This window comes from Streptomyces sp. NPDC002328, from assembly GCF_042890065.1.
GTDB lineage: Bacteria > Actinomycetota > Actinomycetes > Streptomycetales > Streptomycetaceae > Streptomyces.
Map to the genome: position 1 here is coordinate 1 of NZ_JBIARQ010000030.1, position 55268 is coordinate 55268.

At 70.0% G+C, this 55268-nt stretch carries 58 protein-coding genes and 3 pseudogenes; 28 read left to right on the forward strand and 33 right to left on the reverse strand.

Going from position 1 to position 55268, the window contains the following annotated elements; all coding sequences use genetic code 11:
• Positions 1-216: 216 nt before the first annotated feature.
• The 3 genes from ACFYX4_RS38305 to ACFYX4_RS38315 all read right to left on the reverse strand — a co-directional run bounded on the left by ACFYX4_RS38305 (position 217) and on the right by ACFYX4_RS38315 (position 2355).
• Positions 217-561 (reverse strand): hypothetical protein, encoded by a 345-nt coding sequence (locus ACFYX4_RS38305; RefSeq protein WP_389344075.1) that lies wholly within the window; start codon positions 559-561, stop codon positions 217-219.
• A 50-nt stretch (positions 562-611) separates the two neighbouring features.
• Positions 612-1598: an NAD(P)H-dependent flavin oxidoreductase gene (locus ACFYX4_RS38310; protein WP_389344077.1), complete on the reverse strand. Its 987-nt coding sequence runs from the start codon at positions 1596-1598 to the stop codon at positions 612-614.
• A 295-nt stretch (positions 1599-1893) separates the two neighbouring features.
• Positions 1894-2355, reverse strand: coding sequence for a DUF1348 family protein (locus tag ACFYX4_RS38315; RefSeq protein WP_389344079.1), 462 nt, complete (start codon positions 2353-2355; stop codon positions 1894-1896).
• 86 nt (positions 2356-2441) lie between these two features.
• Here ACFYX4_RS38315 and ACFYX4_RS38320 point away from each other — a divergent pair, with 86 nt between their 5' ends.
• On the forward strand, positions 2442-3008 hold the full coding sequence (locus tag ACFYX4_RS38320; RefSeq protein ID WP_389344081.1) for a TetR/AcrR family transcriptional regulator: 567 nt from the start codon (positions 2442-2444) through the stop codon (positions 3006-3008).
• A 41-nt stretch (positions 3009-3049) separates the two neighbouring features.
• On the opposite strand, the gene ACFYX4_RS38325 is transcribed toward ACFYX4_RS38320, so the two are convergent.
• The 4 genes from ACFYX4_RS38325 to ACFYX4_RS38340 all read right to left on the reverse strand — a co-directional run bounded on the left by ACFYX4_RS38325 (position 3050) and on the right by ACFYX4_RS38340 (position 6237).
• A complete protein-coding gene (locus ACFYX4_RS38325; protein ID WP_389344083.1) occupies positions 3050-3961 on the reverse strand; it encodes a LysR substrate-binding domain-containing protein in 912 nt (303 codons plus the stop codon).
• 63 nt (positions 3962-4024) lie between these two features.
• Entirely contained in the window at positions 4025-4429 is a 405-nt protein-coding gene (locus ACFYX4_RS38330; RefSeq protein ID WP_389344085.1) for a tautomerase family protein, read from the reverse strand.
• A 47-nt stretch (positions 4430-4476) separates the two neighbouring features.
• A complete protein-coding gene (locus ACFYX4_RS38335; RefSeq protein ID WP_389344087.1) occupies positions 4477-5292 on the reverse strand; it encodes an MBL fold metallo-hydrolase in 816 nt (271 codons plus the stop codon).
• A gap of 93 nt (positions 5293-5385) precedes the next feature.
• The gene (locus ACFYX4_RS38340; RefSeq protein WP_389344089.1) at positions 5386-6237 is read right to left on the reverse strand and encodes a LysR family transcriptional regulator; all 852 of its coding nucleotides are present in this window, start codon (positions 6235-6237) and stop codon (positions 5386-5388) included.
• A 133-nt stretch (positions 6238-6370) separates the two neighbouring features.
• Here ACFYX4_RS38340 and ACFYX4_RS38345 point away from each other — a divergent pair, with 133 nt between their 5' ends.
• The 13 genes from ACFYX4_RS38345 (at position 6371) to ACFYX4_RS38405 (ending at position 18717) form a co-directional block, all read left to right on the forward strand.
• The gene (locus ACFYX4_RS38345; protein WP_389344091.1) at positions 6371-7558 is read left to right on the forward strand and encodes a YbfB/YjiJ family MFS transporter; all 1188 of its coding nucleotides are present in this window, start codon (positions 6371-6373) and stop codon (positions 7556-7558) included.
• Positions 7559-7585: 27 nt separating this feature from the next.
• Positions 7586-8614: a nitronate monooxygenase gene (locus ACFYX4_RS38350; protein WP_389344093.1), complete on the forward strand. Its 1029-nt coding sequence runs from the start codon at positions 7586-7588 to the stop codon at positions 8612-8614.
• A gap of 79 nt (positions 8615-8693) precedes the next feature.
• Positions 8694-8927 carry a hexameric tyrosine-coordinated heme protein gene (locus ACFYX4_RS38355; RefSeq protein WP_389344095.1) on the forward strand — a complete coding sequence of 78 codons (234 nt, stop codon included), beginning with the start codon at positions 8694-8696 and terminating at the stop codon, positions 8925-8927.
• 233 nt (positions 8928-9160) lie between these two features.
• Positions 9161-10450 carry an MFS transporter gene (locus ACFYX4_RS38360; protein ID WP_389344097.1) on the forward strand — a complete coding sequence of 430 codons (1290 nt, stop codon included), beginning with the start codon at positions 9161-9163 and terminating at the stop codon, positions 10448-10450.
• A 52-nt stretch (positions 10451-10502) separates the two neighbouring features.
• Positions 10503-11456: an alpha/beta hydrolase gene (locus tag ACFYX4_RS38365; protein WP_389344100.1), complete on the forward strand. Its 954-nt coding sequence runs from the start codon at positions 10503-10505 to the stop codon at positions 11454-11456.
• 119 nt (positions 11457-11575) lie between these two features.
• Entirely contained in the window at positions 11576-13084 is a 1509-nt protein-coding gene (locus tag ACFYX4_RS38370; protein WP_389344102.1) for a CoA-acylating methylmalonate-semialdehyde dehydrogenase, read from the forward strand.
• Between the two features lie 116 nt (positions 13085-13200).
• Positions 13201-14436, forward strand: a complete 1236-nt coding sequence (locus tag ACFYX4_RS38375) for a MalY/PatB family protein (protein ID WP_389344104.1) — start codon at positions 13201-13203, stop codon at positions 14434-14436.
• Positions 14437-14689: 253 nt separating this feature from the next.
• Entirely contained in the window at positions 14690-15625 is a 936-nt protein-coding gene (locus ACFYX4_RS38380) for a molybdopterin-dependent oxidoreductase (RefSeq protein ID WP_389344106.1), read from the forward strand.
• A gap of 175 nt (positions 15626-15800) precedes the next feature.
• On the forward strand, positions 15801-16535 hold the full coding sequence (locus tag ACFYX4_RS38385) for a transposase (protein WP_389344108.1): 735 nt from the start codon (positions 15801-15803) through the stop codon (positions 16533-16535).
• A gap of 216 nt (positions 16536-16751) precedes the next feature.
• Positions 16752-16928, forward strand: a complete 177-nt coding sequence (locus tag ACFYX4_RS38390; protein WP_389344110.1) for a hypothetical protein — start codon at positions 16752-16754, stop codon at positions 16926-16928.
• A gap of 301 nt (positions 16929-17229) precedes the next feature.
• Positions 17230-17643 (forward strand): SH3 domain-containing protein, encoded by a 414-nt coding sequence (locus ACFYX4_RS38395; protein ID WP_389344112.1) that lies wholly within the window; start codon positions 17230-17232, stop codon positions 17641-17643.
• Positions 17644-17950: 307 nt separating this feature from the next.
• Positions 17951-18388: a hypothetical protein gene (locus ACFYX4_RS38400; protein WP_389344114.1), complete on the forward strand. Its 438-nt coding sequence runs from the start codon at positions 17951-17953 to the stop codon at positions 18386-18388.
• A complete protein-coding gene (locus ACFYX4_RS38405) occupies positions 18373-18717 on the forward strand; it encodes a hypothetical protein (RefSeq protein WP_389344116.1) in 345 nt (114 codons plus the stop codon). Before ACFYX4_RS38400 ends, ACFYX4_RS38405 begins: the two co-directional genes overlap by 16 nt.
• A 3-nt stretch (positions 18718-18720) precedes the next feature.
• Here ACFYX4_RS38405 and ACFYX4_RS38410 read toward each other — a convergent pair whose 3' ends face one another.
• The 4 genes from ACFYX4_RS38410 to ACFYX4_RS38425 form a co-directional block, all read right to left on the reverse strand.
• Positions 18721-18870: a hypothetical protein gene (locus tag ACFYX4_RS38410; protein ID WP_389344118.1), complete on the reverse strand. Its 150-nt coding sequence runs from the start codon at positions 18868-18870 to the stop codon at positions 18721-18723.
• A gap of 388 nt (positions 18871-19258) precedes the next feature.
• The gene (locus ACFYX4_RS38415) at positions 19259-19705 is read right to left on the reverse strand and encodes a hypothetical protein (protein ID WP_389344120.1); all 447 of its coding nucleotides are present in this window, start codon (positions 19703-19705) and stop codon (positions 19259-19261) included.
• Between the two features lie 152 nt (positions 19706-19857).
• Positions 19858-20196 carry a thioredoxin family protein gene (locus ACFYX4_RS38420; protein ID WP_389344122.1) on the reverse strand — a complete coding sequence of 113 codons (339 nt, stop codon included), beginning with the start codon at positions 20194-20196 and terminating at the stop codon, positions 19858-19860.
• A 103-nt stretch (positions 20197-20299) separates the two neighbouring features.
• Positions 20300-21439: a PucR family transcriptional regulator gene (locus ACFYX4_RS38425; RefSeq protein WP_389344125.1), complete on the reverse strand. Its 1140-nt coding sequence runs from the start codon at positions 21437-21439 to the stop codon at positions 20300-20302.
• An 86-nt stretch (positions 21440-21525) separates the two neighbouring features.
• Here ACFYX4_RS38425 and ACFYX4_RS38430 point away from each other — a divergent pair, with 86 nt between their 5' ends.
• Positions 21526-22581, forward strand: a complete 1056-nt coding sequence (locus ACFYX4_RS38430) for a ferredoxin reductase (protein ID WP_389344127.1) — start codon at positions 21526-21528, stop codon at positions 22579-22581.
• A gap of 7 nt (positions 22582-22588) precedes the next feature.
• Positions 22589-23707 carry a fatty acid desaturase family protein gene (locus ACFYX4_RS38435; RefSeq protein WP_389344129.1) on the forward strand — a complete coding sequence of 373 codons (1119 nt, stop codon included), beginning with the start codon at positions 22589-22591 and terminating at the stop codon, positions 23705-23707.
• Between the two features lie 68 nt (positions 23708-23775).
• On the opposite strand, the gene ACFYX4_RS38440 is transcribed toward ACFYX4_RS38435, so the two are convergent.
• On the reverse strand, positions 23776-24348 hold the full coding sequence (locus ACFYX4_RS38440; RefSeq protein WP_389344131.1) for a DinB family protein: 573 nt from the start codon (positions 24346-24348) through the stop codon (positions 23776-23778).
• A gap of 307 nt (positions 24349-24655) precedes the next feature.
• On the opposite strand from ACFYX4_RS38440, the gene ACFYX4_RS38445 reads away from it, so the two are divergent.
• Both ACFYX4_RS38445 and ACFYX4_RS38450 read left to right on the forward strand, forming a co-directional pair.
• A complete protein-coding gene (locus ACFYX4_RS38445) occupies positions 24656-25189 on the forward strand; it encodes a 2'-5' RNA ligase family protein (protein WP_389344133.1) in 534 nt (177 codons plus the stop codon).
• A gap of 162 nt (positions 25190-25351) precedes the next feature.
• Positions 25352-25858 carry a hypothetical protein gene (locus ACFYX4_RS38450; RefSeq protein ID WP_389344135.1) on the forward strand — a complete coding sequence of 169 codons (507 nt, stop codon included), beginning with the start codon at positions 25352-25354 and terminating at the stop codon, positions 25856-25858.
• Positions 25859-25944: 86 nt separating this feature from the next.
• Here ACFYX4_RS38450 and ACFYX4_RS38455 read toward each other — a convergent pair whose 3' ends face one another.
• The 3 genes from ACFYX4_RS38455 to ACFYX4_RS38465 are packed head-to-tail and all read right to left on the reverse strand — an operon-like array spanning position 25945 to position 28144.
• Positions 25945-26325: a nuclear transport factor 2 family protein gene (locus ACFYX4_RS38455; RefSeq protein ID WP_389344137.1), complete on the reverse strand. Its 381-nt coding sequence runs from the start codon at positions 26323-26325 to the stop codon at positions 25945-25947.
• Positions 26322-27212 carry an NAD-dependent protein deacetylase of SIR2 family gene (locus tag ACFYX4_RS38460; protein WP_389344139.1) on the reverse strand — a complete coding sequence of 297 codons (891 nt, stop codon included), beginning with the start codon at positions 27210-27212 and terminating at the stop codon, positions 26322-26324. The genes ACFYX4_RS38455 and ACFYX4_RS38460 overlap by 4 nt, the downstream gene beginning before the upstream one ends.
• Entirely contained in the window at positions 27209-28144 is a 936-nt protein-coding gene (locus tag ACFYX4_RS38465; RefSeq protein WP_389344141.1) for a protein-ADP-ribose hydrolase, read from the reverse strand. Before ACFYX4_RS38465 ends, ACFYX4_RS38460 begins: the two co-directional genes overlap by 4 nt.
• 171 nt (positions 28145-28315) lie before the next feature.
• On the opposite strand from ACFYX4_RS38465, the gene ACFYX4_RS38470 reads away from it, so the two are divergent.
• Positions 28316-29212, forward strand: a complete 897-nt coding sequence (locus tag ACFYX4_RS38470) for a helix-turn-helix domain-containing protein (protein ID WP_389344194.1) — start codon at positions 28316-28318, stop codon at positions 29210-29212.
• 47 nt (positions 29213-29259) lie between these two features.
• Here ACFYX4_RS38470 and ACFYX4_RS38475 read toward each other — a convergent pair whose 3' ends face one another.
• From ACFYX4_RS38475 to ACFYX4_RS38490, 4 genes are all read right to left on the reverse strand, one after another.
• Entirely contained in the window at positions 29260-30246 is a 987-nt protein-coding gene (locus tag ACFYX4_RS38475; RefSeq protein WP_389344143.1) for an aldo/keto reductase, read from the reverse strand.
• 178 nt (positions 30247-30424) lie between these two features.
• Positions 30425-32011, reverse strand: coding sequence for a Na+/H+ antiporter (locus ACFYX4_RS38480; RefSeq protein ID WP_389344145.1), 1587 nt, complete (start codon positions 32009-32011; stop codon positions 30425-30427).
• Positions 32008-32343 (reverse strand): nuclear transport factor 2 family protein, encoded by a 336-nt coding sequence (locus tag ACFYX4_RS38485; RefSeq protein WP_389344147.1) that lies wholly within the window; start codon positions 32341-32343, stop codon positions 32008-32010. Before ACFYX4_RS38485 ends, ACFYX4_RS38480 begins: the two co-directional genes overlap by 4 nt.
• 100 nt (positions 32344-32443) lie before the next feature.
• Positions 32444-32776 (reverse strand): carboxymuconolactone decarboxylase family protein, encoded by a 333-nt coding sequence (locus ACFYX4_RS38490; protein WP_389344149.1) that lies wholly within the window; start codon positions 32774-32776, stop codon positions 32444-32446.
• Between the two features lie 281 nt (positions 32777-33057).
• On the opposite strand from ACFYX4_RS38490, the gene ACFYX4_RS38495 reads away from it, so the two are divergent.
• Both ACFYX4_RS38495 and ACFYX4_RS38500 read left to right on the forward strand, forming a co-directional pair.
• A complete protein-coding gene (locus ACFYX4_RS38495) occupies positions 33058-33903 on the forward strand; it encodes a helix-turn-helix domain-containing protein (RefSeq protein ID WP_389344151.1) in 846 nt (281 codons plus the stop codon).
• A 113-nt stretch (positions 33904-34016) separates the two neighbouring features.
• Complete coding sequence (locus ACFYX4_RS38500; protein WP_389344153.1) at positions 34017-34886, forward strand: helix-turn-helix transcriptional regulator; 870 nt, start codon at positions 34017-34019, stop codon at positions 34884-34886.
• A 72-nt stretch (positions 34887-34958) separates the two neighbouring features.
• On the opposite strand, the gene ACFYX4_RS38505 is transcribed toward ACFYX4_RS38500, so the two are convergent.
• The 7 genes from ACFYX4_RS38505 to ACFYX4_RS38535 all read right to left on the reverse strand — a co-directional run bounded on the left by ACFYX4_RS38505 (position 34959) and on the right by ACFYX4_RS38535 (position 41205).
• A complete protein-coding gene (locus ACFYX4_RS38505; RefSeq protein WP_389344155.1) occupies positions 34959-35891 on the reverse strand; it encodes an NADP-dependent oxidoreductase in 933 nt (310 codons plus the stop codon).
• A gap of 147 nt (positions 35892-36038) precedes the next feature.
• A complete protein-coding gene (locus tag ACFYX4_RS38510) occupies positions 36039-36911 on the reverse strand; it encodes a helix-turn-helix domain-containing protein (RefSeq protein WP_389344157.1) in 873 nt (290 codons plus the stop codon).
• Positions 36912-37101: 190 nt separating this feature from the next.
• Positions 37102-37800, reverse strand: a complete 699-nt coding sequence (locus ACFYX4_RS38515; protein WP_389344159.1) for a type 1 glutamine amidotransferase domain-containing protein — start codon at positions 37798-37800, stop codon at positions 37102-37104.
• A gap of 32 nt (positions 37801-37832) precedes the next feature.
• On the reverse strand, positions 37833-38225 hold the full coding sequence (locus tag ACFYX4_RS38520) for a nuclear transport factor 2 family protein (RefSeq protein WP_389344161.1): 393 nt from the start codon (positions 38223-38225) through the stop codon (positions 37833-37835).
• Between the two features lie 53 nt (positions 38226-38278).
• The gene (locus ACFYX4_RS38525; RefSeq protein WP_389344163.1) at positions 38279-38878 is read right to left on the reverse strand and encodes a flavodoxin family protein; all 600 of its coding nucleotides are present in this window, start codon (positions 38876-38878) and stop codon (positions 38279-38281) included.
• A gap of 917 nt (positions 38879-39795) precedes the next feature.
• Complete coding sequence (locus tag ACFYX4_RS38530; protein WP_389344164.1) at positions 39796-40161, reverse strand: sigma-70 family RNA polymerase sigma factor; 366 nt, start codon at positions 40159-40161, stop codon at positions 39796-39798.
• Between the two features lie 288 nt (positions 40162-40449).
• Positions 40450-41205: a TetR/AcrR family transcriptional regulator gene (locus tag ACFYX4_RS38535; protein ID WP_389344165.1), complete on the reverse strand. Its 756-nt coding sequence runs from the start codon at positions 41203-41205 to the stop codon at positions 40450-40452.
• Positions 41206-41474: 269 nt separating this feature from the next.
• Here ACFYX4_RS38535 and ACFYX4_RS38540 point away from each other — a divergent pair, with 269 nt between their 5' ends.
• Positions 41475-43700, forward strand: a complete 2226-nt coding sequence (locus tag ACFYX4_RS38540; RefSeq protein ID WP_389344166.1) for an MMPL family transporter — start codon at positions 41475-41477, stop codon at positions 43698-43700.
• Positions 43701-44029: 329 nt separating this feature from the next.
• Here the strand turns inward: ACFYX4_RS38540 and ACFYX4_RS38545 are convergent, their stop codons facing one another.
• Positions 44030-44569 carry an AAA family ATPase gene (locus ACFYX4_RS38545; RefSeq protein ID WP_389344167.1) on the reverse strand — a complete coding sequence of 180 codons (540 nt, stop codon included), beginning with the start codon at positions 44567-44569 and terminating at the stop codon, positions 44030-44032.
• Between the two features lie 77 nt (positions 44570-44646).
• Positions 44647-44762: pseudogene (locus tag ACFYX4_RS38550) on the reverse strand (IS630 family transposase); the annotation flags it as partial.
• A gap of 238 nt (positions 44763-45000) precedes the next feature.
• Here ACFYX4_RS38550 and ACFYX4_RS38555 point away from each other — a divergent pair.
• Together ACFYX4_RS38555 and ACFYX4_RS38560 are read left to right on the forward strand one after the other, a co-directional pair.
• Entirely contained in the window at positions 45001-45459 is a 459-nt protein-coding gene (locus ACFYX4_RS38555) for a YybH family protein (protein ID WP_389344169.1), read from the forward strand.
• A 169-nt stretch (positions 45460-45628) separates the two neighbouring features.
• A pseudogene (locus tag ACFYX4_RS38560) lies at positions 45629-45990 on the forward strand (short-chain dehydrogenase); the annotation flags it as partial.
• Between the two features lie 20 nt (positions 45991-46010).
• Here ACFYX4_RS38560 and ACFYX4_RS38565 read toward each other — a convergent pair.
• Both ACFYX4_RS38565 and ACFYX4_RS38570 read right to left on the reverse strand, forming a co-directional pair.
• A complete protein-coding gene (locus tag ACFYX4_RS38565; RefSeq protein WP_389344171.1) occupies positions 46011-46598 on the reverse strand; it encodes a hypothetical protein in 588 nt (195 codons plus the stop codon).
• An 84-nt stretch (positions 46599-46682) separates the two neighbouring features.
• Positions 46683-47435 (reverse strand): DeoR/GlpR family DNA-binding transcription regulator, encoded by a 753-nt coding sequence (locus ACFYX4_RS38570; protein WP_389344173.1) that lies wholly within the window; start codon positions 47433-47435, stop codon positions 46683-46685.
• A 382-nt stretch (positions 47436-47817) separates the two neighbouring features.
• Between ACFYX4_RS38570 and ACFYX4_RS38575 the strand changes: the two genes are divergently transcribed.
• The 4 genes from ACFYX4_RS38575 to ACFYX4_RS38590 all read left to right on the forward strand — a co-directional run bounded on the left by ACFYX4_RS38575 (position 47818) and on the right by ACFYX4_RS38590 (position 52770).
• Positions 47818-49095, forward strand: coding sequence for an extracellular solute-binding protein (locus ACFYX4_RS38575; protein ID WP_389344175.1), 1278 nt, complete (start codon positions 47818-47820; stop codon positions 49093-49095).
• Between the two features lie 370 nt (positions 49096-49465).
• Complete coding sequence (locus ACFYX4_RS38580) at positions 49466-50413, forward strand: carbohydrate ABC transporter permease (protein ID WP_389344196.1); 948 nt, start codon at positions 49466-49468, stop codon at positions 50411-50413.
• Complete coding sequence (locus ACFYX4_RS38585; RefSeq protein ID WP_389344178.1) at positions 50410-51243, forward strand: carbohydrate ABC transporter permease; 834 nt, start codon at positions 50410-50412, stop codon at positions 51241-51243. Before ACFYX4_RS38580 ends, ACFYX4_RS38585 begins: the two co-directional genes overlap by 4 nt.
• A 93-nt stretch (positions 51244-51336) precedes the next feature.
• Positions 51337-52770 carry a cytochrome P450 gene (locus ACFYX4_RS38590; protein WP_389344180.1) on the forward strand — a complete coding sequence of 478 codons (1434 nt, stop codon included), beginning with the start codon at positions 51337-51339 and terminating at the stop codon, positions 52768-52770.
• A gap of 63 nt (positions 52771-52833) precedes the next feature.
• Here the strand turns inward: ACFYX4_RS38590 and ACFYX4_RS38595 are convergent, their stop codons facing one another.
• The 3 genes and pseudogenes from ACFYX4_RS38595 to ACFYX4_RS38605 form a co-directional block, all read right to left on the reverse strand.
• The gene (locus ACFYX4_RS38595) at positions 52834-53148 is read right to left on the reverse strand and encodes a hypothetical protein (protein WP_389344182.1); all 315 of its coding nucleotides are present in this window, start codon (positions 53146-53148) and stop codon (positions 52834-52836) included.
• Positions 53149-53306: 158 nt separating this feature from the next.
• Positions 53307-54209 carry an amidohydrolase gene (locus ACFYX4_RS38600; protein WP_389344184.1) on the reverse strand — a complete coding sequence of 301 codons (903 nt, stop codon included), beginning with the start codon at positions 54207-54209 and terminating at the stop codon, positions 53307-53309.
• A gap of 183 nt (positions 54210-54392) precedes the next feature.
• A pseudogene (locus ACFYX4_RS38605) lies at positions 54393-54795 on the reverse strand (GtrA family protein); the annotation flags it as partial.
• Between the last annotated feature and the right edge of the window lie 473 nt (positions 54796-55268).

The window sequence follows — 55268 nt, forward strand, 5'->3', positions numbered from 1 at the left end:
GGGGGGGGGGGGGGGGGGGGGGGGGGGGGGGGGGGGGGGGGGGGGGGGGGGGGGGGGGGGGGGGGGGGGGGGGGGGGGGGGGGGGGGGGGGGGGCCGGGGGGGGGGGGGGGGGGGGGGGGGGGGGGGGGGGGGGGCGGCCCCCCCCCCCCGCGGGGGGGCCCCCCCCCCCCCCGCGGCAGCGCCCGCCGTGTCAGGGAGGCGGGCACCGGTCTGGATCACCCGGTGGGGGCGGGTTCGGGCGAGTCCGCCCGATCGGGCGTGCCGAGCAGGTTCCATACGGCCCGCACGAGCTTGTTGTCCCGGCCGCCGCGCAGCAGTACCAGGCTGACCACGGTGGACACGGCGGCCACGGCGATGGGATAGGCCAAGCCGGCGAGCTGGTTGCCGGTCGACGAGGTGAGCGAGAGCGCGATGAGCGGCATGAACCCGCCGAAGACACCCGCTCCCAGGTGGTACGACACCGACAGCCCGGTGTAGCGGATCCGGGGCGGGAACAGCTCGGTCAGGTAAGCGGCCGTCGGCGCGTACACCATGGCGCTGAACACGATTTGCAGCGTCACCGCCACGACGACCTGCGCCCAGGACCGGTGGGCGGTGCCAAGAGCCCGGATCAGCCGCCGACCGCGGCGGTCTGCGGAGCCCGTCTGGCGAGGCGGGCGGCGGCGTCCTGCGCCATCCTGCGCACCACTTCCCCGGCGGGCAGGATCTTCTGGATCAGGCCGACGCCCTCGCCGACGATCATGTTCGCGGTGTCGAAGTCCTGCTGTGCCACGGCGTCCTGGAACTCTGAGGCGGCCTCGGCCAATTGTGCGGCGAGTTCCGTCTCCCGCCCGTGCCAGCGGTCGATGAACCGGTTGCGCAGCACGCGTCCGTTGTACTCGACGGGCCACTCGTACCTGCGCACGATGTCGTAGACGCTGGTGCGGATGGTCTCGTCGCCGCCGGCGGCTACCGCTCGGGCGTGGGCGCGAGCGGAGACGACGGCTTCCCGCGTCGCCCAGAAACGGGTGCCGACGAGGACGCCGTCCGCGCCGAGGGCGAGCGCGCCGGCGAGGCCGCGACCGTCCGCCACTCCTCCCGCGCCCAGCAGAAGCGTGTCCGGGGAGCGGTCGGCGATCAGATCCGCGACATCGGGGACGAGGGTGAACGTCGAACGCGTTCCGACGCCGTGCCCACCGGCCTCGCCGCCCTGCGCGACGATGACGTCCGCTCCGGCGTCGAGAGCCTGGCGGGCCTGGTCGAGCGTGTGGATCTGACACAGCAGTGGTACGGCGGCGGCGCGGATCCGGTCGGCGAACGGGGTGGGGTCGCCGAAGGAGAGCATGACCGCGGCGGGCTGGTGCTCCAGGGCGCTGTCGAGCAGGCCGGGATGGCGGGCCAGGCTCCAGGTGATGAAGCCGCACCCCACCCGGGTGCCGGCCGCGGCGGCGAACTCCCGCTTCAGCCACTCTGCGTCGCCGTAGCCGCCGCCGATCAGGCCCAGTCCGCCCGCGGTGGTCACCGCGGTGGCGAGCCGGGCCCCGGAGACGAGGTCCATGGGGGCGAGCACGACGGGGTGCTCGATTCCGAAGGCGTGGGTAAGGCGCGTTGTCAGCAAGGCGAAGTCCTCTTCGTCCAGGCATCCGCTCATTGGTGCGAGGGCGGTGCGGCGTTAAGGGGACAGTAGGTTCGCCGAGATTTCATATCCAACGATTGCTTGCGATGGGAGCCATCACCGTCAGAGAACTTTCCGATGACCAACGGGCGGCCGTCGGGTGAATCGGTGCCGCGTTGACACCCTCGATGGGGCCGTTGCTGTACGGAAGGGTGAGGGGCAGGCGGGGGCGGCGTCTGCGCGGCCCTGGTGCCCGCGTTCCAGGTTCGTCTGTGCGCGGGGCCCCCGAGGGCGGGCGCTACTGGAGCGGGAAGTCGATCCCGTGTTCGTCCACCGGCCGAGGACCGTGAATGCGCCTGTCGGCTTCGGCGATGGCGACGTCGTTGATGCTCGCCTCGCGGCGCCGCATGAGGCCGCGCTCGTCGAACTCCCACAGTTCATTGCCGTAGCTGCGCCACCACTGGCCCGCCGTGTCATGCCACTCGTACTGGAAGCGGACGGCGATCCGGTTCTCGTGGAACCCCCAGAGGCCCTTGCGCAACGCGTAGCCCAGCTCCCGCTCCCACTTCCGCGTCAGGAAGGCGACGATCTCCTCGCGGCCGCTGACGAACGTGTCCCGGTTCCGCCACCTCGAGTCCGCGGTGTAGGCCAGTGCCACCCGCTGGGGATCGCGGGTGTTCCACGCATCCTCGGCGGCCTGGACCTTGTGCAGGGCGGTCTCCCGGGTGAACGGGGGATAGGGCGGGCGATCTTCCGGCACTGCGGTCTCCTCACATTGAGAACGTACGTTCTCCATTGGTCGGAACTAGGGTAGGGAACGATCGTTCTCAACGTCAAGGAGCACTGGTGCCGGCCCCGATCGCCGAGGAACAGAACCGCATGGACCGTGAAGCACTGCTCGACGCAGCAGAGAAGCTCTTTTATGGGCGAGGCATCCAAGCAGTCGGAATGGATGAGGTGCGCGCAGCATCAGGTCTGCCGCTGAAGCGGATTTACCGGTTCTTCGCGTCGAAGGAGGATCTCGTCGTGGCGATGCTCAAACGCCGCGACCAACGGTGGAGAGGAGACCTGGCCGCCCACGTGGAACAGGTACGGGATCCCCGCGAGCGGGTACTCGCGATCTTCGACTGGCTTGCCGAGTGGTTTGCACAGCCCGGTTTCCGCGGATGCGCCTGGATCAACGCGTACGGCGAACTCGGCTCGTCGTCCGAAGCGGTGGTGGCCGAAGCCCGGTCACACAAGCAGGCATTCCACGACCAGATCGCCATATGGGTCCGCGCCACCGGGGTGCCGGTGGTCGAACCAGTCTTCCTCCTCGCCGAAGGAGCCATCGTGACGGCCGGTATCAGTGGCGACCCGGCTCCAGCCCGTCATGCTCGCGCAGCCATCGCGACGTTGCTCGAGACACCTTGATCTCTCGGCCGCAGCGTCAACAACCCGCTGACCCGCATCACCTAGCCCGTGGCCGCGGAGGAGCCCCCGACCATCCGCAGGGCGGGCGGTGTCTGCTGGATGGCTCGCGCATGGGTGAGGAACCGTGTGAGGCCGGGCGACGGCGGTGTGTCGACGCGCTGGACGAAGACGGTCTGAGCCCGTGCCTCCTCCTCCGGTAGCTCGTGCACCCGCACCTGTTCGCGGGAGGCGTGCCGCTCGACAACAGCGGCGGGCAGCAAGGTGAGGCCCATGTCGGCCCCGACGCAGCCGAGGATGCCGTCCAGTGATCCGAATTCCATGCAGCGAACGCCGATGGCGCCCCGCGCCTCCAGGAGGCTCTCCAAACGCCTGCGGTAGGAGCAGCCGCTGCGGAAGACGAGAATCTTGGGGTCTCGCATGACGGCGTCCAGGTCCGTGACGCGGCGCGCGGTGACGAGGACGAGGCGTTCCTCGAACACCGGAGTCTCCACCAGGTCGGGCTGCCGCATCGGGCCATTGACCAGCGCGCCGTCCAGCCGATACTCCAGGACATCCCGGACCAGTTGCTCGGTCGGCCCGGTGATCAGCGAGAAGTCGACGCGCGGACAGTCCTCGGCGAAGGCCGCCAGCACGGTGGGAAGCCGCAGGCCCGCCGTGGTCTCCATGGACCCGATCCGCAGCGGACCGCACGGATCGGCCTCGTCGCCGATCACCTGCTGCGCCTCGTCGACGAGCCTGCTGATGCGCTCGGCATACGGCAGCAGCTGCTCGCCCGCGTTCGTCAGCGCCACGCCCCGCGCGTGCCGGCGGAACAGCGGGGCGCCCAGATGCTTCTCCAGAGCGTGGACGCGTGCGCTGACGTTCGACTGCACGGTGTGCAGTTCCTGAGCGGCCCTGGTGATGCCGTGCGTGCGCGCGACGGCCAGGAAGATCCGCAGGTCGGAGAGTTCCACGTCGACCTCCACATGGGCCCGTGGGCAGGAGCATACCTGCGGCCGGTCGTAGGGCGAATGGCGTCAGCGGCCGGGCACGGCCAGGTCGCCCTCGGTGTACTGGGCGCGACCGAAGCCGAACGACCAGTCCTGAGGGCCGTTTTCGACGATGCCGATGAAGACGTCCTCACCGCTGACGCCGAGTGGTTCAAGCTGTTCGGCGACGGCCTGGAAGAGGCGTTGCTTGACCTCGGTGGTACGTCCGGTCTGGGTGAAGATCTGGATCATCACCAGACGGTCGCTTCGCTCGAAGCCGAGGCCGGCGTCAAGGGCGATGACGTGGTCCGCGTCGTGCTCGGTGATGACCTGGAACCTGTCTCGCTCGGGGATGTCCAGTATGTTCACGAGCGCTCGGTGTGTCGCATCGGCGATTGCCCTCAGCTCGTCGGGACGGCGTCCACGGATGAGATCGATTCGTACGAATGGCATGTGTCGTTCCTTGCTCGTCTGTTCCCGGCGTGTGGTGGTGACGGTAGTCAGCGGCTCAGCCGCACCCACGTTCCATGGGGTGCGGCCCGCAGTACGGAGGACAGGCCGGCCTCGTGGAAGGCCAGCTCGATCTCCGACAGTCCCTCGGTGAAGTGGGCCCAGGCGTCGTAGTGGGCCGGGATGACCGTGTCGGCGCCGAGGACGGCCGCTGCGGCGGCGGAGGCACGGCTGTCCAGTGAGAGGGGGCGTCCGTCGAACTTCGCCGCGACGCGTGCCGCGCCCACGTGCAGGACGGCCGCGTCGATGTCGGGCACCCGGCGGGAGATCTCCGCGACCGTGCGTATCGAGGCGTTGTCGCCGCTGACATACACAGTGGGCAGTCCCTGCCCGGACAGCACAAACCCGATCACCTCGCAGTTGACGTTCCCGTCGGCGTCGCGCTCGCCGTCCTCGGGGCCGTGGACCGCGGGGACCGCCAGGACGGTCAGGTCGCCGCCGCCGTCCGTGCGGGGCACGGAGTGGCTGGTCCACGGTGCGAGGCCGACGGCCGGGGCGCCGAGCCGTCCGGCGGCCAGAGGGCCGGTGAGTACCAGCGGGGCGGCCTTCGCGAAGGCACGGCCGCGCTCGTCGAGGTTGTCGGGATGCGTGTCGTGGCTGACCAGAACGAGGTCGACCCGGCCCACGCCGTCTTCGTCGACGGCGGTGCTCGCCGTCTTGGTGAGGTACCCGTGCGGGCCCGCGTCGTCGAAGGTCGGATCGCTGACGATGCGCAGTCCACCAAGGTCGATCACGGCCGTGGGGCCGCCCAGGACGGTGATCGCGGATTCTTGTCGGGGCAGACCTGCGATGCGGGTTTCGCTCATGCCCTCGACGCTAGTGACTTCCCACGTCCGGCAGAAATGCCTGTTGTGGCCCGTCTATGTGCTTCAGGCATAGATCCGGCTGGCGGGGCCCGATCACTGTCGGGTGGCGGGAACCGCGGCCTCCAGGAACCGGCGGATCAGCGTTCGCCGGGCGTCGGGGAAGTGGACGAGGCTGACCGGACTCGGCGGTGCGTCGATGAGGGGCACGAAGCGCACGGCGGGGTGCGGGGATCGGCGCAGCGCGACTTCGGGGACGATGCCGATGCCGCGATTGGCGGCCACCGTCTCCAGCCATTCGTCGTAGTTGGTCGTTTCGATGATCCGGTCGGGGCGTTGGTCCACCGGCCACGACCAGGGGCCGGTCGTGCCGCTGACGGTGTTGACGACCAGGGTCCAGTGCTGGACGTCCGTCCAGTCCAGATGGTCGAAACGGGTCAGGTCGGAGTGCTCGGAGCACACGGCTATGCGCGGCTCGTCGAACAGGTGCACTGTTCGCGCCCCTCGTGGCGTGTCGATCTCGCCCCGTACCACCGCGATGTCGAGCGTGCGCTGACGCAGCGCCAAGAGCGGGTCGTCGGTCCGGGTCAGGGCGACGGTCGCTCCCGTGGTCTCTTCGAAGCGGCTGACGGTCTGCTGTGTCCAGGGGTCGGGCAGCAGCCAGCTGAAGCCGAGCCGCAGGGTGATGCGGTGGCTGACGACGGCGAGGGCTTGATCGAGGGTCGCGAGAACCCGCTCCACGTGAAGAAGGAACTCCGCGCCGGTATCGGTCAGTTCGACGTGCCGGGAGGACCGGTCGACCAGACGGACGCTCAGATTGCCCTCCAGTTGCGCGATCGTTCGGCTCAGCGCCGGCTGTGTGATCAGCAGTTCCTCGGCGGCACGGGAGAACGAGAGATGGTGGGCCACCGATGCGAAGGCCCGCAGGTGACGCAGTTCGACGTCCATGCTCGGCGCACCCCTTCCCGGCAACCATGCCTGCCGCGCATAGAGGCACCCTAACCGGCATTTCACAGCGCGACACGCGAGTGCCTAGCGTCAAAGGCGGCCAGAGAACGCCACCAGGAAGGTGCCCAGGACCGTGCAGCCATCAGCCCCGACCCGTCCGCGAACACGGTCTCCTTGGACGATCGTGGCCCAGGGAGCGGCCGCACTCGCCGCGGGACAGGGGATCGGCCGGTTCGTCTACACCCCCGTCCTTCCCCTCATGCACACCCAGGCCGGCCTCTCCTCCGGGCTCGGGGCCGACCTGGCGACCGCGAACTTCATCGGCTATCTCGCAGGTGCCCTGGCCGGCATCGCCGTACCCGCCCTCGTACGGTCGACCGCAGTTCTGCGCAGTTCCTTCGTCGTGCTCGTGGCGACGCTGGCACTCATGCCGGTCACTCGCGACGGCAGCGTCTGGTTCCTGCTGCGCCTCGTGGCCGGCGCGGCCAGCGCGCTGATCTTCGTGATCGCCGTCAGCGCGATGCTCTCCGGCCTTCGCGAGCACGCCCACCACCTGGTCGGCTGGGCCTTCGGCGGAGTCGGTGCCGGAATCGCCCTGTCCGGCCTGCTGGTCGTCGTCGTGCAGGCCGCGTCCACCTGGCAGGCCGCATGGTGGACCTGCGCCGCCCTGTCCGGCCTGCTCGCCGCGATGGCCTGGCCCCTGGCCTCGCAGCCGGAACCCAAGAGTTCCCAGGCGGCCGGACGGACCGAACGACCCCGCACTCACCGATGGTTCGTGGCCCTGCTCACCAGCTACACCTTCGAGGGCATCGGCTACATCATCGCCGGCACCTTCCTCGTCGCCGCGATCCAGCAGGGCGTCCCGGGCCGGCTCGGCTCCGGGGCCTGGATCGTGGTCGGCCTCGCCGCACTGCCCTCCTGCGCGCTGTGGACCCGGCTGGCCGGCCGCTGGTCCCGGCCGGCCCTGCTGCTCACCTCGCTGACCATCCAGGCCATCGGCATCGCCGCGCCGGCGCTGCTGGGCGGTGCCACGCCGGCACTCGTGTCCGCCGTGCTGTTCGGCGCCACCTTCATGGGCGTCTGCACGATCACCCTGTCCATCGGCGCCCACCTTCAAGTGCCGAAGGCGGTGGCCCTGTTGACGGCCGGATACAGCGTCGGACAGATCCTCGGTCCGCTGCTCGCCGCCCCGTTGCTCAGCCACGGCTACCACCAGGCGCTCCTGCTGGGCAGCGCGCTGGTCGTCGTCTCCGCTGTCGCGGCGGCCGCCGTCTGCATCCGCTTCCCGCACCACCTCGGGCCCGTGGCCCCGGCGGCCTGACACACATACCTTTCAGGAGGAGTTGTCGTGAGCACGCTGCTCTCCGACCTCGGAGCAGACCTTCCCCTCATCGCGGCGCCGATGGCCGGAGGGCCCAGCACCCCCGCGCTGGTCACCGCTGCGGCCCGGGCGGGCGGCCTGGGCTTCCTGGCCGGCGGGTACAAGACCGCTCAGGCACTGGCCGGCCAGATCCACACCACCCGTGCGGAAGGCGTCGCGTTCGGCGTCAACCTGTTCGTGCCCAACCCGGTTCCCGCCCCCCGGGAGGCGTACCGGCGCTACGCGCGGCAGATACAGACGGAGGCCGACCGCTACGGCCTCACGCTCCCCGAGATTCCTGTCGAGGACGACGACCACTGGACGGACAAGATCGACCTGCTCACCTCGTCTCCCGTCCCCTGGGTGTCCTTCACGTTCGGCATCCCGGACCGCGTGGTCGTCACCGCCCTGCGCAGGGCCGGGAGCACCGTTCTGCAGTGCGTCACCTCGGCCGACGAGGCCCGTCGAGCGGCCGACGCCGGTGCCGACGCCGCCATCGTGCAGGCACCGGCCGCCGGCGGACACTCGGCCACGCTCACCCCCGAGCGGCTCCCCGAACAGGTCTCGTTGCCCGACCTGATCGCGGGCGTCCGCCGCGCCGTCGCCCTGCCCGTCATCGCCACCGGCGGAATCACCACGGGCATCGACGTGGCGGGCGCGCTGGGTGCGGGAGCGCAAGCCGCCATGGTGGGCACTGCCCTGCTGCGCACGCAGGAGAGCGGCGCGTCCGCACCGCACAAAGCGGCCCTGGTAGACCCGGCCTTCCCCGCCACCGTCGTCACCCGCGCCTTCACAGGGCGCCCCGCGCGCGCCCTGCGCAACCACTTCACCGACCGGTACGACCCGATCGCCCCGGGCGGGTACCCCGCCCTCCACCACCTCACAGGCCCACTGCGCAAGGCGGCCACCGCCGCCGACGACACCCGGCTGATCCATCTGTGGGCCGGGACCGGGCACCGACAGGCGAAGGCCGAGTCCGCCGCCGACACCTTCGCGCGGCTGGCTGACCAGCTATGAGTCCCAGGACGGGCACACATCGCCGTGTGCCCCGCATCAGGATGATCCAGAAAAACCGTCACCATCACGGAGGTATGACATGGCCACTGAACTGGTCCCCGGCAACACCCTGATCACCGCCTCTCCCCAGGACGGCCGCGAACTCGCCATCAAGATGGCCCGACTGGTCATCAAGGCAACGCAGCCCGACGGCACGGTGCGCGAGCATTTGCGCCCCGAGTACGCGCAGGACGCGGACTCGCTCATCTCCATCGCCCACGTGGTCGCGGTGGAGTTCGCGACGATCGCAGCAGCGAACGACTACTGGCGCTGACCGAGCGCCGCAGGCCCGCGCACGTGCGCGCTGAGGCTGTAGGCCGCCAGGGTGGATCCCACCTCGAAGGTTCTCTGCCAGCGATGGCCGCCATCACAACCAATCGTTGGATCTGAAATCTCGGCGGGCCTACAGTCTCCGCAACGCCCGCGCCCTCGACCGACAGCCACCGGGGCGAACGCGCAATTCCCGGCACTTACGCATCCCGGTGCGAGAACGAAGATTGGCACGACATGACTGCGTCCCCCATCTCGCCGCAGCCGCTGGCCGAGTCCCGCACAGCGCCCTCCGACAATGAGCACCCCCCGGTAGGGAAGTCGTTCATCTTCGCGTTCGCGTTCGCCTACGCGGGATTCTGGATCGCCTGCCTGACTCCGGGCACGGTGTCGCTGGCCCTCAAGGTCCAGGCGCTGGTCGGTGCCAAGGACGCCGCGAGCACCCTGAGCGCCATCGTCGGCGTGGGTGTTCTTCTGCCGCTGGTGCTGATGCCCGTCGTGGGGCGGCTGAGCGACCGGACGACGGCACGCATCGGTATGCGACGTCCGTATCTGCTCGTCGGCGCGGCCGGAGTCGTCGCGCTCGGAGCGGTCATGGGGCTCGCTCCGAACGTGCCCGTGCTGCTGACCGCGTTCGCGCTGTACAGCGTCGCGGCGAACCTGATCGGCACGCCGCTGCTCGCGGTCATCGCTGACCGCGTGCCAGTGCAGCAGCGTGGCCTCGTGTCGGGTCTGGTCGGTCTCACCCTTCCGCTGGCGGTGATCGGCGGTACGTTCATCGTCCAGGCCGTCGCCACCGACACGCTGCTGATGTTCCTGCTGCCGCCGCTCATCGCGGCCGTGAGCGTCCTGGTCTTCATCGCCCTGGTCAAGGACCGCCGGCTGTCCAAGGACGCCCCCAAGCCGAAACTGTCGGTGCGCGAGATCGCGGAGACCTTCTGGGTCAACCCGGTCCGGCACCCTGACTTCGCGTGGGTCTGGCTAGGCCGGCTCCTGTTCGTGGTCGGTTACGGCTTCCTGACCACCTACCAGGCGTTCTTCCTGCTCAACCAGCTCGGTTCCAGCCAGAACGAGGTGCCGCGGCAGATCTTCGTCGCGAGTCTGGTGCTGTCGATCACCACGATCCTCACCAGCGTCACCGGCGGGAAGCTGTCGGACCGCCTCGGCCGCCGAAAGGCTTTCGTGCTGGCCTCCGCGGCGATATACGGCGTCGCGCTGATCATCGCGTCGCTGGTCACGGGGTTCAACGGTTACCTCGTCGCGATGGCCGTCGCGGGCATCGGCTACGGGGCTTTCCTCGCCGTCGACCTCGCACTGGTCACCGACGTCCTTCCGGACCCGGCGAACGCGGGCAAGGACATGGCGGTCTTCAACATGTCCAGCACGCTCGCCAACGCCCTCGCCCCCGCGACGGCCCCGTTCGTCCTCCTCCTGGGAGGCGGGTCCTACGCCATGCTGTTCGCCGTCGCCGGCGGTGTCGCCATCCTCGGCGGCCTCGTGATCCTTCCGGTACGGCGCGTCCGCTGACGCCCGCCCACGGCGCCGCCCCCCTCACGCATCTCCAAGGCGAAGGACACCCATGCCGATCGACCCCGACCTGGAGCCGCTTCTGCCCTTCGGACACCCCCCGAAGGTCATCGAAGACCCGGAGCTCTTCCGGACGCAGATGAACCAGAACAACGACGAAGCCTTCGATGCTTTCGGACGCCCCGGCCCCAGCGTCGCCGAGCGCCGAATCCTGAGCATCGATTCGGCCGGCGGGCGCGTGCAGGCGATCCTGTACCGGCCGGCCACCCCGGGACCTCATCCGGTCCACATCTTCCTGCACGGCGGAGGATGGGTGATCAACAGCGCGTTCTCGAAGGACTCGGAGGCAGTCAGCCGCCGTCGCAGCGTGCACGCGGACTGCATCGTGATCTCCGTCGACTACCGCAAGGCACCCGAGCACCCCTTTCCGGCGCCCGTGCACGACGTCATATCGGTCATCAACTGGGTCAACGACAACAGTGCCGAGATCGGCGCGCTCCCCGGTGCGATCACCGTCGGCGGCCAGTCGTCGGGCGCCGACATCGCCGCCGGAGCGACGCTCTTGCTGCGCGACCAGGGGCGGGACGACATCGTCCATCAGCTCCTGGAGGTGCCCGTCCTGGACCTGACCCACAGCCGCCCCAGGGAAGAGGGTGACGAACTACCGCTTTCGATGACCGACGTACGCACGTTCTGCGCGCTCTACCTCGCGGACAGCGGCAATGCCGATGACCCGATCGCCTCCCCTCTCCTGGCCGCAGACCTCACGGGGCTCCCCCCGGCGTACATCGCGGTAGCCGAGTACGACGTACTGCGCGGTGATGGCGAGTGGTACGCGCAGCGACTGGACGACGCGAAAGTCCCTGTCGAGCTGTATCTGGGGGAGGGGCACGTCCACATGTCCCCGTCCATGACCGGGCTGCTGGCTTCGGCGCGGGCATGGCAGGAGGCGTCGACGGCGGCGCTGCGGACGGCCAACTCGCGGTTGCGCGACGCGAGTCGGTGAACGTACGGCGACCGGGCGGCACCTCGTCTCTGACCTCCCGACCTGGAAGCGTCCACGCCCCGAGCCTCCCGGGAGTCGACAGTCCACGGCTGATTCCCCATCCCTCTGAGGAGCCACACATGACCACCACGGCAACGCACATCGACCACTACATCGACGGCCGCCTGGACGACCGCGCGGCTCAGGACCGCAGTGAGGTGTACAACCCGGCGACCGGCCAGGTGACCGGCCTCGTCGCCCTGGCGACGGCCACGGACGTGGACGCGGCGGTACAGGCCGCCACCGAGGCGTTCGAGACCTGGTCCCTCACTCCGCCGCACATCCGGGCCCGCATCCTGTTCCGGTTCCGGGACCTGGTGGAACGGGAGGCGGACCGGCTGGCCGCGATCATCACGTCCGAGCACGGCAAGGTGCTCGACGACGCCAAGGGCGAGATCATCCGCGGCCTCGAGGTCGTCGAGTTCGCCTGCGGCATCCCCCAGCAGCTGAAGGGCGAGTTCTCCGAGAACGTGGCCCGCGCCGTGGACGCGGTCTCCCTGCGCCAGCCGCTCGGCGTGGTCGCGGGCATCTCACCGTTCAACTTCCCCGCCATGGTGCCGATGTGGATGTTCCCCGTCGCGCTCGCCTGCGGGAACACCTTCGTGATGAAACCGTCGGAGAAGGACCCCACCCTCAGCGTCGAGCTCGCCAAGCTGCTCACCGAGGCCGGACTGCCCAAGGGCGTCTTCAACGTCGTACACGGCGACAAGACCGCGGTGGACGCCCTCCTCGCGCACGACGACATCGAGGCCGTCAGCTTTGTCGGCTCCACGCCCATCGCCGAGTACGTCCACCGGACGGCCACGGCGAACGGCAAGCGCGTCCAGGCACTCGGCGGCGCCAAGAACCACATGGTCGTCATGCCCGACGCCGACCTCGACCAGGCCGTCGCCGCACTGATGGGCGCCGCCTACGGCTCGGCCGGCGAGAGGTGCATGGCGATCTCGGTCGCCGTCCCCGTCGGCGAGGACACCGCCGACGCCCTGCGCGAGCGCATCGTCGCGGCCCTCGCCGACCTCAAGATCGGCCCCGGCACCGAGCAGGGAGTCCAGATGGGCCCCCTGGTCACCAAGGTCCACCGCGACAAGGTGGCCGGCTACCTCGACGTGGGCACCGAGGAAGGCGCCGAACTGGTCGTCGACGGCCGCCGGACCGCGCTCCCCGGACACGAGGGCGGGTTCTTCCTTGGCGGCTCCCTCTTGGACCACGTCACCGCGGACATGCGGATCTACCGGGAGGAGATCTTCGGCCCGGTGCTCGCGATGGTGCGTGCCCAGTCGTTCACCGAGGCGCTGACGCTGGTCAACGACCACGAGTTCGGCAACGGCACGGCGATCTTCACCGCTGACGGCCACACCGCCCGCACCTACGTGGCCAAGGTCAAGGCCGGCATGGTCGGCGTCAACGTGCCCATCCCGGTCCCCATGGCCTTCCACTCCTTCGGAGGCTGGAAGCGATCCCTGTTCGGCGACCATCACATCCACGGCCCTGAAGGGGTGCGCTTCTACACCCGCTACAAGACCGCCACCACCCGTTGGCCCGACGACAGCCAGGTTCGCGCCGACTTCGCGATGCCGACTCACAGCTGAGTCTTCACGTACCACCGATGTCGTCGGCCGAAGGGGCGATATCGGTGGTGGTTCCGCGGGACTGACACCGCGAACGACCAGCCGTCCTGCCCACCGGCTCACCGGAGAGGTCCCGTATGAACCAGCTGGCCGCGGCCAGGCAGTCCGCGAACCCTCTTGAGGAACTGTCACTCGAGCAACTCCGCAGACGGGGGAGCATGAAATGGCGCACGCATCCGGCGGATGTCCTGCCCCTGTGGGTGGCGGAGATGGACGTCCGGCTCGCACCGGTGATCGCCGGCGCGCTGCAAGAGGCCATCGAGACCGGTGACACGGGATACCCCTTCGGGACCGAGTTCGCCGAGTCGCTGGTCGCCTTCGCCTCCCGGCGCTGGGATTGGGACGGGGCATCGGTCGACCGTGCCGCCGTGGTCCCGGACGTGATGATGGGCGCGGTCCAGGTACTGCGTCTCATCACCGACCCCTGGGACCCGGTCGTCGTCAACTCTCCCGTCTACGCACCCTTCTACGCCTTCATCACTCATGGCGACCGCCGGATCATCGAAGCGCCGCTCGGGCAGGACGGCCGGATCAGCCTGGAGACGCTCGAAGAGACGTTCCGGCAAACCAGGGAACGGAACGCAAAGGGCAAGATCGCCTACCTCCTCAGCAACCCACACAACCCCACCGGCGCCGTCCACACCTTGGAAGAGCTCACCGCCGTTGCCGAACTGGCTCGCCGGTACGGGGTCCGTGTCGTCGCCGACGAGATCCACGCCCCGCTCGTGCTCCCTGGCGCCAAGTTCACGCCTTACCTGAGCGTGCCCGGCGCCGAGGACGCCTTCTCGCTCATGTCAGCGACCAAGGGCTGGAACCTCGCCGGAATCAAGGCGGCGCTCGCCCTCGCAGGGCCGGACGCAGTCGCTGACCTGCGCCGGATGCCCGCGGAGGCCCACCTCGGCGCCAGCTATTTGGGCGTCATCGCCCACACGGCGGCCCTCCGCCACGGCGACGCATGGCTCGACGCGCTGCTCGCAGGGCTTGACGCGAACCGGACCCTGCTGGCCGAACTCGTCGCCAAGCATCTGCCGGGGGTCGGATTCATCAGGCCGGAAGGAACCCACCTGGCCTGGCTCGACTGCCGCTCCATCGGCGTTGCCAAGGAAGAGACCGCCACAGGGCTCGTGGCCGTCACCGACCTGGCCGGACCGGCAAAGCTGTTCTTCGACCAGGGCAGGGTGGCTCTGTCCTCCGGTCACATCTTCGGAACCGGAGGAGCCGGACATGTGCGCCTGAACTTCGCCACCTCTCAGTCCGTTCTGACGGAGGCGATCACCCGGATGGGACGCGCCGCCGCGCTCTACGCGCGATAGCGGGCCGAGCCTTGCCTCGACGTGCAGACACGCTCGCATGGCCAGGCTCGATCCAGAGGCAGCGGTTCATCGCGCTCGCGATCGGCCGCTGACTTCACCGAGGGGGAACGATCAAGAAGACCCGGATGCCGACCCAGGAACGAGAGCTTGTGCCATGCTTACTTCCCCCCGCAGCGACGCCCCCGACGGTGGGCGCAGTACACCGATGCTCGTAGAAGGCTTCGGCCTTGACCAGAGGCTACGGCCGCCGGACATGCAGTCCTTCCTCACTCCGGAGGCCGACCTGTTCTCCGTTTGGCACCTGGGCATACCCGATGTCGCCGCTGACAGATGGTCGTTGACGGTCGGCGGGGAGGTCGCGCATCGACTGTCTTTGTCTCTCGACGACCTGCGAGCCCTTCCCCAGACAGAGATCACCTCGGTGCATGAGTGCGCCGGCAGCCCTCTCGCACCGTCCATCCCTCAGCGGCGGGTCGGCAACGTCCAGTGGGGAGGAGTTCTCCTCAGCGATCTCCTCCGTCTCGCCGAGCCGGAGAACGAGGCGGCCTATGTCATCTCTGCCGGCATCGATCACGGTGTGTACGACTCCGCATACCACGATCACTACGAGAAGGACCTCCCCCTGGACAAAGCCGTGGACGGAACCACCCTCGTCGCCCTGACGGTGAACGGGGCCCCGCTGCCCCCACGGCGCGGAGGACCGGTTCGCCTCGTCGTGCCCGGCTACTACGGCACCAACTCGACCAAGTGGCTGACCTCGCTCACGGTCTCGGACCGTCGCAGTACCGGTGCCTTCACTACCAAGTACTACATGGACCCGCCGGCTGACGTCTCATCGCAAGCCACCCCGGTATGGGAACTGGCACCCAACTCCTGCCTCGTCGCCCCCGTTGATGAAGACGTCGCAGTCGGCAAGCCTGTCGAGATCTGGGGCTGGGCCTGGGCGTGCGAGCCCGTCGCGTGTGTCGACGTCAGCGTCGACGGTGGACAGACGTGGACATCGGCCGAGGTCACATCCCGCACGGGACACGCCTGGCAAAGGTTCACCCTAGCCTGGACACCATCCTCGGTCGGAGAACACATCCTCGCCTGCCGCGCGACAACCCTCTCGGGCGCGACACAACCTTCGACCCCGCGCCGCAACCGCATCCACCAGCGCGTCGTCTTCGTCACCCAGGAGCAGCCGTAGTTGCTGTCACCGGCGCCGCGGTACACCTCGAACCGTACTCGTCAACAGCCGGGACACCGTCCACGAAGGGGCAGGTTCATCGAGCCGCGGCAAGCAGTTCCTGGTGCCTCGCCAGGGCCGTAGCGTGAAGGAGGGCGCGGAACTCGTCGGTCACCGTCCCACGGGTCTTCAGGACATGGCAGTTCGAGCACAGAGCGATCATGGCCTTGGGAAGGTCCGCGCCAACCGGCAGTGGGCGTTGATCGAGCCGCTGGTCACCGCGTGGAAGCAGGAGCGGGTGGCGCGGTCGGCGACCGGGGATCCGGGCTCCTGCGACCTGCGCGAGGTCGTGAACGCGCTGCTCTACCAGAACCGGACGGGCTGTCAGTGGCGGCTCCTGCCCCACGACCTCCCGGCCTGGTCGGCGGTGTTCTACTACTTCACCCTGTGGCACCAGGACGGCCTCGACCAGCGGATCCAGGAGATCTTGCGCTGCCAGGTGCGGGAGCGGTCCAGACGATCAGAGGACCCGTCCCTGGTGATCATCGACACCCAGTCCGTCGACAACCAGGCAGGCATCGCCCTGCTGGACCAGGCGGCCGAACGGTGCGGGATGCGCCTGGAGAAGGTCCTGGTCGACCAGGGTTTCAAGGACGCTGTGGTCATCCACGGGGCGGTGAAGGACATCACCGTCGAGGTGGTCCGCCGCAACCCCGACGACGCAGGCAAGGGCTTCGTCCCGCAGCCGAAGCGGTGGGTGGTCGAGCAGGTCAACGGCACCCTCATGCTGCACCGGCGCCTGGCCCGCGACTACGACCACCGACCCGACAACGCGGCCTCCCGCGTCTACTGGGCCTCCACCGCCGGCATGCTCCGCCGCCTCACCACCCCTGCCCCCACCTGGCGGGACGACGTGGAGCAGGCCGCGTGAACGTCTGCGAACTCCTGCGGCTGCTCAGACCGAACACGATGAGACCGCAGCCCGCCCGGCAACCTGCGCGAGCAGATCGAGCGGCTCACCACCGCCCTCGCCGAGACCGAAGCCCGCCTGGCCGAGCTCGCCGTCGCCCGCAAGGTCATTGACGGCCTCACCCCTCCCGACCAGGCAACCGCCCCCGCGGAGACCGCCACCGTCTACCAGCGCATCGTGACCACGTTCAACGAGCACCCCCAGAAGGTGTTCTGCGTCCGCGATCTATACGAACACCTCGGCCTGCCCACCGACGAGCCCTCGATCAACGTCACCCGCTCCCGCCTGGGACGACTCGTCCGCCAAGGACTCCTCGAACAACCCGGACGCGGTCGCTATCAGAAACGGACTTAACGCCCTCTCGGACCGGCGGCGTCTACGCCGGGCGGCGGTGAGACGGGCACTGCGCTTGAACATGGTGGACTCCTCGTCAGACCGGAACCGGGCTCGTCGCTCGCGGCCCGGTGACATCCGTTTCGGCCTCACAGACGGAACTCGGCACCTCGGCTTATGGCCGCTCCGGCGGCAAATGTCTCTTCGCCCCGTCCTCATACGGCGCGGTGTGCGCGCCCGTCCACTCGGTGGTGCGGGCGACGCACCTGACCGACCACGTGCCCGAGACGGGCGCACGTCCGAACGATCCGAAGGAGACGGCATGTTGAGCAAGTCAGCGAGGCGCGGCGCCCGACTGGGCGGCGCGGCGGCGGTGCTGTGCGCACTCGCCATGACGGTGGGCGCCGCGCCCGCACAGGCGACCGCCGAACAGCGGGCGGCGGGACCGGTGTTCACCACCTGGGCGACGGATGTGAATGTCCGCAAGGACTCCGCCCCGGGCTTCCGCTGCCCCGAGTACCCCTCGCCCGCCAACTGCCCGCAGGTGATCGGCAGGGCGCAGCCGGGCGACCAGCTCGAAGTGACGTGCCAGACGCGGGGTGAGACGGTCGGCGGCAACCCGTACTGGGTCTTCGTGGAGAACCGGACCCGTGGGTTCGACGGATGGATGGCGAGCTACTTCATCTCGCACCCGGACAACTGGCTGCCCGGCGTCCCGCAGTGCTACGGGCCTTAGGCGCTGGCCAACTCCGGTGACGTCGAAGCTGCCTGGACACTGCTTGTCGACCGGGCCGGCGCCCGTCCTGACCTGACCGAGGCCGCCGCCGGCCGCCTGCTGCCCCGGCGCTCGGGGGACGCCGGGGACTTCGGCGCCGGTCTGTCGGCCGTGCGGCGTGGGCGCTCAGGCAGCGCGAGTGGCCGGTGCTGCGGAGTGGTGGTGGGGGGCAGCGATACGTCCTGTGCGGGGAAGGGCCGGTCCAGCGCTGGTGGTTCTTGACCTGGCAGACCGCCGCGCGGTCGTAGGGGGCAAGGGTGACACCGGCATGCAGATGATGCCGGAGCTGACGGCGCCGGCCACGGTCGACACCGCCTTGGACGCCGCTGACGTCGCCCCGGCGACCACCAGTGACAGCACATACGCGGCCATCGCCGACACCGGGACGAACACGGTCGCAGTCCCCTGGGCCACCACCGACGCCATCAGCGTCGAGTCCACCGACCGCGGAAGCATGACGATGGCCATGCCCGTCGCCCAGCCGTGCGGCGTCGCCCTCAACGGCAACGTCGTCTACGCCAACCCGGTCGGCCCCGTCGACGCCATCCTGGTCTCCTCCGGCACGGACGAGAGCGCCGTCACCCACGGCCTCATCGACGCCCCGTGGGCCCGGGACGCCAACGGATACGCCGTCCCCGCGTCCTACCGCATCGAGAACAACGCTTCCTTGACCGCCTGTCGCTGGCCTGCGTGGAGACCGTCCTGAGTGAAGCCGCCATGGCCAGCCGGACCGAGCGCCGTACCTGTCAGGCCACGCCCGAGGTGGTCGCCTGCCTGGAGGAGGGGTTCGCCTCGGTCGCCTTGCCTCCGTATCCGACGTGGTTCGAGCCGATGGGGCCGCTCGTTCGGTGGTTCTCTGCCTCTGGTCTGTTGCTCTGTCTGGAGCCTGGCTTGGAGGGGATGGAGTTGATCGTGACTGGCAGGACGACGGCTGATGTCCAACGTGCAGTCGAGGCCATTCCCGGAGCCTGGACGCCTGCGGTGCCGGCGGTCACCGAGCCGGTCGACGATCGCGAGTGGGTTCTGCCGTTCTGACGCTCACGGCGGCTGAGCGAGGATCAGCGTCCGCAGGTGAGGGAACGACGCCCGCCCGCACGACCGGCACTTGATCAGCTTGATGCGGCTGACCTGGCCTTCGGCGGCGCCGGAGCTCCAGGGCAGGGTGAGGCCGTCGGCTGTCGCGGGCATCTGGGGGCATATCTGCGCGCGCCATACCGAAGGTCGGCGCGGGAGCGTCGAGCTGCGCACGTACGGGCGGCTGTCCTGCGGACCGTCACTCTGGAACGGGGGCTCACGGGGCTCGTCATACCCCGACTCACGGGTCTCAGGGGCTCGGAGGGGAGACGCCGGCTGACCCACAGAGTGTGCGTGAGGGCCGAGGGTGGGCCCTCCGTGCCGGGACGCTATGACCCTTCGCCGAACGGAGCCCCGCCTCCCTGGAGTTGGCCTTCCGGCGGCAGGTACCTCGGCCGACCGTTCTGATCGGTCACCTGTGTGAAGCCGGCCTCTCGTAGGAGGGCGCCGTACTTGGCTTTGCCCCTTCGGTTGACGGCGATTCCGACGGGCACGAGTGCCATCAACGCGGCCCAGGCAACAACGGCGATGACAGCGGCGGTGATGCTGTTTCGAGCGCGAAGGCGATGCCCGCTGCCAGCGGAACGCCGGCGAGACATGTGTGCGCGAGCAGCTGCTTGGGGGTGTGCATGGCGGTGATGTCGAACGAGATGCGGGCCGTCAGGAGTTCGATCGCGTCAGGTGCAAGGGGCGGCAGCGCGCCCCCGTCGCCTGCGTTCGGGTACTGCGCCCAGTTCCGCGCGGCCCTCGCACGGGCCTCCGGGCTGTGGTCGGGCACGATCAGCATCACGTACCGGTCGCCCTTCCGTATGTCCGCGTATCGGTACCCGAACTGTTCGGCAATGCAGGCGAGTCGAGCGAGTTTCTTCGTTGTCGACGCTAAGTCGATCACGACGGTCTCCCCGCCGGCCATCTGTCTCAACATCTTCGACACATGCCGCTCGCTCACCGGTTCCCCCGTCTGTCGGACGGTCTCGGCGGTCGCCCACCGGCCGTCGTCGCTTCTCGATCACCACAAGCTTGTCGGACTGTCGGTTGCCGTCGCAACCAGTCCGCTGTCCACGCACGCTTGCGGCTCTCGTCTCCGTCGACGCGGGCCCCTCAGAGGTGGCCGTCCAGGAACGTCCGTACCTCGGCGGTGGTCATAGTTCCCGTGCCGTGCGCCACCGCCTCTCCCTCCTTCAGCAGGACGTAGGACGGGGCTCCCGTGATCCCGTATCGCTGGGTCGCTGCCGGGCAGCGCGTGATGTCGGCGCGGACGGCCGTCAGGCGGCCCGTGTAGGCGTCGGCGATGTCACCCACGACGAGGTCCATCACCCGGCAGGGCTCGATCGCCTTGGGCCATGTCCCGGTGAAGTATGCGAGGACCGGCACTCCGCTCATCCCGAGGATGAAATCGAACTCCGCGTCCTCACGGGGTCGGTGAACCCGCTTCGCCATGGAAACTCCCTGACCTCACGTTCCGTCGTGCCATCCCCATCATCCCTCGCGCGGCGTGCCGGGCCGGCCCGTGGTCGACGTACGCGTCAGCTCAGTCGTCAGCTCAGCCGCCCCGAAGACCGACCGCCAGCGTCAGCTCAAGAACACGCTGTGGCGATGCGAGATCCGGAAACAGCTCCCGCAGCTGCGACATCCGGTACCGGACCGTCTGGGGATGGACGAACAACGCCGCCGCCACCTCGTCCCGTCTGCCCTGGTGCAGCAGCCACGCCCGCAACGTCTCCTCCAGCCGCCGCGCGGTCGCGGCGGGCAAGGCCCGCAACGGTGCGAGGGCTCGGGCACGCAGGTCCGCGAACGCGTCCACGTCGGCGCTCAGCACCAGCTCGGGCAGGTGGTCCTCGGTGTCGCGGATATCGGCGGAGAGGGAGCGCGCGCGCACGGCTCGTGCGTACGAGGCGGACGCACGCGTCCACGGCCGGGCCGGGCCGACCACGGCGGTGCGGTCGGTGAGCTGCCGCAGGAGATGCGATCGGTCGGCGTCGGGGACGAGCAGCACACCGGTGGCGTCCGGCAGATCGTCGAGGACGAGGGTGCTCGGGTCGAGCGCGCGGTAGGCGGGCCGGGCCTGGGCGGCGGGCAGCAGGACCGCGGTCAGTGAGACCGGAGGCTGCCAACCGGCCCGTTGAGCAGAGGCCAGCAGCACGTCCGGGCTCGCGCCGACGAGGAGGTCGCGGGCCAGGTGTTCCAGGTGGCGCTCGTGGGCCCTGCCCCGGGCGGCCAGTTCGTCGGCGTGGCCCGCGGCGCTCGCGGCGGAGAGCTCGTCGATGTAGGCGAAGGTCAGCTCGGCGAACTTGGCGACCTCGGCGGCGGGCAGACCTGCGGGTACGGCGCCCGCTGCCAGGCATCGCCAGGCCACGCGGGCGCCGACGCGGTAGGCGCTGAGCAGGGCGTCCATCGAACGGCCGTCGCGCACCTCGCCGCGGCCCAGCTCGTAGGCCGCGTCGCCGCCGTCGCCGCCCGTGGCGTTCCCGCTCGCGAGGTCCAGGTAGTGCCCCAGGGCGGTGCGCACGGCGCGCCGGATGGTGGCGCCCATGTGGCCCGAAAGGGCGTTGGCGTACGAGGGGACCTCGTCGATGATCGCCTGGACGACCTCGTCGGCGGTGCCCTTCAGCGCGGCCCGAAGTACGGTGACCGTCGTCTCATCCAGGGCCAGTTCGCTGGCCCTCCGTGTTACATGGCTCACTTTTTGTTCCCTGCGAACAATTCAGCCGACCAGATTTACGTCCTTCGGTCAGGACTTTACGTCTTGAGGCACAGCAAGCTGGAGTCATGACGAGTACAGCCCTCCGCAGCAGGGCGTGGAAACTACTGGAGATGGTCACGACGCCGCTGCTGCCGTCGGACTACCTCGACCTGGTCAGCCCGCTGCGTGCGGGCGCCGACCTGCGGGGGCGCATCGAGGCCGTGCACCCCGAGACGGCCGACGCCGCGACCATCGTGATCAGACCGGGACGGGGCTGGCGCGGCCACACGGCCGGTCAGTACGTGCGGATCGGGGTCGACGTCGACGGGGTGCGCCTGTGGCGTGCCTACTCCCTCACCTCGCCGACCGACCGCCAGGACGGGCGCGTCACGATCACCGTGAAGGCGATCCCGGACGGCAAGGTCAGCAACCACCTGGTCCGCAGGGCGAAACCGGGCACGCTGATCCAGCTCGACCAGGCGACCGGTGACTTCGTGCTGCCGCGGGCCAAACCCGCCAAGGTGCTCTACCTGACGGCCGGCAGCGGCATCACTCCCGTGATGGGCATGCTGCGCGACACCGAGTTCGACGACCTCGTCATGGTCCACTGCGCGCCGCGGCCGCACGACGTGATCTTCCGCGACGAACTGCACGCCCTGGTCGCGGACAAGAAGCTGCGGCTCACCGAGGTGCACACCGACACCGACGGCATGCTCGACATCGCCCGTCTCGACGAACTCGTGCCCGACTGGGCCGAGCGCGAGACCTGGGCCTGCGGACCCGCGGGCCTGCTCGACGCCGCCGAAGAGCACTGGACCGAGCACGGCGTCCAAGAGCGCCTGCACACCGAACGCTTCCGCCCCGGCATCGTCGTCACCGGCGACGGCGGCGAGGTCACGTTCAGCGCCACCGGCAAGACCGTCGACGCGGACGGCGCCACGCCGTTGCTGGACGTCGGCGAGGGGGCCGGCGTGCTCATGCCCTCCGGGTGCCGCATGGGCATCTGCTTCGGCTGCATCACGCCGCTCAAGGCGGGTGCCGTCCGCGACCTGCGCACCGGCGAGATCACCGAGGCCGAACCGGGCGTCCTCATCCAGACCTGCGTGTCCGCCGCGGCGGGCCCCTGCGACATCGAACGGTAGGAACAGCTTGACCGCCATCGACCCCACCGCCCACCTGACCGCGGAGCAGATCGAGGAGCTCGGCCGCGAGCTGGACGCGATCCGCGACGAGGTGATCGCCAGCCGTGGCGAGAAGGACGCCGCCTACATCCGCAAGGTCATCTCGGCGCAGCGCAAGCTCGAGCTGGCCAGCAGGGGCGTGCTGCTGTTCTCGTTCTTCCCGCCCGCGTGGCTGATCGGCACCGCCGGTCTGTCCGTGGCGAAGATCATGGACAACATGGAGATCGGCCACAACGTCCTGCACGGCCAGTGGGACTGGATGCGCGACCCGAAGATCCACTCCACCACCTGGGAGTGGGACCACGTCTCGCCGTCCGACCAGTGGAAGCACTCGCACAACGAGCTGCACCACACGTACACCAACGTGATCGGCAAGGACAACGACCTCGGCTACGGCATCATGCGCGTCGACGAGGACCAGAAGTGGCACCCGTTCCACCTCGGCCAGCCGCTGTGGAACTTCATCAACGCCTGCTTCTTCGAGTACGGCATCGCGGCGTACGACCTGGAGCTCGGCAAGAACCTGCACAAGCGCCGCCGCAACAACCCCGAGTTCCGCGCGCGGGCCAGGGCCGTGGGCCGCAAGATCCGCAAGCAGGTGCTCAAGGACTACGTGATCCACCCGCTGCTGTCGGGCCCGTCGTTCCTCACCACGCTCGCCGCCACGTTCACCGCGAACCTGGTCCGCAACATCTGGTCCCACTCGGTGATCATGTGCGGGCACTTCCCCGAGGGCGTGCAGGTCTTCGAGCGCCGGTCGATCAAGGGCGAGACGCGCGGCCAGTGGTACCTGCGCCAGATGATGGGCTCGGCGAACATCAGCGGCAGCAAGGCCATGCACTTCATGACCGGCAACCTGTCGCACCAGATCGAGCACCACCTGTTCCCGGACCTGCCGAGCAACCGGTACGCCGAGGTCGCGGTGAAGGTGCGCGCGCTGTTCGAGAAGTACGAGCTGGAGTACGTCACCGGGCCGCTGCCCAAGCAGGTGTTCTCCGCGTGGCGCAAGGTCGTCAGGCTGTCGCTGCCGAACAAGAAGCCCAAGGTCACGACACCGGACCGTGAGCAGGAGCTCCTCGCGGCCTGATGCCGGCAACTGGGTCAGCTCTTTCGGCCGTACCGGGGACAGGGGCCGGCTGTTCCCGAGCCGAAGGATCAGGGAGCCGACCTGGCGGCCTGCTCGACCTTCGCGCGGTAGGCCGCGCGGGCTTCCTCGTCGATCCGCTGCTCGTGTTCGGCGCGCAACCCGGTCCGGCCGTCGAGGCCCTCGCGCAGGATGTCGGCGTGCCCGGCATGCCGGATGGACTCGCCGAGGACATGGACCATGACGGCGAACAGGTTGGTGTCGGCATGAGGCTCCGGCCACCACGGCACGTGGCCGGGGGAGTCGAGGGGAAGCTCGTTGATCGTCGCGTCCGAGTGTTCCCACGTGCGCCGGTAGAACCCGATGATCTGATCGAGGGTCTCGTCCTCGGTCGCCCACAGATCGCCGCCGTCGGAGTCCTGCCACCGGGGCAGCGGTTCCGGGGAAGGGCGGTCGAAGACCTCGCCGAAGTACCTGGCCTCGACGGTGGCCACGTGTTTGACCAGGCCGAGGAGGTTGGTACCGGTCGCTGTCAGAGGCCGTCGGGCGTCGTACTCGGACAAGCCGTCGAGTTTCCAGAGCAGCGCCTCGCGGTCCCGCCGCAGTCTCCCGTGCAGGTTGTCCTTCGCGAACTCATCGATCATGCGGCATGAGCGTGCCATGGGCTGCTGGTGTCCTCAAAATCCCGCACGTGGTCCGCAACGACGGGAGCGGCGTGAAACCCCTGGCGCGGGGGGTGCGTTGGGTCGCCTCCGGACAGTGCGCCCACCATGCAGTGGGCCCTCACCTGGCGATCCACCGCCGACAGCCCCACTCTCCGCGCACTGGCCCAGACTGCCGCTGACCCCGGTCCCCTCCATGTGACGGCCGGTGACGGGCAGTCGACCAGATGGCTTCGGGCCACTGCCGACGGGCGGCGGTACCGCAGGTGATCGGCTGTAAGCTGCGGCGGTGCGCACGGTCGAGCTCCTGTTGGACGAGGCGGCAGAGCTGGCGGTCCGGGAGGCCTGGCGACGGCTGGCCGACGCGGGGCTGCCCAGTCAGGCGCGCCACCGCTCACCGACGAACAGCCCGCACCTCACCCTGGCCGCCTGCCCGGAGCTGACCGCCCCGATCCGCTGGGAGCTCGCCGAGGTGGCCGCCACCCTGCCGCTGCCGGTGCGGGTGACCGGCGTGGTCCGTTTCGAGCGGCCCACCTCGGTGCTGGCCTGGGCGCTGGACTGCGACTCGGCACTGGCCGGTCTGCACCGCCGGGTGTGGGAAGCGGTGGCCTCGGACAGCCCGCCCGGGACCCTCAACCCCTTTCACGAACCTGGGCGTTGGAGCCCGCACATCACCCTCGGCCGGACCCGGCGGGCCGGTGCCTTCGCCGGCCGGCGGGTTGCCGAACTGCTGCCGGCGCCGCCCCTGTCGGCCCGGCTCACCACCCTGCGCAGCTACGACACCGAGACCGGCGCCCTGGAGGTGCTGGAGCCCCGCCCCTGAGACGCCGTCCCCGCGGTGTCGACATGAGCACTCCTCCGCCTTCGTACTCATACGGAGAGGCGTCCGACACCGTCGTGCCGACAGGACGACGGTTCCCGCAGCCGGCATGACGGCAAAGCGCCGATCCGCGGGAGCAGCCACCTCTTCGACCAGGGAGAAGACATGCACACCATCCGCCGGATCTTCAGCGTGGGAACGGCCGCGTTCGTACTCGGGGCAGGGCTCTTGGCCGGTTCTTCCGGTGCGGCTCAGGCGGCGGCGTCCGACTGCACGGGAGGCCGGAACGGTTTCACCGACATCCCCGACAGCCTCAGCGGCCGGGGTGTGGCGGGGGCGGGAGCGCTGGTGGTCAGCGGTCCCCACGCCGTCGCCTCGTGGGCGATGCAGAGCGGCAACGTCGGCGGCAGACAGATGGGGTGGGGCGTCCTGAGCACCGGAGGAGGCGGCGATTGGGGCCCCGGCGCCAGGGCCAGCGTCTGGATGTACGTCACCAACGACAACAAGGCGACGTCGATCCTGTGCGGCCCGTTCGAGGTGAGGTCGGCCGGCACCAGGATCACGACCCCGGCCTACCCGACCAGCAGCTCGGCGAGCCGGGCCTTCCAGGTCTGCGCGGTCCTGTCCAGCCCCAGCGAGATCGCCGGCGCAAGCTGCACCCCCTGGTGGTAGGCCGTCGCCGGGAAACCCCTCCGCCCCCGGCACCGACCTGGTCCTGCACCGCCGCCGATCGCTGCCCCACCATCCCGACGGCACGGTCAGAACATGGTGTTGCCGTTCTTGGAGGTCGGTGGGACGAGCTGGAGGACGTCCCAGTGCTCGACGATCTTGCCGGCCGCGTCGAAACGGAAGATGTCGATGCCGGCGTACTCCTCGGCGGGCCAGGTCTGGTGGCAGTGCAGGATCACGTGGTCGCCTTCGGCGAAGGCGCGTTTGACCTCCACCCGCTTGCCCGGGTACTCGGCGGCCATCCGCTCGAAGTAGTCGATGAACGCCTGCTTGCCGTCGCCGACGTGTGGATTGTGCTGGATGTAGGTGTCGCCGACGAACTGGTCGATGGCCTCGGCGGGGCGGCACTGGTTGAACATCAGGTCGTAGAACGCCTTGGCCGTGGCCTTGTTCTCCTCCGGGTCGCTCATGGTGCCTCCGTAGGGTCGGGTGTCAGGTGCGGCGAGGTGAGTGCGTCGAGCAGGTGGTCGGCCCCGACGGGCACGGGCAGGGTCCGGCCGGCGAGGTCGGCGGGGGTTCCGGGGTGGGTGGGGTTGACGCGTATCAGGCGCGAGTGGGGGAAGCGACGCGTCAGGTGTTCACCCGGCCATCGAATCACGCCGGGGGTGTTGAATCCGGCGCCGAATTCCAGGATGAGCAGGCGGGTGTCGGCGGGGGCCGTTCCCAGCCAGTGCTGGAGGCGACGGCCCGCCGGGAGGTAGGGGGCGTCGACGAATTCGGGACCGGTACGGACGTTGATCTCGACCTCCCCGCCGCAGTTCGGGCAGCGGGGCAGGGCGGTCGAGTCCGTCACGGCACCGGTGGCCGGGCCGTATGCGGCGAGGAGCCGCGCGATGAGGGGCAGGCTGTCCCAGGTGGCGGGGGTGCACGGGGTGGCGCACTGGTAGCGGCCGTAGTCGCCCTGGGGTGTGAAGACCCGGTCGGGGGCGAAGCCGCTCCGGGCGAAGAGGGCGTCCACGTTGGATGTCATCACCCAGTGGTCCTTGTCGCCGACGAGGGAACGCAGCTGTCGGTAGAGGGGGTTGGGGCCGGGGGAGTAGCGGATGTCATTGATGTGGACGGCCCAGTAGCCCCACAGCAGGGCGGGCGGCAGAGGGACGCCGACCAGGTAGCGGGAGCGCAGGCCGAGGCCGTGCAGGGCGGGGAAGAGTTCCCGGAAGCGGTCTTCGTCGCCGTAGTCGTAACCGGCGGCGGCGCTCAGGCCGGCGCCGGCGGTGATCAGGACACGGTCGGCCTCGCTGAGCCAGGTGCGGATCGTGTCGGCGGCGGCTGCCGACACGGAGGTGAGCTGGTTCATCGGGGCCGGGCTCCTTCGGTCAGGGCGTGACGGTAGGCGGCGAGGTCCTGGTCCGCGTACACGTTGAAGATCACGCGGTCGAACCGTTCCGGGTGGAGGTCGAGCCAGTCGGCCACGGTGTCCAGGGCGACGCGGGCGGCCGGTGCCCTGGGGTAGCCGAAGACGCCGGTGCTGATGCCGCAGAACGCGACGCTGCGTATCTCGTCCACTTCGGCCGCGAGGTCGAGACAGGCACGGTACGCGGACGCCAGTGCCCGCTGGTGGAGCGGGAGCACGGGGCCGTCGACGATCGGGCCGACGGTGTGCAGGACGTAGCGGGCGGGCAGGTGGTAGCCCCGGGTGATCTTGGCCGTGCCGGTGGGCTCCGGGTGACCCTGTAGGGACATGATCGTGTGGCAGTCGGTCCGCAGCCGGGGGCCGGCGGCAGCGTGTATGGCGTTGTCGATGCAGGGGTGCATCGGGGCGAAGCAGCCGAACAGGGCGCTGTTGGCGGCGTTCACGACGGCGTCCGCGCCGAGGGTGGTGATGTCGCCCTGCCACAGCACCGTCCGGTCGGCGGCCCGGTAGGCGGTGTGGGGAAGCGTGTCGCGGACGGTGGGCGACGAGGTGGCGTCGGCGGTGCCGCGCGCCAGGCGTTCGCCGGCCAGCAGCGTCTCCAGCGCACAGGCGGCCCCGGTGGGCAGTGGGCCCGGTTCCCGGACTGTCAGCACGGCGCGCAGGAGCTGCCGGGCGGCGGCATCGTCGAGCCGGTCCGCCGCACCGGGGCGCAGCCCGGCCCGCACAGCCGCCGGGTCGTCGCCCAGCAGGCCGAGTGCCTCGCGGACCAGGTCGGCGGGCCGACCCTGCGGGCCGGGACCGGCGGCGGGCCGGAACGGCTCGTCGAGGGCGATGGCGCTGCGGTAGGCGGCGAGCGGCAGCGGGGTCGCGTACACGGTGGTCCTCCGGGCGGGTGGGCGCAGGCCGGCCTTCAGGCTGGATCGAGGTGGGTGATCGTCAGGCCGGAGGCTTCTCACTGCTTTCCGACGCCGATGGATGCCGGAGGCGCTGACACCTCCAAGCTAGGGCTGTTGAACAGGCCGAATCGGATACGATCGCGACTCGTGATGGTCAAAAACCGACATGATGTCGACGGAGGAATCCCGGTGGTCTCCTTCGCCGCGCCCGTCGGCACCCCCGCCGGTGTCGAGGTGCTGTCCCTCGCCGACCTCCGCCACCGCGTGCCGGGCGAGCGGCTCACGGTCCCCCAGCGCCCGGACTTCCATCACCTGATCACGCTCACCGGCGGAACCCTGCGGCACACGGTCGACTTCACCGCCTACGCCCTCGAACCCGGCTCATGGCTGTGGGTTCGCCCCGGCCAGGTCCAGCAGTGGGGCGACCTCACCCACGCGGAGGGCACCCTGATCCTTTTCCGCCAGGACTTCCTCGACCCGGCCACCAGCGCGGGCGCCCGCATGGAAGACCCGCACGCGCCGATCCTGCGCCGGCCCCTGTCCGACGACGCCCAGGCCCTGCGACTGGCCGCCGACCATCTCACCGCGGAGTTCCACGCACTCGGACAGCTGCCCCTGGAGATCCATACCGCTGCCGTGCGTCACCTGCTGGCCGTCCTCGTCCTGCGACTGGCCCACCTCACCGCACCCCTCGGCAGCCCCGCCCCCGAACCCGACGCCACCTACCTGCGCTTCCGCGACGCGGTGGAACAGGACTTCGCCCGCACCCGCCGGGTCGAGGACTACGCCGACGCGCTCGGCTACTCGTCCCGCACGCTCTCCCGCGCCACCCTTGCCGCCGCCGGACTCGGCGCCAAGGAGTTCATCGACCGCCGGGTCGTCCTCGAAGCCAAGCGCCTCCTGGTCCACAGCGATCGGACGGCCGCCCGGATCGCCGACCGCCTCGGCTTCTCCAGCGCCACCCACTTCAGCAAGTACTTCCGCCAGCGCACCGGACAGACCCCGATCGCCTTCCGCGACGCGGTCCGCGGGCACACTCCTCGGTGAGGGTCGTCCGGCTCGGTGCGCGTGGTCGACGGGGAGCCGGCGGGGTGCTACTTGCCGACCAGTGACATGTGGTGCTCGTTGTAGCGGTCTCCCTGTACCCCGACGCGACCGGCGAGTTCGTCGAGGTCGGCCAATTCGTCGGCGGAGAGCGGCAGTCGGGTGGCGCCGATGTTCTCCTCGACGCGAACGGTGCGCCGGGTGCCGGGAATCGGGACGATCGACGGGTGCTGCGCGAGCAGCCAGGCGAGCGCGACCTGACCCGGTGTGGCGTCCTTGGCCTGCGCGAGCCTCGCGACGTGCTCGACGAGTGCCTGGTTCGCCGCCCGGTTCTCGGCCGTGAACCGCGGGATGTTCGTACGGACGTCGTCGGCGGCGAAAGACGTCGACGCGTCCACCGTGCCGGTCAGGAAGCCCTTGCCGAGCGGGCTGAAGGGCACGAACCCGATACCGAGTTCCGCGCAGGTCGGCAGGACCTCCGGCTCGGGATCCCGGGTCCACAGGGAGTACTCGCTCTGCACCGCCGTCACCGGGTGGACCGCGTGAGCACGGCGGATGGTCTGCGCACTGGCTTCCGAGAGCCCGAAGCCGCGCACCTTGCCTTCCTCGACCAGTTCGCCCACCGTGCCGGCGACGTCCTCGATCGGCACGTCCGGATCCACGCGGTGCTGGTAGAACAGGTCCAGCGTCTCGACCCTGAGCCGTTTGAGGGAGGCCGCGGCGACGGCGCGGATCTGCTCGGGCCGGCTGTCGAGCCCGGCGGGGGCGCCGTTCTCGATGTGGAATCCGAACTTGGTGGCGATCACCACCTGGTCCCGCACCGGAGCGAGGGCCTCGCCGACCAACTCCTCGTTGACGTAGGGGCCGTACACCTCGGCGGTGTCGAAGAACGTGACTCCGCGGTCGACGGCGTCACGGAGCACGGCGATCATGTCGGTGCGATCGCCGGGATTGGGGCCGTAACTCTGGGACATTCCCATGGCGCCGAGACCGATGGCGGAGACACGCAGGTCGCGTCCGAGCTTTCGGGTGTGCATCTTTCTTTCCTCCCTGTCGCTGCTGCTGTGAATTCCGGTAGTCGAGCCCGTACCCCGCACCTGCGGTCGTCAGCGCCCCGATCGTCGGGGCCTCCGAACCGCGGCAACTGGTGGATGCACCTCGGAACGCGACCGGCATGAGCGCCGCCGACCGTCCGCCGGCGCGCTGAGAGCCGGCTCACTCCACCTGTTCGCGCCCGGTGAGGCGCACCTCTTCGTTGTCCAGGGCCGCCTGGAGCCGGCGCAACACGGTGTCGTCGATGTTGCGTTCGTCGCGCAGGCGGACGACAGTGGCGCGCTTGTGGGCGATGAGAGCGAGGCGGAGGTCGGTGTAGTGGCGGTTGTGGAGCAGGGCTGGATCTCCGTCGGAGCCCGCGCCTCTGGCCCGTACGGCGGCCAGGTGGGCCTCGTACTCCTGGCGCAGCCACTCCATGACCTTCGGTGTGGTGCCGAGTTCGCCGGCGAGCCGTGGGAGAGCCTGGAGGGCTTCCTCGGTCGCCGTGGTGTCGGCGAGGATCTCCTCCTCGTCGACGGACGTGTCGTGCGGCAGCCGCGCCCAGCGCACCACGCGCGGCAGCAGCAGTCCCTGCACCACGAGGGTCGCCACGATGACGCCGGAGGTGACGAAGACGATGAAGTCGCGGTCGGGGAAGGGAGCGCCGGAGTCGAGGACCTCGGGCACCGAGAGCGCCACGGCGAGCGACACCGCGCCCCGGAAGCCCGCGAACCCGCTGACCACCCGCGCCCGGTGACTCATTCTCCGCAGCCGTTGCTCGGGGCGCCGGTCGATCGCGCGGATCAGATAGGCGGAGGCGAACAGGAACGCGAACCGGACCGCGACCAGGACCACGCTGACCGCGGCGATCGCCGTCAGGGCGTCCTGGAGGTCGGACCGGTTCAAGTGGCGCAGCGCGTACTGGAGTTCCACGCCGACCAGGACGAACAGGGCGCCGTTGATGATGAAGGTGAGCAGTGGCCAGAACGCCAGGGCCTGGCGTCGGTGCTCGGCGCGGATGAGGCTCGGAGCCACCTGGGCCATGATCAGCCCGCTGACGACGACCGCGAGCACGCCGGAGGCGTGGATGAACTCGGCGAGCAGATAGGCGGTGAACGGTGCCAGGATCATGACGAGGTTGCCCAGCAGAGGATCCTCCAGGCGTCGCCGCAGGTTCATGTTGACCCAGGCGACCGCCACACCGACCGCGGCCCCTCCGCCGTACGCCAGCAGGAACAGCGCGCCGACGTGCGGAAGGGTGAGGTGTTCCTCGCCGACGGTGATGCCGACCGCCAGGCCGAAGATGACCAGGGCGGTGCCGTCGTTGACGAGGCTTTCCGCACGCAGCACGGTGACCTGACGGCGCGGCAGCGAGCGGGCCAGTACGCCCACCGCCGTCGCGTCGGTGGGCGCGACCGCCGCGCCCAGCGCCCATGCGGGCCCCCACGGCAGCCCGAGCGCGTGCCCGGCGGCCGCGACGGCGCCTGCGGTGAGGATCACCAGGACCGTGCTGAGCAGGACGATGCCGCGCAGATTCGTGCGGATCTCCCGCATGGACGTGGTGAGGCTCTCCCAGTACAGCAACACCGGCAGGAAGAGCAGCAGCACCACTTCCGGGGGAAGCTGCGTCTGGCGCACGGCGGGGACCAGCCCCAGCAGAGCGCCCACCACCAGCAGCACCACCGGCGGCGCGACGCCCAGGCGCTGCGCGAGGAACTGGCCGACCAGCACGGCCACGCCCAGAAGCACGACGAGTTCGAGACCGATCACGGGGCTTGCTCCCGCATCGGGCGGACGATCGGCGGGAGTTCAGTGAGCGGTTCGCCGAGGTGGGTTCGGGTGATGCCGAGCGAGTCCTCGAAGACGCGATAGTCGGTGATCAGGCCGTCGGTGACGGTGAAGCGCAGGATCATCTCGCTCGCGGTGAGGGACCGCCGGATCTCCTCCGGTCCGGTGCGGCTCCCGGCCCAGGGGGTCAGCGCCGGATCGCCCGGGACGGTCCACGTCGCGTCGGGAGCGAAGTGGGCGAGGATCCGCTCCAGGTCGCGTGTGCCGAAAGCGTCGAAGTACGCCTCGACGGTGGCGATCGCCTCGCTGGTCATGACTGGCGGTCCGTTCTGGTCAGTGACTGCGGCCGTCGAAAAGCCGTTGCCGCTCGGTGGTCCGGTGAGTGAGATCTGCCTGTTCGAGCCCCCGGCGGCATCAGCCGGAGTGGTCGGACTTCTCCACGATCTCCTTGAGCTGGTTCATCGCCGTCATGGCGTTGGGCCATCCCGCGTAGAACGCCAGATGGGTGATGGCCTCGACCGGCTCGTCTGCGGTCACGCCGTTCTCCAGCGCCTTGCCGAGGTGGAAGCCGAGCTGGTCGGTCCGGTAGAGGGTGGCGAGCGCGGTGACGGTGACCAGGCTGCGGTCGCGCGGGGACAGGCCGGGCCGTTCCCAGATGTCGCCGAACAGGACGGTGTCGGTCACCTCCGCGAGCTTGGGGGCGAACTCCTGGATGGCCGGCGGCGCGAACTTCTTCCGTTCGGACATGAGGTGGTGCTCCTTGCACGTGGGGGGATTTCAGGCGCGGCATCTACGCGTTCTCGGATGCGCTGTCGGCGACGTTCGGAAAGAATTCCGACCAGGCTAGGCCGTCCCGCCTGATGCAAGGCTGATTCTCTCCGTAGGGCGATTTCGGTCGCCGAACACGCCGTCGATCCTGCCATCCTCGCGGGAACCCGCAAAGGGGAGAATTACAGCCGGAGAACCACTTATCCAGGGGAGGAATTCTTACCCCCGTCCCGGAGACCGAGCGGTGTGACACTGGCGTCATGGCCGGCGACCCGCATCCGAACGAGCTGGGATCCTTCCTCAAGGCGCGGCGGGCCGAGTTGAGTCCGCGCACCGTCGGCCTGCCCGACACCGGCGGCCGGCGGGTCCTCGGCCTGCGCCGGGAGGAGGTCGCCCTGCTCGCCGCCATCAGCACCGACTACTACACACGGCTGGAGCAGGGCCGCATCCAGCCGTCCACGTCGGTGCTCCCCGCCCTGGCCCGTGCCCTGCGGCTGTCCGATCACCAGCGTGACCACCTGTTCGAGCTGGCCGGGCGGCAGAGGACACGCCACCGCCGCCCGGCCGCGCAGAAGGCGCACCCGCAGTTGCGCCGCCTGCTCGACGACCTCACCGTGAGCCCCGGCGTGGTGATCGGCCGCCGTATGGACATCCTGGCGTGGAATCCGCTCGCCGCCGCCCTGCTCACCGACTTCGCGAAGGTGCCGGAAGACCAGCGGAACTGCGCCCGCATCCTTTTCACCGACCCGTCCATGCGGACGCTGTACGCAAACTGGCGTGCGGTCGCCCGTGGCTGTGTGTCCCAGCTGCGCATGACGGCCGCCAAGTACCCGGACGATCCGCGGCTGACCACTCTCGTCGGCGAACTCTCCATGCAGGACGAGGACTTCGGGCGATGGTGGGGAAGCCGTCGCGTGCCGTCCCGCGGCTTGGGCATGAAGAGGTTCCACCACCCCGTCGTCGGCGAACTCGTCCTCGACCGGGACATGTTCACCTGCGGCAGCGATACCGATCAGGAACTCGTCGTCTGGACGGCGGCGCCCGGCACGCCGTCGTACGACGGACTGCGCGACCTCGCCTCACGCGCCGCCGGTCAGGTCGACTGACGTAGAAGTCTGAACCGGCCGAACTGAACTCGGTAAAGACCGGGGTGATTGCCGGAGCCTGGGAGGAAACTCTCCCCCTCATTTTCCGGATGAACGCTGCGACACTGGCTGCTATGTACAGCAAAGAACATTCGCCTGAACTAGGAGAGTTCCTCAGGGAGTGCCGAGCCCAACTCAGCCCGCGGACCGTGGGCCTGCCAGAGTCCGGGGCGTCCCGGCGCGTGCCGGGGCTGCGCCGAGAGGAGGTCGCTCGACTGGTGGGGATCAGCGCCCACTCCTACGCACGGCTGGAGCAGGGGCGTACCCCTGTGCCGAGGTCGGTGCTCCTCGATCTCGTCCGTGTCCTGCAACTCGACGACGAGCAGCGTGACCATCTGTTCGCACTGGCCGCGCGTGGCGGGTACGAACCGCGCTGCCGCCCGGCGCGGAAGGTCCACCCGCAACTCAGGCGCATCCTGGACGACTTGGCGACGACCCCCGCAGTCGTCCTGGGGCGGAACTTGGACATCCTCGCCTGGAACCCGCTGGCGGCCGCCCTGCTCACCGACTTCGACCGGATCCCGGAGAAGAGGCGCAACTACGCACGGCTGCTGTTCACCGACCCCGCCTTCCGGGAGCTGTACCTCGACTGGAGGACGAACGCCCGAACCTGCGTCGCCCATCTGCGTCTTGAGGCCGCCAGGCGCCCTGGCGACCCCGGGTTGGCCGCACTCGTCGGCGAACTCTCGGTGGCCGACGCCGACTTCCGGCAGTGGTGGGCAGGCCGCCGGATGACCGGCCTGCGGATGGGGACCAAGAGGCTGCGACACCCGCTCGTCGGCGACCTCACCCTCGACTGGGACAGCCTGACCTGCACAGCCGACCCCGCACAGAAGCTGCTGATCTCGACCGCCGCGCCCGGGAGCCCCTCTCATGACGGGCTGCTCTTCCTGGCGTCGTGGACCGCGGACCCGCGCACACCGGCCCGGGACACGACGACTTGAGCGGGCCGGTGGCCGACGGCGGGCGGTGTGTACGTCACCGGCCGCCGCCTCACCGCACGGACGTGCCCCGGATCAGAACGTCAGGACCAGCCGGCCCCGCACACCGCCCGCGGCGAGGATCCGGTGCGCCTCGGCGGCCTGTTCCGCCGGGAACGTCCTGGCGACGCGGAGGGTGATGAGGCCTTCCTCCACCTGCCGGCGGAGCCGGTCGAGCTTGGCGTGCTCCCGGGCGTAGCTGAACACGACGATCGGCTGGTAGACGATGCCTCGCTCGCCGGGGCCGTCGTAGCCGCGCAGCGTCACCACTCGGCCGCCGTCGCGCACCGCCCGGGCGGTGAGAGCCCCGAGCGACGCGGCGTCGAGGAGTCCGTCGACGCCCTCCGGGACCTCCGCGCGTACCCGGTCCGGGTACTCGGCGCCGCGACGCAGGACGACGTCGGCACCGAGTTCCTTGACCAGGGGCTCGTCCTGCTCGGAGGCGTCGGCCACCACCCGCAGCCCGTCCGCCTTGGCCAGCTGGACGGCGTAGCCGCCCACCGCGCCGGCCGCTCCGGTGATCGCGACGGTCCTGCCGGGCTCCAGGCCGAGCGTGTCCAGGGCCAGGCGCGCGGTCAGGCCGTTCATCGGGAGGGACGCGGCCTGCGCGTCGCTCGCGCCGTGGGGCGCGCGGACCACCGACTGCGCCGGGAGCACGACCTGCTCGGCGTACGCACCGTGGGAGCCGTCGGGGAGCACGATCGCCAGCACACGGTCACCGACGCTCAGGTCCGTGTCCGTTCCCGCGCCTATCTGGTCCACGATTCCCGCGGCTTCCATGCCGGGAACGAACGGAGGCCGCGCGTCCGGCGACCTGGCGGGTCCGCCGCGCTGGAGGGCGTCGACCGCGTTGACGGTCGCCGCATGCACCCGGATGCGCACCTCGCCGGGACCGGCCTCGGGCGCGGGCAGCTCCAGGACCCGCAGCACCTCCGGCCCGCCGAATTCCGTGAAACCTACAGCCTTCATGGGAAGCACCTCGTTGATCAGCCTGCGGTCGTTGAGGTATCCGACCCTTCCGTCTCGCGCCCGCCCGGAGAAGGGGATGGTTCTTGGCTGGGATGCGGCCAGAGAGGGGACGGATCCGTCCCCCCTGTGGCATGAGCACGGACGGGCTCAGGTGGCGGTGTCGAGCGTCGTCGATGATTCCTGGTCCGCGGCCCAAGAGGCGAGGAGGCGCAGCCTGTCATGGGAGGGGGTGCCGGGCTCGGCGTTCCAGACGATGATGTGCTGGTCGGGGTCCGTGCCACAGGTGAGGGTGTTCCAGTCGAGCGTCAGCTCGCCCACCACCGGGTGCCGGAGCTTCTTGACGCCCTTGCCCCGCATCGCGACATCATGCGCGGTCCACCACTGCCGGAACTGCGCGTCACGGACGGAAAGCTCCTCGACCAGGGCGGTCAGGCGCTGGTCACCCGGATAGCGCGCGCTCTCCATGCGCAGCTGCGCGATGGCGAGGCGGGTGACCTCCTCCCAGTCGGCGTACAGCGTGCGCATCCAGGGTTCGGTGAACAGCAACCGGAGAAACACGCGTTCCGGCTCCGGGTAGCGCCCGAAATCGGTCCACAGAGCGGCGGCGAGCCGGTTCCAGCCCAGGATGTCGGTACGCCGGCCGATGACGAAGGCCGGCGAGGCGGTGAGATCGTCCAGCATGCGCTGCAACTGCGTGTCCACCTGCTGACGCTCACCCGACGCGGACGAGCGCGCCGTCTGCTTCGCCGCGAGGTCGAAGAGGTAGGTGCGCTGGTCGTCGTTCAGACGGAGCGCCTGGGCGATCTCGTCGAGCAGGGGAGCGGACGCTTGCAGCCGGCCCTGCTCGATCCGCGTGTAGTACTCGGTGCTGATCGCGGCGAGAAGCGCCACTTCCTCACGGCGAAGGCCGCTCACCCGCCGCCGCTGCCCTCCGCGCAGACCGACCTCGGTGGGGCTGAGCTCGCCGCGACGGGCCTTGAGGAACTCACCCAGCTCGTTCAGATGAGGGTTGCGGTTCATGATGTGCAGCCTCGCACAGAAGCCCGGCGTTGTAAGGGGGAGAGATCGTGCCTACGTTGGGCTTTACCTCTTCATGAAAAGGGTCCCGGCTCCTGCCTGCAAGGCAGCGGGCGTCACGAGGACTCGGCGGCCCGGAGTCGGCGGCCCGGAGTCGCCTGCCGGGCCGCCGGGGAAGAGCACGGGATCGCCGTCAGCTCAGCGCCTTCACCACTTCCTGGGCCAGCGGGACCGCCGAGCCCGGGTTCTGGCCGGTGTACAGCGTGCGGTCGGTCTCGACATGCGGGGCGAACGGCTCGCCCTCGCGGTAGTCCGCGCCGAGTTCGTCGACGAGGCGGTCCTGGAGCAGCCACTTCGCGCGGTCCGCGAGACCGTTCAGCTTCTCCTCGGCGTTGGAGAGACCGGTCAGGCGGTAGCCGGCGAACGGGGACGTTCCGTCCGGGCCGACGGTGGCGAGCAGCGCCGCGGGGCCGTGACACACGAGGGACACCGGCTTGCCCGAGGCGAGCCACGCGGTGAGCAGCTCGCCGGAGGCGGCGTCGTCGGGCAGGTCCTCCATCGGGCCCCAGCCGCCGGGGTAGAACACGGCCGCGTAGTCGTCGATGTCGACGTCCTCGATGCGCATCGGGTGCGCCAGCTCGGTCGCCTCGCGCAGCGCGGTCCGCATGCGCTCGGCGCCCTCCTCACCGCCGTTGAACTCCGGGGTGAGGCTGAGCGCGTCCGCCGTGGGCGGCACGCCGCCGGGCGTCGCCGCCGCGATCTCGAACCCGGCCTCCTTGAAGACCTGGTACGGGCCGATGGCCTCCTCGGCCCAGAAGCCGGCCGGCTGCCGGGTGCCGTCGGCCAGCGTCCAGTGGTCGGACGCCGTGATCACGAAAAGGATCTTCGCCATGGGGAGCTCCTGATACGGGGTGGTGGTGGGCCTCAGCCCTTGAGGGCTTCCTGGAGGATGTGGCTGTCGGCGGCCTGCCGCATGCTCACGGCCTTGCCGTCGCGGACGGTCCACAGGTGGATGAACCGCACGTCGGCCTGGCCGCCGGTCTTCGTCTCGGCGTGGTAGTGCCCGTACACGAAGACATGGCCTTCGTCGTCCGCGAAGAACTCCTCGGGCACCGCGCCGAAGGACACGATGTTCGACATCGGCGTGCCGAAGAAGTCCTTCGCCACGCTGTCCCAGCCGTGGTAGACGCCGCTGTTCGGGAAGCCCGGGGTGATGTCCCACACCAGGTCCGGGGCGATCACCTCCTCGATGACCTCGGGTGCCATCCGGGACTCGTAGACCCGGCGGATGAGGGCGAGGTGCGGGGCGTCGGACATGGTTGCTCCTTGAAGGGGTGGTGAATCGGAATGAGGTGAGGAAGGTCCTGTGATCAGGCGGCGAGGGCGGCCCGCCCGGCCCGGAAGATCGCGGCCTGGCCTGCCACGCGCGCGCCGAGGTGCTCCGCGGTGGCGATGTCCGACCGGTGGACCGCCTCCGGGCCGGCGTCGGTCGGGCTCTGGGCGCCGGCGCCCATGAAGAAGCCGAGCCGGTTGATGTCGTCCTCGCTGCCCTTGGTGGAGTCCCAGCCCGGCATCAGCCCGAGGCTGATCCAGTGCATGCCGTGCTGGGCGGCCATCGTGGCGAAGTAGCCCAGGGTCGACGACTTGTCGCCGTTCTTGGCACCGGAGTTGGTGAAGCCGGCGGCGAGCTTGTCCACCCAGGCGTGGGCGAACCAGCGCCTGCTGCTGGCCTCGGCGAAGTCGTGGAACGCGGCGGAGGCGGTGCCCATGTAGGTGGGGGCGCCGAAGATGATCCCGTCGGCGGCGTCCAGCTGCGCCCACTGCTCGTCGGTGATGCCGTCGACGGCGATCAGGAACACCTCGGCGCCGGCTCCCGCCGCGCCGCGCGCCACGGCTTCGGCGACGACGGCCGTGTGGCCGTAGCCCGAATGAAAGGCGACGGCGATCGTGGTGCGGCGGGAATCGGACATGGTGACAGGGCTCCTCGAAGGTCTCGATCTCGACGCGAACAAGCTTTGCATCGGAAGAGCGTGCTGTGAGGGGTAAGAAGTTCTCCCCTGTCTGCGGTTTTATCCCGATGGCGGCGGCGAACTTCGGCTCCTGGAAGACCCCACGACCCGCGTGGAAGACGCCCGTTGCGTGGTCGATTTCCTCAGCACGCTTCCGTTCGTCGATGCCGACCGAATGGGAGTTTTCGGCATCTGTGCCGGGGGCGGCTACGCCATCAGCGGGGCCCAGACCGAACGCCGCTTCAAGGCGGTGGCCACCGTCAGCGCGGCTCTCATGGGCGAAGGTTCCAGGGGCTTTCTGGGGCAACTTTCCCCGGTCGCCGAGCAGATCGGAACGCTGGAAACGGTCGCCGACCAGCGGACGGCGGAAGCGCGAGGAGGAAAGCCGCTTTACGCACCGTTCGTGCTGGAAACCTTGGACGAGATCGACGAGGACACGCCGGACCTTCTGCGCGAGGACTACTACCGGACTCCTCGCGGTCAGCAACCCAATTCCAAGGGCCGTTTCCTGCTGACCCAACCGATGCTTCTCATCGCGGGAAGCAAGGCGGACACGAAGATATTCAGCGACCAGGCGTACGAGCTTTACCAGGGGCCGAAAGAGCTGTTCGTCGTCGTGGGTGCGAGTCATAGGGCCATGTACGACGTGCCCGTGTACGTCGACCAGGCGATCGACAGGATGGGGATCCTCGGTGTCCGACCCCGGCACGCCGTCCGCCCTGGCCGGCAGGGCCGCCGAACCGTCGAAGTCCTTCAGCCGCAGCGCCGCCGCCGACGCGAAGATCACCGTCCCCTCCGGGAAGGGGCGACCGGCCCCGGCCCATTCCGCTGTGAGCCCCGGGCACACCCGCCCCACTCGCCCCGGGGCCGGGCGGGTGTCATGCCGCGGACGCGTGCCACCAGGCGGGCTTCGCACCAGCCTCCTCGTCGGTGGGCTCCACGATGCCCAGGGCCGTGCGCAGCGCCCGCACCGCGTGGTGCAGACGTGACTTGACGGTGCCCGGCGGGACGCCGAGCACGAGCGCCGCCTCACGCGTCGACCTGCCGGCGTAGTACGTCTCGTACAGCACCTCCCGGTGCTTGGACGACAGCCCCTGGATCGCGTCCTCCAGGACCATCGCGGACAGGATCCGGTCGACGTCGTCGGGCTTCGCCAGTGACTCGTTCAGCCAGACGCTGCCGTCGACCTCCTGGGCGCGGATCATGCGCAGCCGGTACTCGTCGATGGCGATGTTGCGGGCCACCCGGAACAGCCACCCCCGCAGCGGCTCGCCGCCCCCCCCACGTCCTGAGTGCGCCAGCAGCGCAGCAGGGTCTCCTGCACCACGTCCTCGGCTCTGTGCCGCAGAGAGTTGGCACACCTCCGCCGAGGAACTCGTCACCGCCGTCGTCGCGCTGGTCGCCGACCCGAACCGGCGGGCGTGGCCGACCCTGTCCGTCTGAACGCTCTGAACGCTCCGAACGCTGCGGCGGTCGAGCCGGCTTGCTCGGCTGTGAAGCGACCTCCCGGGCCATCGAGCCGACGCCGCCGGTCAGGGCGCTGCCGGTGCCCCCGTGGGCCGAGCGGGGATCCGGCGATGGATGTCCTCGATCAGGTCCCGCATCGCCATGTGGAAGATCTCGGCCTGGTGTTCGCCGACGAAGGAGGTGTGCCCGAAGACTTCCAGGACGACCATGCCGTGCATGTGCCCCCACGCGCTGAGGAGGAGGGCGGTCGCAGGAGGCGGCAGTGTCTCGGGGCCGTGCGGAAGCAGCGTTCCCAGATGAGCCTGGAGGGTCGGTGAGAGCACCCGGGTGTCCGCCGCGGCCAGTTGTGCGGCGGTGAACCCGTCGAACATCTCGCGCTGGAAGACCTCGCTCATCCGGCGCATCGCCTGAGTGGTCGGGCCCTCGGCGGCGGCCTCATAGTGACGCAGCGGTGCTCCGTACAGCAGTTGGAACCGCTCGACGTGCGTGACGGCCCAGCGGCGATAGCTCTCGGCGGCGGCCATGAACCGCAGCGGAGCCGGTTCCTCCGCCGCGGTTTCGACAGCTGCCGCCACGGCGTCGGCCAGGTCCTCGTACGCCTTGGCGACGAGAGCCGTGACGAGGGCGTCCCGGTTCGGAAAGTAGTGGTAGAGGCCCTGCACGGTCATGCCCAAGCTGCGGGCGACCGCTCTCAGGGACAGGGCGTGCGGCCCGTGCTCGGCCATGTGTTGTTCGGCCGCCGCCACGATCTCCTGGGTGGCGACGGCCCGGCGTCGCTGGCGCAGGGATGGCGGGACCGTCGCGTAGGCGTCTGCGGACATGCGGCGATCCTACGGCAACTACCGGACGGCGTATCGGAAAACTGCTGCCTGCTGAAAAACCTGACAGTGTCAGGTAAATCTCCTGCTGCTAAAAATCCCGCTGTCTCACTAGCGTCGTTCCTGACGGCGAAGAGCGCGGCGCCGAGCCCTCGTCGAGGGCCGCTGTAGGCCGGCGGGGGCGAAGAGCTCCGCGACACATCGCGCCGGCGCTCCCGCCTCGCCGCCGACAGTCCTCGTCTTTCGCAGAAGAACGTTGAAGGAGATCATCCATGTTCGAACGTATGGCCGAATTAGCGATTCGCCGGTCCCGGCTGGTCCTGGTCGTCGCCACCCTGGCCGTGGCCCTCATGAGCGTGCTCGGCGCGGGCGCCTTCGACAAGCTGAAGGGGGGCGGCTTCGACGACCCCGCTTCCCCCTCCACCCGGGCGACGGCGGTCATCGGCGACAAGTTCGGCGGCGAGACCAACCTCATCCTGCTGGTCACGTCCCCCGACGGCCGCATCGACACGTCCGCCGCCAAGGAGAGCGGCCAGGCTCTGGTGGCCGAGCTCAAGAAGGACGAACGGCTCGCCAACGTCGTCTCGTACTGGGAGACGAACAGCCCTGACCTGCGCTCCGAGGACGGCCGCGAGGCCCTGGTGCTCGCCCACGTCATGGGCGACACCACGGAGCAGCGGAAGAACTCCATCGAGGTCCTCGACGCCTACAGCGGCACCTACGACAAGAACCTCACCGTGCAGGCCGGCGGAGGCGCCGCCGTGGGCGCCGACCTGTCGAACCAGGTGGTCGAGGATCTGATCCTCGCCGAGGCGATCGCCATTCCGCTGACCCTGGTGCTGCTCCTGATCGTCTTCGGCAGCGCGGTCGCGGCCCTGCTGCCGCTGGTCATCGCCGTCATCGCCGTCATGGGCTCGTTCGCCCAGCTCTTCCTGTTCGGCAGCGTCACCGACGTCGCCGACACCGCGACCAACCTCACCACCGCCCTGGGCCTCGGACTGGGCATCGACTACGCCCTTCTGATGGTGAGCCGCTTCCGTGAGCAGCTCGCGGCCGGGGCGAGCGTGGACGACGCCGTCCGGCGGACGGTGCACACCGCGGGCCGCACCGTCGCCTTCTCCGCCGCCACCGTCGCGGCGGCCCTGGCGGCGCTCATGGCGTTCCCGCACTACTTCCTGCGCTCGATGGGCTTCACCGGAGTCGGTGTCGTCGCCATCGCCGCCCTCAGCACCCTCTTCGTGATGCCGGCCCTGCTGAAGGTCCTGGGGCACCGGGTCAACAGCGGGCGGATGCCGTGGGCCGAGTCGCGGCGCTCCGACGCCGGCACACCGCTGTGGGGACGGCTGGCACGCACCGTCATGCGGCGGCCCGTGCTCACCGCGGTGCCCGTGGTCGCCCTGCTGCTGTTCGCGGCGAGCCCGCTGCTGAACATCACCTTCGGCACGCCGGACGAGCGCGTGCTGCCCAAGGACGCCGAGAGCCGCCAGGTCTCGCAGATCCTGCGAGAGGAGTTCGGCGGCAGCGAGGACTCGGCCGTCTTCATCGCCATCGACGAGTCCGTGGACGAGGCCACGCTGGCGTCGTACGCGGGCCGACTGGCCGCGCTCAAGGGCGTCGAGCGGGTCGAGACCAGCGTGGGCGCTTACACCCCGGGCCAGTCCACGGCGACCGGCCCGGCCGACTCCGCCCTCGGCCGGCCCGACGCACAGCAGATCAACGTGGTCAGCAGCCTGACACCGAAGTCGGAAGCGGCCGAGAGCCTGGTCGAGGAGATACGCTCGGTCACTCCGCCCCCCGGCACCGAGCCCCTGGTCGGCGGGAACGACGCCGTACTCGTCGATGCCAAGCAGTCCATCGGCGACAGGCTACCCCTGGCCGTGAGCCTGGTCGTCCTCACCACGTTCCTGCTGCTCTTCCTGTTCACCGGCAGCATCGTGCAGCCGCTGCGCGCGCTGGTCCTCAACCTGATCAGCCTGGGAGCCACCCTCGGCGTCATGACCTGGATCTTCCAGGACGGCCACCTCTCCTCCCTCCTCGGCTTCACCGCGCAGCCGATGGAGATGACGATGACCGTGCTGATGTTCTGCATCGGCTTCGGACTCTCGATGGACTACGAGGTCTTCGTCACCAGCAGGATCAAGGAACTCCACGACCAGGGAGCCGACAACGAGACCGCGGTGGTCAACGGTCTCGGCCACACCGGACGCATCGTCAGCGCGGCCGCTCTCCTGCTCGCGGTGAGCTTCTTCGCCTTCGGCACCGCCAAGCTCAGCTTCATGCAGATGTTCGGCCTCGGCAGCGGACTGGCCATCCTCATCGACGCCATCGCCGTTCGCGGCGTCCTCGTCCCCGCCGCGATGCGCCTGCTCGGCCGCTCGGCCTGGTACGCGCCCGGCTTCCTGCGCAGGTTCCACGCACGCTACGGCCTCAGCGAAGGCGGCCCCGAGCCGCTGCCCGCACCCGGACCGGTGGCGGAGGAGCCGACGCACGCGCGCTGATGCGCTGTTCGGGCTCGGCGACGCCGTGCTGTGCGCGGGCTGTGCCGTGCGCGAGCCGTGTTGTGCGCGGACCGAGGAATCCGCTGATGGCAGGCATCCGTAGGACGCCGGGATCCTCCACCGGGCCGTGTAGGCAATTTCTGCCGACGCGTGCCGGCCTGACGCGGGTCAGGACAGGGACCGCCAGGCGTCCTGATCGGAGGTGCGCCCGGCCCGGTCCGGTTCCGGGCTGTGTCGCACCCCTGACCTGTTCGTAGGCCCCTCCAACGGGGTGATTCATCTTCGAGCAAAGGCCGATAAGGCGACCCCGGAGTGGCGTTGCTCGGCAGCTACCGAACGGGCCCTGTCAGCCCCTGAACTGCGTCGATCACGCCGTCCACCACCTCGGTCACCGGCTTGGACGCGTCGATGATCGTCGCGCCATGGCTTTCGTAGATCGCTCGCATCCGAGGATTCCACTTCAGGGCCGCTGCGAGCTCTTCGGGATGCTGGCCGAAGGGGTTCGTGGTGCGGGTCGCGAGCCGGTGGCGGAGGGTGTCCTCGTCGATCACCAGGCACACGGTGAGGTCGAAAAGATCGCGGACGTCTGCCTCGTTCTCCGCCGAACCGCACAAGAACGCGATGCGGGAACGAGACTCCTCGACGAGGGCCTCCACACGCTCACGGACGATCGCCCACCCGTATCGGTCGAGCCAGCCCTCAGGAACCGGATACGGAGGATCCACCACAGCCTCGCCCTCAGCGCGGTCGATCCAGCGGCAGAAGCCGTCGTCGTCGGCGTCGAGCGCAACATAGCCACGCGCTCGCAGCGCCCCGCAGACCGTGGACTTACCAGCCCCTGAATTGCCCGTCACCCACACCAATGTCACGCCGCCAGCGTAGAGGGAGTAGAGGGAAGAGGGCGTCCGCCCTCGGCGGAGGCAGGTGTGCGAGACCCAGGTCTGCACGAGGCGTAGGTCGGGGTGAAGCACAGATGCCGGCGCCCTTGTGGGCGGGCAGGTTGTCAAGGATCACGTAGGCCGGAGCGCCGGCGAGACGGGCGGCGCGGAGGCTGTGGCTCGCGGTCGTCCGTAGGTCGGGGCGAGTTGTGTGGGGTGGGCGCGGGTTCGTACGACCCATCGAGCGCCGACATGAACACCTTCACCGACGCCCTGGCGGACGGCACCCGGGCCGCGGCGGTCGACGCGGGCGTCTACTTCGTCGACATGCGCAAGCAGTCACCCCTGCGGAACCCTCGTGCAGGGCTGGGTGGGTGCGATGGACCCTGTCTGAACCGTGCTCGCGGTCCTAGCGTCGAGTCATGAACGATGAACAAGCGATCGCGGATCTGCACAGCCGATGGGTGTTCGGATGGGAGCGCAAGCAGGGGGACGCGCCGTTCGACTTCCGGCGTACCTTCGGAGAGTTCTACGACTTCAGCTCTCCGGAGGTCCGACTCTACGACGACTTCGACCCCGAGCAGCGCGTGGCGACGACAGCCGCCGGTTACGGGGCGATCTGGGAGCCCGCCTTCCGCACGATGGTCTCCGCGCGTCATGCCGTCGACGACGGCCCGCACGTCATCGCCGGCCATGATCTGGCCGCGTCCACCCTGACATTCGTGGCGCGCATCGCCATGCCTGATGTCACCACGGACATTCGTACGACGACCTCGCTGGTCTGGCACCGAACGCCGGACGGGTGGCGGATCGTCCGCGAGCACAACTCCACCAAGCTGCTGCCCACGGGGGAACTCGACGGCATGCTGCTCGGCCCTTGATGGCCTCGGTCGGGGCAACCGGCGGCCGGTCGCCAGGACGTCGCGGAGTCCGTGCGCGGCGACAACGAGGCTGTCCGGGCGGCGACTTCGGCAATCGCCCGACCAGCCGGCGCCGGTCAAGCGGGACGCAGTGCACCAAGGAGTCAGTTGAGTCACGCGAGGCGGTGCTTTCACGTACGAACTCCAGCGCCGGCTCGCACCGCAACGGCACCACGGTCGCGGTGGCCGCCCATCCCGGCGTGTCCGACACCGAACTCATCCGCAACACGCCCGCCGTGCTGCGCGTGTCCGTCACCTGGTTCGCGCCGCTGCTCACCCAGGCGGCCGAGATGGGGCCCTGCCCACCCTGCGCGCCGCCACCGATCCGGCGGTCGGCGGCGGCCGGTACTACGGCCCCGGCGGCCGCGGCGAGATCCCCGGCTGCCCGAAGCCGGTCACCTCCAGCCCAGCCCCTCCCACGACCAGGCCGTCCAGCGCCGCCTGTGGACCGTCTCCGAGGAGCTCACCGGGGTGACGTTCCCGGTGCGGTGACGCCGCGACACGTCCGGCTGTCAGTTGAAGATGTCCAGGGCGTCCAGCCAGGAGCCGTCGTCGTCGGCGGAGCGGGCCAGCATCGGGCGCGGCTCCGGGTAGGTCGCCGCCGCGGCCCTCGCGCGGACGATCTCCGGCCCGCCGCACGCCGCGACCGCGAAGGCGCCGAAAGCCTCGGCGAAGGCGGCCGGGTCCTGAATCTCCACGCCGAACGCCCGGCCGTCCGGCAGCGGCACCCACACCACCCGGTCCCGCCGCAGCCACTCCCGCACCGGCTGCCTGTCCGCGGTCGACCGCCCCTCCAGCCACAGCCGCGCCACGTGCAGCAGGTTCACCTCCTCCAGCGACAGCCGCCTGCGCCGCACGCGCAGTTCACGCGTCGTCAGGGTGATCCGCTGGTCCTTCTTCGGGTACCAGACGACGCCGATCCCGAAGGTCGCCCACAGCAGGATCCCGATCAACGGCCAGGCCAGAGCGTAGCTCCACGATCGGAGCAGCCCGCCGTCCAGCAGGTAAAGGGCCCCGAACACCAGGGCCCACTTCGCCGTCATCCGCCCGAACCCGGTGCCCTGCCGGTACAGGACCCGCCGCTTTCTCGTCATCGTCATGCCCGCACGCTATCCGCCGGCCCGCAGTCGCCGAACTCGTGGTGAGGGCTCGGGCAGTTGGGGGCGAGGGCTCGCGAGCGGCCCTCACACCTCGACCACCTCCACCCCCGCCTCCCGCAGCCGCCCGCAGGTCTTCCCGTCTCCCGGGGCGTTGGTCACCACGATGTCGAGTTCCTCCGGGCCGCACACGCGGGCCATGCCCGTGCCGGGGAACTTGCCCGCGTCCGCCACCAGGACCACCTGCGCGCTGGCGGCGATCATCGCCCGCTTGACGGGCACTTCGACGGCGGTGGTGTCCAGTATCTGACCGTCGGGACGGACCCCGCTGGTGCCGAGGAACAGGCGGTCGGCGTGGACCTGCCGCAGGTTGTCCTCGGTGAGGAAGCCGACCAGCGAGCGGTAGTCGCGCCGCACGACGCCGCCCAACAGGATCAGCTGGACGTCCTTGTCGTCCTGGAGCTCCTCGTAGACGGCCAGGTTGCTGGTGATCACGGTCAGGGAGCGGCCGTGCAGATGGCGGGCGACCCGGTGAGCGGTCGTGCCGATGTCGAGCAGCACCGTCTCGCCGTCCTTGACGAGGTTTGCGCACCAGGCGGCGAGCGTGTCCTTGGCCTCGACGCGGACCGCGGCGACGTCGGCGAAGGGGTCGTCCTCGCCGACGAGCGGGGCGGCCCCGCCGTAGACCCGTTTGAGCAGGCCCTCGTCCTCCAGCTGCACGAGATCCCGCCTGACCGTGGCCTGGCTCGCCCCGACCTTGCCGGCCAGGGAGACCACCGTGGTGGGCCCGTCCGCGCGGAGGACGCGCAGGATCAGCTGATGTCTTCGGTCAGGGAGCATGGCCCAGACCATACTCGCCAAGCCGCCAAACTCAAGCAAAGTCGCGCACGAATGTCTCGATTGCTGCTTGACCCTTGTCAAACTCGCGCACCGGGTGCACTCTCTTGCGTAATTCGGAGCCCCGGTCCGGACCCCACTCCGGTCGGCCGAAGCGGATGAACGGCGCATAGCGCCGTCCTGGACGCGTCGGCACCGTCTGAGAGGACCAGGTCGACAAGCCCCGGGTGGCTGAAGAGCCCACCCACGCCGATGATCTTCAGCCATCCGGCCCCCACGCCTCCCCCTCCCCTCCCCGCCTCGCCCCCCGAGCCCCCCCCGACCCACAGGTCCTGTCGGACGTCAGACATGCGGACGTGCCGACGCGTCGAAAGAGGAGAAGACCGTGGACCTTTCCCGCAGACGCTTCCTTCAGGCCGCCGTGTTCACGGCCGCCGCGGCCGGCGCCACCGCGGCCTGCGGCGGCGGCACCGAGCCGACCAGCAGTAAGGACAGCAAAGACCTGACCCTCTGGTACTGGTCCGGCGGCCTCAGCGACAAGGTCGTCGCGGACGCCAAGAAGCACTTTTCCGATGTCACCCTCAAGACCTCCGTGGTCGGCGGCGACTTCAAGACCAAGCTGCTCACCGGCCTCCGGGCCGCCCAGTCCGCCCCCGACATCACCGGCATCAAGGGCGAGGACATCGCGTCCTTCCTGCCCAACGCCAACCGCTTCGTCGACCTGAACACCCTCGGCGCGGACAAGCTGACCTCGCAGTACCTGTCGTGGAAGCTGAAGCAGGCCACGACCCAGGACGGCAAGCTCATCGGCTTCCCCATCGACATCGGCCCGTGCGCCATGTTCTACCGCGAGGACCTGTTCGCGCAGGCGGGACTGCCCACGGACCCCGCGAAGGTCTCCGCCCAACTCTCCACCTGGGACGACTACTTCAAGGCCGGCGTCGAACTGCACAAGGCCGTGCCCAAGACCTACCTGATCAACAACATCGGCTCGGTCTTCTCCATGGCCGTCGGCCAGGGTGCCCGGCGGTTCATCGACGAGGACAACACCTTCATCGGCGACCAGGACCACATCCGTACCGCCTGGACCACCGCCGTGAAGCCCTACACCCTCGGCATCGACGCGAAGATCAACGACAACACCTGGAACGCCGCGATCAGCGGCGGGACCCTGGGCACCGAGATCGGCGCCGCCTGGCACGCGCTGGACATCACCAACGCCGCCCCCGGCACCAAGGGCAAGTGGCGGGTGGCGAGTCTGCCCAGCGGACCGTCCAACCTCGGCGGCTCCTTCCTGGCCGTGCCCGCGACCTCCGGCAACCCCGAGCTGGCGTTCCAGATCATCACCTGGATCCTCAGCCCGCAGAACCAGGCCCGCGGCTTCACCGACGCGGCGCTGTTCCCGACCGCCCCGGCCGCCTACACGCTGCCCGCGCTCACCGGGGGCGACCCCTTCTTCGGCGGCCAGAAGACCATCGACATCTTCGGGCCGGCCGCCGAGAAGATCCCCTCCGCCTACGAGGCCCCGGCCGACTCGGCGGTCTCGGCCCCCTACTTCAGTGAGCTGACCAGCATCGAGGCCAAGGGCAAGGACCCCGACACGGCCTGGAAGGACGCGGTCGCCCAGGCCAAGCAGATCGCCCAGCGCCAGGGAGTGAAGTGACATGGCGTCCAGCCCGGTAGCCGGCCCGGCCCCCACCGGACCGACCTCCGGATCAGGCGACGGCCCCACCGGCCGACCGGCCTCCGCAGCCACCGACGGCCCCACGAGCCGACCCGCCCCGGACCACCCCCGACCCGCCCCGGACCACCCCCGACCCGCCCCGGGCCACCCCCGCGGCGCCCCGGGCCACCCCCGCGGCGGCCCGGGCCACCCCCGCGGCGGCCCGGGCCACCCCCGCGGCGGCCCGGGCCACCCCCGCGGCGGCCCGGGCCACCCCCGCGGCGGTCCGGGCCACCCCCGCGGCGGTCCGGGCCACCCCCGCGGCGGTCCGGGCCACCCCCGCGGCGGTCCGGGCCGGCACCGCCGCCGGATTCGTCCGGTGTCGTCGACCGCCCGGTACGGGACAGGGCGCGGCCCCCGGGGGAAAGTCGTCCGCTACTGGCCGCAGTACCTCGCCGTCTCCCCGTACTACCTGATCTTCTCCGTCTTCATGCTCTTCCCGGTGATCTACACCGTGTACCTCGCGTTCCAGCGGTGGGACGGCGTCGGGGACATGCAGTTCGTCGGGTTCCAGCAGTTCCGCTTCCTGTGGGACGACCCGGTGTTCTGGCTGTCCGTGCGCAACACCCTCGTCATCTGGGTGCTGTCCACCGTGCCGATGCTGTTCCTCGCACTGGTGCTCGCCGTGCTGGTGAACTCCACCAAACGGTTCACGGCGTTCTACCGGATCGCCCTGTTCATCCCCAGCATCACTTCACTGGTAGCGATCGCGATCTTCTTCGGCGCGGTCTTCAGCAACAACTTCGGCCTGATCAACGCCATTCTGCGGGCGATACACCTGTCGGCCGTGCCCTGGATGAGCAACGAGTGGACGATCAAGCTGGTCATCGCGGCGCTCATGACGTGGCAATGGACCGGCTACAACGCCATCATCTACCTCGCCGGCCTCCAGGCGATCCCCTCGGAGATCTACGAGGCCGCCAGGATGGACGGAGCGGGCCCGGTCCGGATGCTCTTCTCCATCACGATCCCGCTGCTGCGGCCGATCATCCTGTTCACCGTGGTGATCTCCACGGTCACCGGACTCCAGAGCTTCACCGAACCCCAGGTGCTCTTCGGCAGCGAGGCGGCCACCAACCCCAACTCCGGCGGACCGGGCCAGGCCGGCCTGACGACCCTGCTGTACTTCTACCACCAGGCCTTCGACAACAACGACTTCGGCTACGCGGCGGCGATCGTCTGGGCCTTCTTCCTGCTGATCCTGCTCATCGTCCTCATCAACTGGCGGATGGTGCAGCGTAAGGAGCGACGGCCATGAACGGCTTGCGGCGCAAACGCCTCCGCGGACTGAGCGTCCACCTCGTCCTGATGCTCGGCGTGGTCGTCTCGGTGTTCCCCTTCTACTGGATCGTCGTCATGGCGACCAACACCTCGCAGGACATCTACAGTTACCCGCCCAAACTGTGGTTCGGCGACAACCTGGCGACCAACCTGCGGCACCTGTTCGAGCGGATGGACTTCTTCGGGTCGCTGTTCAACACCATGATCGTGGCGGTCTGCACGACCCTGCTGGTGCTGTTCTTCGACTCCCTGGCCGCCTTCGCCTTCGCCAAGTACGACTTCCCCGCAAAGAAGTTCCTCTTCGGACTCCTGCTGTCGATGTACCTCCTGCCGACCCAGCTGGCGATCATCCCGCAGTACGAGATCATGGTGCAGCTGGGCTGGCTGGGCACGCTCAAGGCGCTCATCGTGCCGGCCGCCGCCAACGCCTTCGGCATCTTCTGGATGCGGCAGTACACCAGCACCGGAGTCCCCGACGAACTGCTGGACGCCGCCCGCATCGAGGGCGCCGGGTTCTTCCGCCTGTACTGGCACGTGGTGCTGCCCTGCGTCCGCCCCGCGCTCGCGTTCCTCGGCATCTACACCTTCATCGCCGCCTGGAACGACTACATCCTGCCGCTGGTGATGCTGGTCAACCCCGACCGGCTCACCCTCCAGGTGGCGCTGGCCCAGCTGTACGCCGGTCACTCCACCGACTACAGCATGGTGATGTCCGGAGTGCTCCTGTCGGTCATCCCGCTGGTGCTCGTGTTCACCTTCTTCGCGCGCGGCTTCATCGCCGACGCGACCAAAGGAGCCCTGCGCTGAACTACCGGCCCCGCCTGGGGTAGTGTCCCCACCGTTTCCAGCTACCGACCGAACGTGCGTCGGTACGGGGCGTGTCGGAGGGGCGGCGACGGAATGGAATCCCAGGTGGGCGATGGCGGGTCCGTGGACCTGGACGGCACACGGTTGGAGGCGATGACGCCCGAACCCCTGCTGACCCGTGACTACGAGACCCGCCCCACCCTCGTGTACGAGCGGCTCAGGCAACGACACGGCCCGGTCGCGCCGGTCGATCTGCTCGGCGTGCCCGCATGGCTGGTCCTCGGCTACCGCGAGTCGCTCCAGGTCCTCCAGGACGACGACGGCTGGCCGAAGGGGCTCGAGAACTGGCGGGCCCGCACGGAGGGAGAGGTGCCGGCCGACTGGCCGCTCGGCCCCTCCCTGGAGGTCAACCACGTCCTGATCCAGGGCGGCCCCGGCTACCCGGCGCTGCGCACGGCGTGGGACGCGGCCCTCAAGCCGTTCCAGGACCCGCGGCACGCCCAGGCGAAGCGGCTGAAGACGGCCGTCACCGCCTACGCCGACGATCTGATCACCCTCGTCGGACAGGCCGGCGGCACGGGACTCGCCGACCTGTCCGCCCAGTTCTCCCGCCCCCTGCCGTTGATGGTGGCCAGCCATCTGCTCGGCTTCCCCGGTTCGCAGGGCGACGACGCCCTGATGGACATGTGGCGGGTCCTGGACGCCGGCCCGGACGCGGAGCCCGCCCTGGAGCGACTGCTGGCCGCGCTCACCGAACTCGCGGCCGTCAAGCTGGAGAAGCCGGGGGACGACTTCCCCTCCTATCTGCTGGCCGCGCACCCCGAGTTGTCCCTCGACGAACTGGCCCGTGAGCTGTTCATGCTGCTCGGCATGACCTCCGACCACGTCGGGATCCTCATATCCAACACGGTCGTCGAGGTCATCTCGGGCGAGGGCGGCGTGCGCGCCAGCCTCTCCGCGGGGATGGTCAGGGAGTCCATGAACCGGGTGGCCATGCGCAAGCCGCCCCTGGTGAACTTCGTGCCGCGCTTCGCCGCCAAGGACACCCCGCTCGGCAACTACACCGTCCGGGCGGGCGATCCGGTGTGGGTCTCCTCCGCCGCCGCGCACGCCGACCCGCTCTTCGCCGACGGCGTCGCGGCGAGCACGACGGTCAGCACCCGGGCGCATCTGTCCTGGGGCGCCGGCCGCCGCCAGTGCCCGGCACGCGAACTCGCCTCCACGGTCGCGGCGGTCGGGGTGGGCCGCCTGTTCGAGCGGTTCTCCCACCTGGACTTGGCCCTCCCGGTCGACCAACTGCCGTGGCGTTCCTCGCCGTTCATGCGCGGCCTGCGCTCGCTCCCTGTACGGTACGAACTGGCCCCGCAGCCCGTGCGGCCGTCCGCCCACGACCCGGAGTCGGGTGCGGCGGGGGAGCCGGGTGCGGCGGATCCGGACTCCGCCGAGACGGTGGTGCCGGGCCCGGCGGCCCGGCAACGCTCCTCGCTCTGGCGCTACTTGACGGGCCTGATCCGCACGGGCCGCTGACCGGACCGGCCGCTGACCGCGTCGGCGCTGACCCGCATCGGCCGCCGCCCGGGCCCGCGCCGGTCACCGCTTCGGCAGCCACTCGGCCAGCGCGTCGATGAGGCGGTCCACCGCGGGCTCCTCGGCGGAGCGGTCCGTCACGACCGTACGACCGCCGAACCGCAGCGTGTACTGGAACATGTCGGCCGCCCCCCTGTTCACGATGGACGCGGGGGCGTCGGCGAGCGCCGGATCCCCGAGCAGCGTCCGCAGCTCCAGGAACTGTTCCTCGGTGGTCCGGCGCACCACCGACTCGCCCCGGTCGGAGCCCTCCACGGTGCCGTCGCCCCGCAGCACCACCTTCTGATCGACCCCGGCGAAACCCCCGCTGACCGTCATGGTCACCAACACCTGCACCGAAGGCGACCCCGACGGCGGCCCCGCCGACCCCCCTCCCTCACCCGCGAAGGAGCACCCGCCCAGCCCCGACACCCCGGCCGCACACACCACAACGGCCGCCACAACCGCGACCGCCGTACGGCTCGCGTGCACGGTGTTCACTCCTTTCCCGTGAGCAGTCGTCGGGGATTGCTGACGCGGAAGGCGTACGCCGCGGGCCCGCCCAGGCCGAAGCCCGGGTGCTCCGGTGGACTCGCGTACGGCCGGTCCGAGCCCTGGACGACGGCGTTGACGCCCAGGGCGCGCACTGTCGCCTCGACGCCGGTCGGGCCGTACGAGGACGTCTCGACGTACATGTCCGGGTCCACTCCGGCGAGGCTCCCGTCGCCCCGGGCGGCGAAGCGCTCCCCGTGCAGCGGGGCCAGCCCCGCGAGGAGCGCGAAGCAGACCCGCAGCCGTGGATGGCGTGGCCGTCCGAAGGCGCGGAAGGCGAACCAGGCGGCGTGCATCTGGTGGACGTAGGGGACCATCGCGGGCCACCAGCCCGGCCCCTCGGATCCGCCCGCCGCGGGCCCGGGGTGGAGGAACAGGGGGAGGTCGCGTTCTTCGAGCAGGTCGAGCAGCGGGGCGCAGCGCGCGTAACCGGCCGCGTCGGCAAGGGCGTCGGCCGGGAGCTGGAGACCGGCGAAGCCCAGGTCGAGCGCGGCTGCCGCCGCCCCGGCGTCGACGTCCCGGACGCAGGCGGCGGCCCACGCCCCGAACGGTTCCGGCAGTCCCGCCGCGTCCTCGTGGTAGGCGTCGAGGAGGGGTCGTGCCTGGTCGGCGGGGAGCCACTCGACGCCGAGCGGGGAGGACAGCGACACGAGGGCCCGGCCGAGTCCGTCGCCGGCGGCGAGGTCCGCGCGCCGGACGACGTCGTGGTCGGCGGGAGGGACCCGGTAGGGCGCTTCACCGGCGAGGTGCAGGGTCCAGCCGTCCAGGAAGGGCGGCTCCTCGCGGGCCCGCAGTGCCGCCACGAAGGATCTGCCCCACAGATGCTGGTGTACGTCGACGCTGGTCAAGACGCTCCTCCCGCCATGGCGCACCGTGCGCTGTGGACGTCGTCAAGAACCAGGATGTCCCGCCCGACCGCCCCCGCGTCCACCCCACGGGGAAGACGGAGGGGAAGACAGTGGGGGAGACGGCGGGGGAGACGGTGGCGGAGACGGCGGGGAAGACGGCGGGCCGGGGGGCGGCCTCGGCGGTGAAGACGTACAGGCGCAGGACCAGGAAGCGGGCCGTGCCGGCCAGGGCGGACGCGCCGAGGTACACCGTCTGTTGGGCGAGCAGACCGGGGGACGGCTGGACGGTGTGCAGGACGGCCGTCGCGGCGCAGGTCACCAGGTAGGCGGCCGTGGCCGAGCCGGCCGACTGGAGGTGCTCGCGGCGGCCGGGGCGGCGGCCGGTGCCGAAGGTGAAGAGGGCGTGCAGCTCGGTGCACAGGAGGGTCGAGGCGACCGTGATCACCGCGTTCGCCAGGGCGAACGGCATCACCGTGGCCAGCAGCGGCACGGCCGCGCCGGAGAGCAGCCCGATCCCGCCGCCGCAGACCACGAACCGCACGAACGACGAGAGCGGCCCCGGCTTCGGCCGACGCGACTCTTCCATGGTGGTTTCCTTCCGGCGGGGCTCTGGCCTCTGGCGGATCCAGGGGATCCGGGCCGAGCTTCACCGGAGCTTCAACCCGGCTTTCTGGCGGCCGAGTTGAACGATGCCGTGATCTGTCCGCGGGCACGAGGGAGCGGGCCACCGGACCGGGGGTGGGGCTGGCTCCACCCCCGACGGTGGGGCGAGCCCCGGTGATCACCCTTGCGTGCGCCGCCCGCGCGATCCTTCCCGCCCGCGCCACCTGCCGCGCTGGGCTCCTCAGCGCTCGTGCACCACCCGCCCGTCGCACACCGTCAGCTCCACCTGAGCCTCCGTGATCGCATGTGGATCCAGATCGAGCAGAGGTCGGTCCAGGCTCCCAGGGAAGGCGGACCGCCAGGGCGGCGGGCGTCCGGCTGTGCCGAACAGGAAAGACCTCGGCGCGCCCGCCCGCCATCCGTGCAAATACCGACCCGCGGCCCCGGCCCGGTACG

Bases quoted from the DNA above. Each gene is read 5' to 3' on its own strand.
- ACFYX4_RS38500 (WP_389344153.1), top strand. From the start codon at position 34,017: ATGTACAGCAAAGAACATTCGCCTGAACTAGGAGAGTTCCTCAGGGAG.
- ACFYX4_RS38535 (WP_389344165.1), bottom strand. From the start codon at position 41,205: ATGTCCGCAGACGCCTACGCGACGGTCCCGCCATCCCTGCGCCAGCGA.
- ACFYX4_RS38595 (WP_389344182.1), bottom strand. From the start codon at position 53,148: ATGACGGTCAGCGGGGGTTTCGCCGGGGTCGATCAGAAGGTGGTGCTG.
- ACFYX4_RS38335 (WP_389344087.1), bottom strand. From the start codon at position 5,292: ATGAGCGAAACCCGCATCGCAGGTCTGCCCCGACAAGAATCCGCGATC.
- ACFYX4_RS38455 (WP_389344137.1), bottom strand. From the start codon at position 26,325: ATGAGCGACCCGGAGGAGAACAAGGCCACGGCCAAGGCGTTCTACGAC.
- ACFYX4_RS38375 (WP_389344104.1), top strand. From the start codon at position 13,201: ATGAACCAGCTGGCCGCGGCCAGGCAGTCCGCGAACCCTCTTGAGGAA.
- ACFYX4_RS38340 (WP_389344089.1), bottom strand. From the start codon at position 6,237: ATGGACGTCGAACTGCGTCACCTGCGGGCCTTCGCATCGGTGGCCCAC.
- ACFYX4_RS38400 (WP_389344114.1), top strand. From the start codon at position 17,951: ATGCAGATGATGCCGGAGCTGACGGCGCCGGCCACGGTCGACACCGCC.
- ACFYX4_RS38515 (WP_389344159.1), bottom strand. From the start codon at position 37,800: ATGGCGAAGATCCTTTTCGTGATCACGGCGTCCGACCACTGGACGCTG.
- ACFYX4_RS38380 (WP_389344106.1), top strand. From the start codon at position 14,690: ATGCAGTCCTTCCTCACTCCGGAGGCCGACCTGTTCTCCGTTTGGCAC.
- ACFYX4_RS38355 (WP_389344095.1), top strand. From the start codon at position 8,694: ATGGCCACTGAACTGGTCCCCGGCAACACCCTGATCACCGCCTCTCCC.
- ACFYX4_RS38490 (WP_389344149.1), bottom strand. From the start codon at position 32,776: ATGTCCGAACGGAAGAAGTTCGCGCCGCCGGCCATCCAGGAGTTCGCC.
- ACFYX4_RS38540 (WP_389344166.1), top strand. From the start codon at position 41,475: ATGTTCGAACGTATGGCCGAATTAGCGATTCGCCGGTCCCGGCTGGTC.
- ACFYX4_RS38510 (WP_389344157.1), bottom strand. From the start codon at position 36,911: ATGAACCGCAACCCTCATCTGAACGAGCTGGGTGAGTTCCTCAAGGCC.
- ACFYX4_RS38360 (WP_389344097.1), top strand. From the start codon at position 9,161: ATGACTGCGTCCCCCATCTCGCCGCAGCCGCTGGCCGAGTCCCGCACA.
- ACFYX4_RS38410 (WP_389344118.1), bottom strand. From the start codon at position 18,870: ATGCCCGCGACAGCCGACGGCCTCACCCTGCCCTGGAGCTCCGGCGCC.
- ACFYX4_RS38430 (WP_389344127.1), top strand. From the start codon at position 21,526: ATGACGAGTACAGCCCTCCGCAGCAGGGCGTGGAAACTACTGGAGATG.
- ACFYX4_RS38385 (WP_389344108.1), top strand. From the start codon at position 15,801: ATGGCAGTTCGAGCACAGAGCGATCATGGCCTTGGGAAGGTCCGCGCC.
- ACFYX4_RS38505 (WP_389344155.1), bottom strand. From the start codon at position 35,891: ATGAAGGCTGTAGGTTTCACGGAATTCGGCGGGCCGGAGGTGCTGCGG.
- ACFYX4_RS38485 (WP_389344147.1), bottom strand. From the start codon at position 32,343: ATGACCAGCGAGGCGATCGCCACCGTCGAGGCGTACTTCGACGCTTTC.
- ACFYX4_RS38520 (WP_389344161.1), bottom strand. From the start codon at position 38,225: ATGTCCGACGCCCCGCACCTCGCCCTCATCCGCCGGGTCTACGAGTCC.
- ACFYX4_RS38395 (WP_389344112.1), top strand. From the start codon at position 17,230: ATGTTGAGCAAGTCAGCGAGGCGCGGCGCCCGACTGGGCGGCGCGGCG.
- ACFYX4_RS38420 (WP_389344122.1), bottom strand. From the start codon at position 20,196: ATGGCGAAGCGGGTTCACCGACCCCGTGAGGACGCGGAGTTCGATTTC.
- ACFYX4_RS38470 (WP_389344194.1), top strand. From the start codon at position 28,316: ATGGTCAAAAACCGACATGATGTCGACGGAGGAATCCCGGTGGTCTCC.
- ACFYX4_RS38450 (WP_389344135.1), top strand. From the start codon at position 25,352: ATGCACACCATCCGCCGGATCTTCAGCGTGGGAACGGCCGCGTTCGTA.
- ACFYX4_RS38555 (WP_389344169.1), top strand. From the start codon at position 45,001: ATGAACGATGAACAAGCGATCGCGGATCTGCACAGCCGATGGGTGTTC.
- ACFYX4_RS38330 (WP_389344085.1), bottom strand. From the start codon at position 4,429: ATGCCATTCGTACGAATCGATCTCATCCGTGGACGCCGTCCCGACGAG.
- ACFYX4_RS38570 (WP_389344173.1), bottom strand. From the start codon at position 47,435: ATGCTCCCTGACCGAAGACATCAGCTGATCCTGCGCGTCCTCCGCGCG.
- ACFYX4_RS38475 (WP_389344143.1), bottom strand. From the start codon at position 30,246: ATGCACACCCGAAAGCTCGGACGCGACCTGCGTGTCTCCGCCATCGGT.
- ACFYX4_RS38460 (WP_389344139.1), bottom strand. From the start codon at position 27,212: ATGAACCAGCTCACCTCCGTGTCGGCAGCCGCCGCCGACACGATCCGC.
- ACFYX4_RS38585 (WP_389344178.1), top strand. From the start codon at position 50,410: ATGAACGGCTTGCGGCGCAAACGCCTCCGCGGACTGAGCGTCCACCTC.
- ACFYX4_RS38525 (WP_389344163.1), bottom strand. From the start codon at position 38,878: ATGTCCGATTCCCGCCGCACCACGATCGCCGTCGCCTTTCATTCGGGC.
- ACFYX4_RS38565 (WP_389344171.1), bottom strand. From the start codon at position 46,598: ATGACGATGACGAGAAAGCGGCGGGTCCTGTACCGGCAGGGCACCGGG.
- ACFYX4_RS38370 (WP_389344102.1), top strand. From the start codon at position 11,576: ATGACCACCACGGCAACGCACATCGACCACTACATCGACGGCCGCCTG.
- ACFYX4_RS38440 (WP_389344131.1), bottom strand. From the start codon at position 24,348: ATGATCGATGAGTTCGCGAAGGACAACCTGCACGGGAGACTGCGGCGG.
- ACFYX4_RS38590 (WP_389344180.1), top strand. From the start codon at position 51,337: ATGGAATCCCAGGTGGGCGATGGCGGGTCCGTGGACCTGGACGGCACA.
- ACFYX4_RS38365 (WP_389344100.1), top strand. From the start codon at position 10,503: ATGCCGATCGACCCCGACCTGGAGCCGCTTCTGCCCTTCGGACACCCC.
- ACFYX4_RS38495 (WP_389344151.1), top strand. From the start codon at position 33,058: ATGGCCGGCGACCCGCATCCGAACGAGCTGGGATCCTTCCTCAAGGCG.